Origin of the sequence: Muricoccus nepalensis (assembly GCF_006438825.1) — a bacterium.
Taxonomy (GTDB): Bacteria; Pseudomonadota; Alphaproteobacteria; order Acetobacterales; family Acetobacteraceae; genus Roseomonas; species Roseomonas nepalensis.
In genome coordinates, this window is the sequence record NZ_RCZP01000016.1 from 1 (window position 1) to 54,392 (window position 54,392).

A 54,392-nucleotide genomic window follows, 5' to 3' on the forward strand; every position below is an offset into this window, starting at 1 on the left:
CCGGCCGCGCCGGCGCCGGCGCCCGCGGCGCCCGCCGCGCCGCGCGCCGCGATCTCGCCGAGCTACAGCGCCCTCATCCAGCAGGCGCTGGCGCGGGTGCAGCGCTACCCCTCGGGCGCGCGGTCCCGCCGGTCGGAGGGGGTGGCCATGGTGCGCTTCACGATGCGGCGCGACGGGTCGGTGGTCACGGCGCGGCTCGCCCGCAGCTCGGGCGACGGCGAGCTGGACGCGGAGGCGGAATCGATGCCGTCCCGCGCGAGCAGCCTGCCGCCGCTTCCCGCGGACTGGCCGGACGCGACGATGGAGCTGGTGGTGCCGATCCGCTTCGTGCTGCGCTAGGCTGCCGTCCCGTCCCCGCAGAGCCGCCGCACCTCGGCCAGCAGCGCGTCGCCGTCCCAGGCGGCGCCGCCCTCCAGCCGGGCGCGCTCCCGCCCCTGGCGGTCGATCAGCACCGTCGTCGGCAGGCCGCGGGCGCCGAGCGCGCGGGTCGCGGCCGAGTTGGGGTCGAGCCAGACGCCGAGGTTCCTCACCCCCGTGCGCGCGTAGAAGGGCTCCACCATCGCGCGCCCGCCGCGGTCCGAGGAGGCGGGGACGACGAGGATGCCGTCGCCGGCCACCAGCCCCGCGAGCCGGTCGAGCGCCGGCATCTCCTCCACGCAGGGCGGGCACCAGGTGGCCCAGAGGTTCAGCACGATTCCCTTGCCCGCGAAGAAGGGGATCTCGCGCCTCGCGCCCTCCGGGTCGGTCAGGGCGAGGGCGGGCAGGGGCTTCGGCCCCTCCACCCGCAGCGTGCCCGTGCCTTGCGCCCGCGCTGGACGGGGCGCGAGGCCCGCGCCTAGTGTCCCGCCCGAGAAGAGGCCCGCTGTGAGGGCCAGATGGCCGCGACGGCCGTAATCCATCACCGAGAGACCTCCTCGCCCGTGCCCGACGACCAGCCGAACATCGCCAACGCCGCCGACGTTAACTCGGCCTGGGGCGGCCGCTACGCCGCCGGCCCCTCCGCCATCATGCAGGCGATCAACGCCTCCATCGGCTTCGACCGCAAGATGTGGCGCCAGGACATCCGCGGAAGCCTCGCCCATGCCGCCATGCTCGCGCATGTGGGGATCATCTCCGCGGACGACGAGGCCGCGATCCGCGAGGGGCTGACGGCCATCGGCGCCGAGATCGAAGCGGGCGGCTTTCCCTTCAGCGAGGCGCTGGAGGACATCCACATGAACATCGAGGCCCGCCTGACCGAGCGCATCGGCGAGGCCGGCAAGCGCCTGCACACCGCGCGCAGCCGCAACGACCAGGTGGCGCTCGACGTCCGCCTCTGGACGCGGGACGCGATCGACGGGCTGGACGCCCAGGTCGCGGACGTGATGCGCGCCTTCGCGGAGCGCGCGGCCGAGCACGCGGGCACGGTGATGCCGGGCTTCACGCACCTCCAGCCCGCGCAGCCCACCACCTTCGGCCACCACCTGCTCGCCTATGTCGAGATGCTGTCCCGCGACCGCGGGCGGCTGGCGGATTGCCGGGCGCGGCTGAACGAGAGCCCGCTCGGCGCCGCCGCCCTCTGCGGCACGGGCTTCCCGATCGACCGCCACATGACCGCGGAGGCGCTCGGCTTCGACCGGCCCACGCGCAACAGCCTCGATTCCGTGGCCTCCCGCGACTTCGCGCTCGAGTTCCTCTCGGCCTGCGCGATCTGCGCGACCCACCTCTCGCGCTTCGCGGAGGAGGTGGTGATCTGGACGAACCCCTACTTCAACTTCGTGAAGCTGAGCGACGCCTTCACCACCGGCTCCTCCATCATGCCGCAGAAGCGCAACCCGGACGCGGCGGAGCTGGTGCGGGCCAAGCCCGGGCGGATCACCGGCGCGCTGGTCGGCTTGCTGACGGTCATGAAGGGCCTGCCGCTGACCTACGGGAAGGACATGCAAGAGGACAAGGAGGGCATCTTCGACGCCGCCGAGAACCTCGCCCTCGCGCTGGCCGCGACCGCCGGCATGGTGCGGGACCTGCAGCCCGTGGTCGGCCGGATGCAGGAGGCCGCCGGCGCCGGCTTCTCGACGGCCACCGACCTCGCGGACTGGCTGGTGCGGGAGCTGAAGCTTCCCTTCCGCGACGCCCACCACGCCACCGGCCGCCTCGTCGCCAAGGCCGAGGGCATGGGGGTGGACCTCGCGGGCCTCACCATCACCGAGATGCAGGCGGTGGAGCCGCGCATCACCGACGGCGTCTTCGGCGTGCTCTCGGTGGCGGCCTCCGTCCGCTCCCGCACCTCCCACGGCGGCACGGCGCCGGGGAACGTGGCGGCCATGGCGAAGGACTGGCTGGAGCGCCTGGCATGAGGGCGCGGCCGGCCCGCGCCGCGGCCCTGCTCGCGCTCGCCGCCGCCCTCGTCCTGCCCGGCTGCGGCCGCGTCGGGCCGGTGCGGGCGAAGGGGCCGCCGGAGAGGATCGTCTATCCCCGCTCCTACCCCTACTTCCCGCCCGCGACGCCCAGCCCCGCGCCCGCCAGCGGGGGCGAGCTGCCGCTGGAGCGGCCGGGCATCACCCGCTAGGGCGCGGCCGTGCGGAGCCTCGCGCTGCTGCTGATGGCCGCGGGCGGCCTGGGGGTGGTGGCGACCCTCGTCCTCGCGGCCGCCGGCGACACGCCGCGGGCGGGCCAGGCGGCGGGGGCGGCCTCCTCCGCGCTCGTCCTCGGCTTCGTGCTCTACCGGCGGTGAGAGGGGGGCGCCGGGGCGGTTTTCGCGGGCTTGCAGGGCTGGGATGCGAAGCCACCGGTTGTTCCCGGCGCGTGAAGGGCCGATATGGCGGCTTCCGGGGAGGACACTCGCCCCCGGCCCCCGAACGCGCCGCCCCCCCGCGCCACGACGTGCCCTGACGCACGCCGGAGCCGCGATCAGGCGCCCCTTCTTCATGGACGCCTGACGATGTCATTCGATTCCCTGCCCCCGCCGCTGCGCGACGCGCTGTCCGCCCGCGGCTACGCCACCCCCACCCCGGTCCAGGCCGCGGTCCTCGCGGACGGCACCGCGGGCCGCGACCTGCTGGTCTCCGCCCGCACCGGGTCCGGCAAGACCGTCGCCTACGGCCTCGCCATGGCCGGCGACCTGTTGGGCGAGGCCCCGCGCCTGCCCGCGCCCGGCCACCCGCTGGCCCTCATCGTCGCGCCGACGCGCGAGCTGGCGCTGCAGGTGAAGACCGAGCTCACCTGGCTCTACGGCCCCTCGGGCGGGCGCATCGCCTCCTGCGTCGGCGGCATGGACCCCGTCGCCGAGCGCCGCGCGCTGTCGGCCGGCGTGCACATCGCGGTCGGCACCCCCGGCCGCGTGCGCGACCACATCGAGCGCGGCAACCTCAAGACCGAGGCCGTGCGCGTCGTCGTGCTCGACGAGGCCGACGAGATGCTCGACCTCGGCTTCCGCGAGGAGCTGGAGGCGATCCTCGGCGCCCTGCCGGAGGCGCGCCGCACGCTGCTCTTCTCCGCCACCGTGCCGCGCCCGATCGCGCAGATGGCGAAGCAGTTCCAGCGCGACGCGCTGCGCATCGAGGCGACCTCGGGCGACGAGCCGCACGGCGACATCACCTACCGCGCCGCCCTCGTGGCCTCCGGCGACGTGGAGCGCGCGGTGGTGAACGCGCTGCGCCTCGAGGACGCGCCGATCTCGATGGTGTTCTGCGCCACCCGCGCCGCCGTCTCCCGCCTGCACGGCAACCTTTCCGAGCGCGGCTTCGCGACCGTGGCCCTCTCGGGCGAGCTGTCCCAGGCGGAGCGCACCCGCGCGCTGCAGAGCCTGCGCGACGGGCACGTGCGGATCTGCGTGGCGACCGACGTGGCCGCCCGCGGCATCGACCTGCCGGAGCTCGACCTCGTCATCCACGCGGAGCTGCCGCGCGACCCCGACACGCTGCTGCACCGCTCCGGCCGCACGGGCCGCGCGGGGCGCAAGGGCACCAGCCTGCTCATCGTGCCGCCCTCCCGCCGCCGCATCGCCGAGCGCCTTCTCTCGACGGCCCGCGTCGAGGCGGTCTGGGGCCCGGCGCCCTCCGCCGAGGCGGTCCGCGCCAAGGACGCCGAGCGCATCGCCGCCAAGGCCCGCGACCTGCTGACCGAGGAGCCCGCCGAGGAGGATCTCGCGATCGCTCGGAGCCTCGTCGGCGCGGCCCTGCCGGGCGCGACGCTGACCGGCGCCCCCGCGCCGAGCAACGACGACGCCTCCTGGAGCCGCCCGGCCGGGGAGGCCCCCGCCGAAAAGCCCGCCGCCGCCGACCCGCTGGCGCTCGCGACGGCGCTGGTGAAGCTCATGCGCGCGCCCCTGCCGGCGCCGGAGGAGCTCACCTCCGTCACCGCCGAGCGCGCCCGCCGCCCGGTGGACGGCCCGCGCGACGCCGGCGGCCCGCCGCCGCCCTCCGAGGGCGCGTGGTTCCGCCTCAACGTCGGCCGCGACGGCCAGGCGGACCCGCGCTGGCTGCTGCCCTTCCTGTGCAAGCGCGGCGACGTCTCCCGCGCGGAGATCGGGCGCATCCGCATCCTCGGGCGCGAGACGCAGGTGGAGGTGGCCCCCTACGCCGCCGCGCACTTCGCGGCCAACGCCCGCAAGCCCGGCGCGGACGACGCGCATATCCGGGTCGAGGCCATGCAGCCGCTGCCGCGGAGCAGCGCCCCGCGCGCGCCGAAGCACCGCCGGGCCTGACACCGGGTTCTGATCGAAGGGGCGGCGGGGAGACCCGCCGCCCTTTTTTTGTGCGCGGCGTCCTCGGGAGGCCGCGCCTCTCTCAGGCCGCCGGCGCCCGCCGCAGCCGGCTGACCCGCAGCAGCCCCTCGCGCTCCAGCAGCGGGTGGGCGAGGGCGGCGAGGTGGCCGGCGATGCCCTTGAGGTCGCGCGTCACGTCCAGCGCCAGGCGGGCGGTGGCGGCGGAGGCGTCGTCGGCGCTGCGGCCGAGGCGGTCGGCGGCGTCGCGCTCGGCCCGGCGCCAGGCCTCCTTCTCCACGACGAGCTGGCGGGCGGCCGCCGTGTCCCCGCCCATGAAGACCGCGACCGCGAGGCGGAGCTGGGCGATGGCGCGGCCGTAGAGGGCGGCGAGCTCGTCCGCGAGGGCGGGCGGGAGCTGCGTGCCGCGGCGGGCGGCGCGGGTGGCGTGGCGGGCGAGGCCCCGCTCCACGATGTCGCCGACGTGCTCGAGGACGATGGCGAGGTCGCGGATCTCCTCGAGGCGCGTGGCCTCGGCGGGGGTGAGGTCCTCCCGCGGCAGGGCCGCGAGGTAGGCGTGGACGGCGTGGTGGAGGTTGTCCACGACGTCGTCGCGCCGGGCGGTGGCGCGGGCGCGCTCGATGTCGGCGCGGCGCAGCGCGGCGGCGGCGTCGCGCAGCATGGCCTCGACCTCGTCCGCGATGCGCAGCGCCTCGCGCGCGGCGTTGGCGAGGGCGACGGCGGGGGTCGCGAAGGCCTCGGTGTCGAGGTAGCGGGGCGCGGCAGCGTCGGCCGCGGCGGGCGGCGCGGGGAGGAGGCGGGCGAGGGCGCGGGCGAAGGGCGCGAGGAGCGGGAGCGTCGCGGCCGCGAGGAGGAGGTTGAAGGCGAGGTGCGCGTTGGCGACCAGCCGCGCCGGCGCGGGGTCGAGCGCGTGCAGCGCCGCGGTGAGCGGGCCGAGGAGCGCGAGGGCGAGGAGGGCTCCCGCCGCGCGGTTGAGGAGGTTGCCCAGCGGCAGGCGCTGGCGCGAGAGGTCCCGCGCGTCCCCGCGGGCCGCGAGCACGGGGGTGACGGCGCTGCCGAGGTTGGCGCCGACGACCATGGCGACCGCGGCCTCGGGCGTCAGCGCGCCGGCCCCGGCGAGCGAGCCCACGAGGAGCACGGCCGCGACCGAGGAGTGCATGGCCCAGGCGAGGGCGGCCGCGACGAGCAGGTTCAGCAGCGGCGACCCCGCGAGGAGGTGCAGCACCTCCCGGAAGGCCGGGGAGGCCTGGAGGGGCGCCATGCTGTCGAGCATGAGGTGCAGGGCCGCGAGCATGAGGCCGAGCCCCATCACGGCGCGCCCGGCCTCGCGCTGGCGCAGCGCCTGGCGGCGGTAGGCGGCCCAGCCGAGAAAGAGGAGGGCGGGGAAGACCGCGCGGACGTCGAAGGAGAGGAGCTGGACGATCAGCGCCGTGCCCACGTTGGCGCCGAGCATGGCGGCGAGCGCGGGTTCCAGGCCGAGGGTGCCGCGGGCGGCGAGGCCCCCCACCATGAGGGCGGCGGCGGTGCTGCTCTGTAGGGCGGCGGTGACGCCGAGGCCGGCGAGGAAGGCGCGGGGGCGGGAGCCGAGGGCGACGCCGACCGTGCGGCGGAGGTTGGCCCCGAAGGCGCGCTCCACGCCGCGCTGCACGAGGTGCAGGCCGAAGAGGAGAAGGGCGGCCTCCCCCGCGAGTTCGATCAGCAGTCGGAGTGCGTCCAATCGGGCCTCCCGGTAAAGCGTACCATATAGGCGCGCCGCCCGCCGGATTGCACGCGGGATGTGGAAGGCCGGGCATGGCGGCGTGGAAGGCTGCACGCCGCCCGGGCTTCCCCCGACGCCGCCCCTGCCGATAGGCTGCGCCCCTCAACCCCGGGGAGCGGCCATGAGCGGGACCTATGACCGGGCGGGCGCCAAGGAATTCGCCCGCGCCCACCTGCGCGGCCTCTGGTGCGCGGCGCCCACCCCGATGCGGGCGGACCGGTCCGTCGACGAGGCAGGGTTCCGGGCCAACCTGCGGCACTGGTTCACCGAGCTGGGCGTGGACGGGGTCTTCGTGGCGGGCAAGCAGGGGGAGTTCTTCTCGCTCTCAGTCGCGGAGCGGAAGCGGCTGTTCACGGTGGCGGCGGAGGTGGCGCGGGCCTGCGGCAAGGGGACGATCATGTCCTGCTCCGACCAGAACCTCGACACGGTGCTGGAGCTGGCGGCGCACGCGGAGGGCTGCGGCGCCGACTTCATCGTGGTGCACGCCCCGGTGCTGCACTTCCTGCACGATCGCGACGAGACGCTGGTCGCCTACTACCGCCACATCGCCGAGCGGACGCGGCTCGGCATCGCCCTGTGGTCGCACCCGGACAGCGGCTACCTGATGAGCCCGGACCTCTGCCTGCGCATCGCCGGGATCCCGAGCGTGGTGGCGATCAAGTACTCCGTGCCGCGGGCGATGTACTCGGAGCTGTCCCGCCGCGCCGGGGACGCGCTGCTGGTGAGCACGGCGAGCGAGGAGGAGTGGCTGGACAACATCCTCGAGCTGGGATGGCGGCTCTATCTCTGCTCCTCCCCGCCCGCGATGCTCCAGGCGGCAGGGGATACCCGGATGCGGGAGTACACGGACCTGGCCTTCGCCGGGCGGGCGGAGGCGGCGCGGCGGGTCTTCGACAGCCTGGCCCCGGTGCGGCAGGCCATCCGCTCCACCAAGCCGGGCGGCAAGCCGCCGGCGCACACGAAGTACTGGATGGAACTGCTGGGCCAGGCGGGCGGGCCCGTGCGGCGACCGATGCTGGACCTGACCGAGGCGGAGCGGGCGGCGACGCGGGCGGCCTTCGAGGGCTGCGGGCTGCGGCCGGTGCGGCAGGCGGCGGAATAGGGGAGAAGCGATGAGGAAGCCGTTCGACTTCAAGGCCTGGATCGCGGCGAACGAGCACCTGCTGAAGCCGCCCGTCGGCAACAAGCTGCTCTTCGAGGACGCGGAGACGGTGGTGCAGATCGTCGGCGGGCCGAACCAGCGCGTCGACTTCCACGACGACCCCGTGGAGGAGTTCTTCTACCAGTTGCGCGGCGACATGGTGCTGAAGGTGTATCTCGACGGCCGCATCCAGGACATCCCGATCCGCGAGGGGGAGGTCTTCCTGCTGCCCAAGCACACCCCGCACTCGCCCCAGCGCCCGCAGCCGGGGTCGGTGGGGCTGGTGGTCGAGGGGCGGCGGCCCGAGGGGTCGAAGGACGCCTTCGAGTGGTACTGTTTCACGTGCAACGGCCGCGTCCACCGGATCGAACTGGTGGTGACGGACATCGTGAAGGACCTGCCGCCGCTCTATGCCGAGTTCTACGCGAGCGAGGCGAAGCGGACCTGCCCGCGCTGCGGCGCGCTGCACCCCGGCAAGACGCCGCCGGAGGGCTGGGTGAGCCTGTGATCCGCCACCCCGACGGCAGCGAGGCGCCGCCCCTGCCCGAGACGCGCTTCGCGGAGCTGGACGCGGGGGCGCTCGGCCTCGAGCACGGGCGGATGTCGTTCATGGAGGCGGGGGAAGGACCGGAGGCGGTGCTGCTGATGCACGGCATCGGCTCCAACGCCACGGGCTGGCGCTTCGTGCTGCCGGCGCTGGCGCGGCGGGCGCGGGTGATCGCCTGGAACGCGCCGGGCTACTGGCTCTCCGCGGATTTCGCGGCGGAGGCGCCGGCGGCCACCGACTACGCGCGGGCGGCGGTCGCGCTGCTGGACGCGCTGGGGATCGGACGGGCGCATGTGGTGGGCTCCTCCTTCGGGTCGATGGTGGGGGCGGTGATGGCGGCGGAGCACCCGGCGCGGGTGGGCCGGCTGGCGCTGCTCGGGGCGTCGCGCGGGCAGCGCTGGAAGCCGGAGGCCGAGCGGGCGCGGATGCTGGCGATGCGGGCCGAGAGCGTGGCCGAGGGCGGCATGGCGCTGGCGCGGAAGCGCTGGGCGAACCTCGTCGCGCCCGGCACGCCGGAGGCGGTGGCGGAATGGGTGCGGGGGTCCCTGGCGGCGACCCACGCGAAGGGGCTGATGCGCTCGGCCCGGGCGAGCGACGCGACGGACACGCTGGACTTCGCGCCGCGCATCCGGGCGCCGACCCTCGTGCTGGTGGGGGCGGAGGACCGGGTGAACCCGCCCGAGGTCAGCCGGGCGCTGGCCGACGCCATTCCCGGCGCGGTGCTGGCGGTGCAGCCGGGCGTCGGGCACCAGGCGAAGCTGGAGGCCCCCGCCGACACGGTGGCGCGGCTGGAGCGGCACCTGTTCTGACCGCCCGGCTTCTGACCGCCCGGCGCGGGGCGTGGCCCGGAACCTGCAGCGCTGGATTGTGGAGGACCACCGCGATGCTCCCGAGGCGCCTTTTTCTCGCCGCGCCCTTCCTGGCCAGGCCCGCTCTGGCGCAGCCCGCCTGGCCCGACCGGCCCGTGCGGATCGTCGTGCCCTACCCGCCCGGCGGCGGGCTGGACGCGCTGGCCCGCGCGCTGGCGGACCGCCTCTCGGTGACGTGGCGGCAGACGGTGACGGTGGACAACCGGCCGGGCGGCGCGACCATCCCCGGCACGGACGCGGTCGCGAAGGCGGCGCCGGACGGGCACGTGCTGCTGATGACCTCCGATTCCTCGATCACCGCGAATCCGCATATCCACGCGCGGCTGCCGCACGACCCGATGCGCGACCTCGTCCCCGTCTCCTACCTGCTGGACGTGCACCAGATGGTGCTGGTGAACCCCGCCGTGCCGGCGCGGGACCTGGCGGGGCTGGTGGCGGCGGCGCGGGCCCGTCCGGGGGCGCTGAACTACGGCTCCTACGGCCCGGGCAGCCAGCCGCACCTGCTGTTCGAGAGCCTCAAGGCGCGGGAGGGGATTGAGATCGCGGGGGTCGCCTATCGCGGGCTGACGCCGGCGGTGCTGGCGACGGTGGCGGGCGAGGTGCAGGGGACGCTGGCCGGCGTCGCCTCCGCGCGCGAGTTCCTGGCGACGGGGGCGCTGCGGGCGCTGGCGGTGGGGCGGCCCACGCGGCTCTCGCTGCTTCCCGAGGTGCCGACGCTGATCGAGGCCGGCTACCCCGAGGCCGACCCGCGCACCTGGTTCGGCCTCTTCGCGCCGGCGGGCACGCCGGCGGCGCTGCGGTCGCGCATCCAGCAGGACGTGGCGGCGGCGCTGGAGGAGCCGGTGATCCGGGACCGGCACCTGGCCCCGAACGGCTACACCGTCCACGCGGCGACGCCCGAGGTCTCGGCCGAGATGATCGCGGCGGACTTCGCGGCCAAGGGGGAGCTGGTGCGGGTCTCGGGCGCGCGGGTCGAGTAGGGGGCCGAGGTTCCGATGGACGGGCCGCGACGAAGTCCTTTAAGCTTCAATGAAACGAACGGAGGCTTCCCATGACGATCCATCGCCGCGGTCTTCTCGCCTCGGGCGCCGCCCTCGGGCTCGCGCCGATCGCCGCGTCCTCCCTGTCGCGCCCGGCGCTGGCGCAGGGGGCGCCGCTGAAGATCGGGATGATCACGACGCTCTCGGGCGCGGGAAGCTACATCGGCGCCGACATCCGGGACGCCTTCCAGCTCGCGATGGCCATGGAGGGCGGCAAGCTCGGCGGCGCGGCCGTGCAGCTGCTGGTCGAGGACGACGGGCTGCGGCCCGGCCAGGGCAAGCAGGTGGCCGAGCGCTTCATGAAGAACGAGCGCATCAAGCTGCTGACGGGGATCGTCTTCTCCAACGTGCTCGGCGCCGTGGCGCCGGACGTGCTGGACGCGGGCGGGATCTACGTCTCGCCCAACGCCTCGCCCTCGAACCTCGCGGGGAAGGAGTGCAACAAGAACTTCTGGTCCATCGCCTGGCAGAACGACAGCCTGCACGAGAGCGCGGGGCAGCTCGCGACCAACCTCGGCCAGAAGCGGATGTTCATCCTCGCGCCGAACTACCAGGCGGGGCGGGACGCGCTGACGGGGTTCAAGCGGCTCTACAAGGGCACGATCGCGGGCGAGGTCTACACGCGCCTCGACCAGACGGACTACGCGGCCGAGATGGCGCAGATCCGCGCCGCGGCGCCGGACGGCGTCTACCAGTTCCACCCGGGCGGGCTCGGCATCGCCTTCCTGCGCCAGTACATCCAGGCGGGGCTGATGGCGAACCTGCCGATGACGCTCGCCGCGCCGTCGATGGACGCGACGACGCTGGCGGCGGTCGGCGACGCGGCCGTGGGCGTGAACCTCACCAGCCACTGGAACAGCGACTTCCCGAACGAGCCGAGCAAGCGCTTCGTGGCGGCGTTCCAGGGGAAGTACAACCGGATGCCGACCTTCTACGCGCAGCAGAGCTTCGACGCGGCGCTGGCGATCGGCGCGGCGCTGAAGGGAACCGGCGGCAAGGTCGACGACACTGAGGCCTTCTACCGCGCGATGACGCCCGCGAAATTCGAGAGCACGCGCGGCAAGTTCACCTTCGGGCCGAACAACCACCCCGTGCAGGACTGGTGGGCGCTAAAGGTGGAGAACGTGGCGGGCAAGCCGGCGCTGGTGACGAAGGACCGGGTGCTGACCGACCACGGGGACGCCTACTCCGCGCAGTGCAAGTTCTGAACGGGCACGTCCTGGCATGACCCCCGGCGTGGCGCTGCTGCTGGAGCAGTTGCTGAACGGCGTGCAGCTCGGCGTCACGCTGTTCCTGCTGGCGGCGGGGCTCACGCTGGTCTTCGGGATCATGGGCGTGATCAACCTCGCCCACGGCTCGCTCTACATGGTTGGCGCCTACGCGGCGGCGGTGACGGCGACCGCCACGGGCTCGCCCTGGCTGGCGCTGCTGGCCGGGCTGGCGGCGGCGGCCCTGGTGGGGATGGTGGTGGAGTTCGCGGTGCTGCGGCGGCTCTACGCGCGCGACCACCTCGACCAGGTGCTGGCGACCTTCGGGCTGATCCTCTTCTTCAACGAGGGCACGGTGCTGCTCTTCGGGCGGCAGCCGCTCTTCGTGAACGTGCCGGAGGGGCTGCGGGGCGCGGTGCGGGTGCTGCCGGGGGTGGACTACCCCGTCTACCGGCTGCTGATCATCGCCGTGGGGCTGGGCGTTGCGCTCGGGCTCTACCTTCTCATCCAGAAGACGCGGATCGGGATGCTCGTGCGCGCGGGGGCGACGCACCGGGAGATGGTGCGGGCGCTCGGCGTGGACATCCGGCTGCTCTACACGCTCGTCTTCGGGCTGGGGGCGCTGCTGGCGGGGCTGGCCGGGCTGATGGCGGGGCCGATCCTGTCGGTGCAGGTCGGCATGGGCGAGAGCATCCTCATCCTCACCTTCGTGGTGGTGGTGATCGGCGGCATCGGCTCCGTGCGCGGCGCGCTGTTCGGCGCGGTGCTGGTGGGCATCGTGGACACGCTCCTGCGCGCCTACGTGCCGGGCCTGCTGCGGCAGGTGATGGCGGGGTCGGAGGCGGACGCGCTGGGGGCGGGGCTCGCCTCGATGGGAGTTTACCTGCTGATGGCGCTGGTGCTGCTGGCCAAGCCGCGCGGGCTGTTCCCCGCCCATGCGTAGCGTGATGAAGGACGAGCGGGCCTGGGCGGTGCTGCTGCTGGCGCTGGCCGCCTTTGTGCCGGTGGTGGCGCCGATGCTGGACAGCCCGGCGACCGTGGCGCTGGCCACGCGCATCGCGATCTACGCGATTGCGGCCTCCTCGCTGAACCTGCTGCTGGGCGGCGGCGGGCTCGTCTCCTTCGGGCACGCCGCCTATTACGGGTTGGGTGGCTACGTGGTGGGCATCCTCTACGCGCATTACGTCTCGGGGGAGGCGTTCCTGGGCGTGATTCCCGGCAGCAACGACCTGCTGGTGACGCTGCCGCTGGCGATCCTCGTGGGCGGGCTGGGGGCGCTGGTGATTGGGGCGCTGTCGCTGCGGACCTCGGGCGTGCAGTTCATCATGATCACGCTCGCCTTCGCGCAGATGCTGTTCTTCCTCTTCGTCTCGCTGAAGGCCTATGGCGGCGACGACGGGCTCGCGATCCGCCGGGTGGCCCCGGTCTTCGGCCTGAACCTCCGCGATCCCGCGACGCTCTACTGGATCTCCCTCGGGCTGCTGGCGGCGTGGCTGTTCCTGATGGACCGGGTGTCGCGCTCGCGCTTCGGGCGGGTGCTGGCGGGCATCCGGCAGGGGGAGCGGCGGATGGCCGCGATCGGGGTGCGGACCTACCCCTACAAGCTCGTGGCCTTCGTCATCGCGGGGATGGGGGCGGCCATGGCGGGGGCGCTGATGGTGAACCAGGCGCGCTTCGTCTCGCCGGACATGATGCACTGGACGAAGTCGGGCGAGCTGATGGTGATGGTGATCCTCGGCGGGCTCGGCACGCTGGTGGGGCCGGCGCTGGGCGCGGCCGCGCTGGTGACGCTGGAGTACACGCTGTCGGGGCTGACGGAGCACTGGCAGTTCATCCTCGGCCCGATCCTCGTGCTGGTCGTGCTGTTTGCGCGGGGCGGGTTGATGGGGGCGGTGCGGCGGATTGCGGGGATGCGCGGGCGCGCGCCGGACGCGCTGCCGGCCGGGGAGTTGCCGGCCGGGCGCGTGCAGCCCGGTGACCGCGCGGCGCCCGACCTGCCCTTGCGCGAGGGGGCGGCGCCGCATGGCTGAGGCGCCGGTTCTCTCGGTGGCGCGGCTGGTGAAGCGCTTCGGCGGCCTGGTCGCGACCGACGACCTCTCCCTCGAGGTGATGCCGGGGGAGCTGCACGCGCTGATCGGGCCGAACGGCGCGGGCAAGACCACCGCCATCGGGCAGATCATGGGCGAGATCACGCCGGACGCGGGCGCGATCCGCTTCCTGGGGGAGGACATCACGGCGCTGTCGACGCCCGCGCGCGTGCGGCGCGGGCTGTCGCGCACCTTCCAGATCACGCAGCTGCTGGAGGACGACACGGCGGAGGGCAACGTCGCGCTCGCCGTGCAGGCGCGGGCGGGGCACGGCTTCCGCTTCTGGCGGAACGCGGCGCGCGACGCGCGGCTGCGCGAGCCCGCGCGGGCGGCGCTGGCCCAGGTGGGGCTGGCGGAGGCGCGGTGGGAGGTGCCCGTGGCCGATCTCTCGCACGGGGAGCGCAAGCAGCTTGAGCTCGCGGTGGCGCTGGCGACGGGGCCGCGGCTGCTGCTGCTGGACGAGCCGATGGCCGGGCTGGGCGCGAGCGAGAGCCTGCGCATGACGGAGGTGCTGCGCGCGCTGAAGGGGCGCATCCCGATGCTGCTGGTGGAGCACGACATGGACGCGGTGTTCAGCCTGGCGGACCGGATCTCGGTGCTCGTCTACGGCCACTGCGTCGCCTCGGGATCGCCGCACCAGATCCGGCAAGACCCGCAGGTGCGCGCGGCCTATCTCTCCGAGGAGGAGGGGGTCTGATGCTGCGGGTGGAGGGCCTGCAGGCGGGCTACGGCGCGGCGCAGGTGCTGTTCGACGTGAACCTCGCGGTGGGGCCGGGCGAGGTGGTGACGCTGCTCGGCCGCAACGGCATGGGCAAGACGACGACGGTGCGCGCCATCATGGGGCTGAACCCGCCGCGCGGCGGGCGCGTGGACTTCCGGGGGAAGCTGGTGTCCGGCCTGCCGCCGGAGGGCGTCGCGCGGCGGGGCATCGGGCTGGTGCCGGAGGGGCGGCAGGTCTTCCCGACGCTGACGGTGCGCGAGAACCTCGTCGCCACGGCCGCGGACCGGGAGCGCGCCGCGAACCCCTGGACGCTCGCGCGCGTCTTCGCGCTGTTCCCGCGCCTCAAGGAGCGCGCGGGGCAGTCGGCGCGCACGCTCTCGGGCGGGGAGCAGCAGATGCTCGCGATCGGGCGCGCGCTGATGACCAACCCGCACCTGCTGATCCTCGATGAGGCGACGGAGGGGCTGGCGCCCGTCATCCGCGCGGAGATCTGGTCCACCCTGGCCGCGCTGAAGGCGGAGGGGCAGGCGATCCTGATCATCGACAAGACGCTCGCCGCGCTGCGGCGGCTCGCGGACCGGCACACGGTGCTGGAGAAGGGCCGCACGGTCTGGAGCGGGAGCGGCGCCGAGCTGGACCGCGATTCCGAGCGCGTGCGCGCCTGGATCGGCGTGTAGCAGGGGGCGGAGCATGGACCTCGACCGCGAGTACAACGCGCGCGCCACCACGCCGGAGGTGGAGGAGATCATCGCCGCCTACCGCGCGCGCACCGACGCCGCGAAGGCGGTGCTGCGCTGGTCCGCGCAGTCCTACGGCCCGACGGAGCCGGAGCGGCTGGACGTCTATCCCGCGGGCGAGGGCGCGCCGGTGCTGGTGTTCATTCACGGCGGCTACTGGCGCGCGCTGGATTCGGCCGACGCGGGCTCCATGGCGCCGGCCTTCGTCGCGGCGGGGGCCTGCGTGGTGTCGGTGAACTACACGCTGGCGCCGGCGGCCAGCCTGGACCGGATCGTGGACGAGTGCCGGCGCGCGCTGGCCTGGGTGCACGCGAACATCGCGCGCTTCGGGGGCGATCCGTCGCGCGTCCATGTGGCCGGCAGCAGCGCGGGGGGGCACTTGGCGGGGATGCTGCTGGCGGGCGGCTGGCAGGCCGCGCTCGGGTTGCCGGAGCCCGCGGTGGCGGGCGCCACGCTGCTCTCGGGCCTGTTCGACCTCCGCCCGTTGCCGGCGACGCACATCAACGCGTGGATGAGCCTCGACGACGCCTCGGCCGCGCGGAACAGCCCGGCCCTGCTGCCGCTGCCGGGCGGCCTGCCGGTGGTGCTCGCCTATGGCGAGACGGAGACGGGGGAGTTCAAGCGGCAGACGGAGGACTTCGCGCGGTCCCTGCGCGAGGCCGGCTGCGCGGCGGACGTGGTCCCGCCGCGCCCGCGCTCGAACCACTTCGACATCGTGTTCGACCTCGGCGAGCCCGGGGCGCTGCACGAGGCAACGCGGCGCGCGATGGGGCTCTAGGGCGCTGGACAAGCCCGCCCGGGCGTCGCATGGGCGGGGGCATGCGCCGAAGGGGTTCTTGATGGTCGAGCAGATGATGGGAAGCGCGGTCTACCAGGAGGCGCTGCGGCACCTCTCGGCCGGGCACGAACGCTTCGTCGAGGAGATTGTCCGGCTGACGGAGATCCCGGCCCCGTTCTTCGGGGAGGAGGAGCGCGGGCGGGCCTATCTCGCGATGCTGCGCGAGACGGGGCTCGAGGACTGCGAGATGGACGCCGAGGGCAACGTGATGGGCCTGCGGCGCGGGCTCGGCAACGGGTCGCTCGTCGTCGTCGCCGCGCACCTGGACACGGTGTTTCCCGCGGGCACGGACCTGACGGTGCGGCGCGAGGGCACGCGGCTCTTCGCGCCGGGGGTCGGGGACGACACGCGGAGCCTCGCGATGAACCTCGCCTTCCTGCGCGCGATGAACGCGGCGGGGATGCGGACGAAGCACGACATCCTCTTCGTCGGCAACGTGGGCGAGGAGGGGCTGGGCGACCTCCGCGGCGTGCGGTTCCTCTTCACCAAGGGGCGCTACGCCGGGCGGATCGCGGCCTTCCTGTCGGTCGAAGGGCCGATGGGCATGGGCACGATCGTGTCAGGGGCCACGGGCTCGCTGCGCTACCGCGTGACCTTCCGGGGGCCGGGCGGGCACAGCTTCATGGACTTCGGCATCGTCAGCCCCTCCTTCGCGCTCGCCGAGACGACGGCGGGGCTGTCGCGCCTGGAGGTGCCGCGCGAGCCGCGGACGACCTTCAGCGCGAGCGTGATCGGCGGCGGCACCTCCGTGAACTCCATCCCAAACGAGGTCTGGGTCGAGGTGGACCTGCGCTCGGATTCCGCGGACGAGCTCCAGCGCCTCGACGCCGCCTTCAAGGCGGTGGTGCAGCGGGCGGTGGAGGCCGAGAACGCCGCGCGCAGCACGGCCAAGGGCCCCGTCACAGTGGAGCTGACGAAGATCGGGGACCGGCCGGCGGGCGCGATCGACCGGGACAGCGAGCTGGTGGCGAACGCGACGGCCGCGACGCGGGCGCTCGGCTTCGCGCCGAAGGTGGTGGCGAGCTCGACGGACGCGAGCATCCCGATCTCGCTCGGCATTCCCGGCATCGCCGTCAGCGCGGGCGCCGGCGCCGGGGCGCACACGCTGGACGAGTGGGTGGACGTGGAGCCCGCGCGGACGCTGCACGACATGCAGCTCGCCTTCGCGACGCTGCTGCAGACGGCGGGGCTGGAAACCTAGGCGGGGAAACGGGGGAGGCGGTGGCCTCCCCCGTCCTGGCTCAGGCCGCGGCCTTGATGGCGGCCTTCTTGACGTCCTCGCTGACGGCGCCCGCGAAGGTCTCGAAGTTCGCCTCGAAGCGGGACTGCAGGTCGCGCGCGGTCTTGTCGTAGGCGGCCTTGTCGGCCCAGCTCTCGCGGGGGTTCAGCACCTCGGCCGGCACGCCCGGCAGGGCCTTGGGGATCGAGAGGCCGAAGAAGGGCTCCTGCACGAATTCCACCTTGGCGAGGCTGCCGTCGAGCGCCGCGCGGAGCAGGGCGCGGGTGTGCTGAATGCTCATGCGCTTGCCCGTGCCGTAGGCGCCGCCGGTCCAGCCGGTGTTGACCAGCCACACCTGCGCGCCGTCGCGCTCGATGAGTTCCGCGAGCATCTTGCCGTAGACCTCGGGGTGGCGCGGCAGGAAGGGGGCGCCGAAGCAGGTGGAGAAGGTCGCCTGCGGCTCCTTGCCGAGGCCCTTCTCCGTGCCGGCGACCTTGGCGGTGTAGCCGGACATGAAGTGGTACATCGCCTGGGCCGGGGTGAGCTTGGAGATCGGCGGCAGCACGCCGAAGGCGTCGGCCGTCAGCATCACCACGTTCTTCGGCAGGCCGGCCATGCCGCCCGGCTGCGTGTTCGGGATGAACTCGATCGGGTAGCAGGAGCGGGTGTTCTCGGTCAGCGAGCCGTCCTCGAGGTCGAGCACCCCGCGCTCGTCGCCCACCACGTTCTCCAGCACCGCGCCGAAGCGGTGGGAGGCGTCCCAGATCTGCGGCTCGGCCTCGCGCGAGAGCTTGATGACCTTGGCGTAGCAGCCGCCCTCGAAGTTGAAGACGCCGGTCTTGGTCCAGCCGTGCTCGTCGTCGCCGATCAGCGCGCGCTCGGGGTCGGAGGACAGGGTGGTCTTGCCGGTGCCGGACAGGCCGAAGAAGAGCGCGGTGTCGCCGGCCTTGCCCACGTTCGCCGAGCAGTGCATCGGCAGCACGCCCTTGGCCGGCAGCAGCCAGTTCATGACCGTAAAGATGCTCTTCTTGATCTCGCCGGCGTAGCTCGTGCCGGCGACCGCGATGATCTTCTTCGCGAAGGAGAGGGCGATCAGGGTCGTGGAGTTGGGGCGGCCGCCGTGCTCGGGCTTGGCCTCCATCTCGGGCGCGTGAAGGATGACGTAGTCGGGCTCGAAGGAGGCGAGCTCCTCGACCGGCGGGCGGATGAACATGTTGCGCGCGAACATGGCGTGCCAGGCGTTCGGCGTGACGAGGCGGACCTTGATGCGGTGCGCGGGGTCGGCGCCGGCGTAGAGGTCCTGGGTGAAGAGCTCGGGCTGGGCCGCGAGGTAGCCGCGCACGTCGGTGGTGAAGGCCTCGAACTTCGCGGGGTCGAGCTTCTGGTTCACCTTGCCCCACCAGATCTCCTTCGTGACCTCGGGATCGTCGGCGACGAACTTGTCCTGCACGGAGCGGCCGGTGTGCTGGCCGGTGATCGCCATGAAGGCGCCGTCCGCGGAGAGGCGTCCCTCGTTGCGTCGCAGCGCGTGGGTGGTCAGGCCGGGGGCGGTGAGGTTGGCGTGGACGGTCGCGGGCGCGGCGACGCCGGTGCCGGAGAGGGCGCCGGACGCGGCTGCGGCGTTGCGGGAATCGGTCATGTTGGGCGTTTGCCTCCGGCTGGCGTGGTCCGCGGCGCGCGGCGGACGAGGTATAGCGTTGCCGGGATATCCCCGGTTCCAGGGACCAAATTAGGGCGAAAACGGCCTTCAAGCAAAATAACCGGGCAGTTACTTATTCCGCTAAGCCCATGTTAATTTTCCATGCCTCGCCCTTTTATTGCGTAACATTTACGTTCCCGGTGCCCCCGCGAAGGGCGGGCGGGCGCGCTGGTTCGTGATAGGGATCGCGCAAGAAGACAGGGAGCCCGTCCATGACCCAGCCCAACCGCCGCGCCGCCCTCCTCGGCGCGGCCCTGCTGCCCCTTCTCGCGCGCGGCGCGGGGGCCGCCATCGGCGACCGTCCGCTCCGCCTCGTGCTCGGCTTCCCGCCCGGCAGCGGGCCGGACCTGGTCGCGCGGCTGCTGGCGGAGGGGCTGCGGGAGGCGCTTCCGGCCGGGGTGGTCGTGGACAACAAGCCCGGGGCCGCCGGGGCCATCGCGGCGCAGGAGGTGGCGCGCAGCACGGTCGCGGACGGCTCGGTGCTGCTGCTGGGCGAGGTCGGGCAGCTTGCCATGGCGCCGAGCACCTACGCCCGCCTGCCCTACGACCCCGCGCGCGACTTCGCGCCCGTCGCGGAGGTGGCGGCGGTGGACTTCGCCTTCGTCGTGCCCGCCGCCGTGCCGGCGCGGACGCTGGCCGAGTACCTCGACTGGGGGCGGTCGCAGCCGGCGGTGTTCCTCGGCACCTTCGGGGCCGGCACGCCCGGGCATTTCGGCGCGGCCATCCTCGCGGCGCAGGCGGGGCTGAAGGGGGAGCCGACGCATTTCCGCTCCACCGGGGACGCCATGACGGCGGTGCTCGGCGGCGCCGTGCAGGGGATGTTCGGCACCGTGGCGCTCGTCGCGCCCCAGGTGCGGGACGGGCGGCTCAGGGCGCTGGCGGTGACGGGGCCCGTGCGCTCCGCCCTGCTGCCGGAGGTGCCGAGCGTGGTGGAGCTGGGCCGGCCGGACCTCGCCTTCGACGCCTGGTTCGGCCTCGTCGCCCCCGCCGCGACGCCGGCCGCGGTGCGCGGCGAGCTGGAGGCGGTGGTGCTGCGGGCGCTGGCCGCCCCGGCGCTGCGGGCGCGCCTGCAGGAGGCGGGCTTCCGCGTGGCCGCGCGCGGGGGCGCCGAGTTCGGGACCCTGATGCGGGAGGAGACGGTGCGCTGGGCCGGGGTGGTGAAGGCGACCGGCTTCCGGGCGATCGAGTAGCCGCGCCCTCAGACCGAGAAGATCCGCACCCGCACGCGGTCCGGCTGGCGCTCGCCGAAGCCGACGAAGAGGCTCCGGTGCAGCCAGGCATGGGCAGGGGAGGGGGTCTCGAAGACGGGCGCGGTGCGGAAGTAGACGCGCCCGGGAGGCACCGGTTCCCCGCGGAGGAGACGGGCCATGTCCTCGGGGGCGGCGTGGCGGAGGCCGCGATTCACGACGTGGACGAGGGCGCCGTCGGCGAGGCGGATGGTGTAGCGCGCCTCGATCTCCGTGACGCCGTCGGGGCGGATAAGCTGCGTGTCGAGCCCGCCCGGCAGGAGCTCGCCCTCGAGGCGCGGCCCGGCGACGCGGCCGCCGAGGATGGGCACGACCCGCCGCTCGCCCCCCGGCACCGGGCCGATGACGACGGGCGGGGCGACGGTGCAGTCGAGCTGGCCGACGAAGTCCGCGGCGCGGCCGGTCATGCGGAGTAGCGGGTCACGGCACGCCCTCGGGGTCCGGGCTGGGGGCCGGGGCGGGAGGAGGGGTGGCCTCGTCCGGCCCGGGGCGGAGGTCGGCGGCGCGCAGACGGTGGGCGCGGGCGAAGCCGAGCACCATCTGCCCGCCCATCGGCATGATCCGCCAGAGGCCGAAATCCGCGAAGTCGGCGTAGAGCTCGGCGTAGGGGTGGCGGGCGAGCCAGACGGCCTTGAGGCCGGGGTCCTCGATCCGCTCGGCGAGGCCGGTGACGGTGACGCGCGGCGCCGTCTGCGGGTTGGGGCCGTCGGGCTCGCCGAGGAACATGAGGGCGCAGCGGGGCTCGCGGGCGAGCTGGCGCGTGTGCTCCGACAGGGTGGAGAGCCAGAGCAGGACGGCGCCGTCCGGGGCGATGGCGGGGGTGACGAGGGAGGCGAAGGGCTGCCCGCCCTCGGCGACCGTGGCGAGGGTGGCGGCGCCCGCCGCGCGCATCAGGGCGCGGGCGGTGGGGCCGGTCCCGCCCTCCGGCGGCATGGGGCCCGCGAAAGGCGGAGCCTCCTCCGGCATGGCGTCTCCCGGTTCGCTCCCGGCCATGGCATCCTCCCGCCCTCTTCGAACCCCATATGGGTTCCCCGTCCAACCGCCTCGACAGGCCTGCAAGGACATCCGATGCCGCACACCATCGCCCTGGTGGATGACGACCGCAACATCCTCACCTCGGTCTCCATGACGCTCGAGCAGGAGGGGTTCACGGTCCGCACCTACACCGACGGGGAGAGCGCGCTGCAGGGGCTGCTGGCCCGGCCGGTGGACCTCGCGGTGCTCGACATCAAGATGCCGCGCATGGACGGGATGGAGCTCCTCCAGCGCCTGCGCCAGCGGAGCGGCATGCCCGTGATCTTCCTCACCTCCAAGGACGACGAGCTGGACGAGCTGATGGGGCTCCGCCTGGGCGCGGACGACTACATCACCAAGCCCTTCTCCCAGCGCCTGCTGCTGGAGCGGATCCGGACCCTGCTGCGGCGGAACGAGGCCAGCCGGGCCGAGGGCTCGGGCACGCCCCAGGGCGGCGTGATCGCGCGCGGCGACCTCGTGCTGGACGAGACGAAGCACACCTGCACCTGGAAGGGCGAGCAGGTGCAGCTGACGGTGACGGAGTTCCTGCTGGTCAAGGCGCTGGCGACGCGGCCGGGCATGGTGAAGAACCGCGACCAGCTGATCGACGCCGCCTATGGCGAGAACATCTACGTGGACGACCGCACCATCGACAGCCACGTCAAGCGCGTGCGGAAGAAGTTCCGGGCGGTGGACGACAGCTTCGGGCAGATCGAGACGCTCTACGGCATCGGGTACCGCTACAAGGAGGCGTGACGGACGGCGCCACAGGGCCGCCCCTATCCCGGCCTCACCCCGCCACGGGTTTCGCTCTATGCTGGGCCCATGCCGGATGCCAGCGGACCCGTCGCGACCGAACTCCCCCCGCCCGTTCCCATGGAACGGCGACGGACGAGCCGGCGCGTCTCGCCCCTGCTGCGGCGGATCCTGCTCGTCAACATGCTGCCGCCCTTCCTGCTGGTGGCGACGCTGCTCTACCTCGACCAGTACCAGGACGGGCTGCTGGCGGCCGAGGTGCAGGGGCTGCGGACCCAGGCGCGGATCTACGCCAACGGCATCGCCGAGGCCGGGGTGCGCATCCAGGACGACCGCGCGACGCTGGTGCCCGAGATCGCCCGCCCCCTGCTGCGCCGCCTGACCGAGCCGAGCACGGGCACCCAGGCGAAGCTCTTCGACAACAACGGGCTGCTGGTGGCCGACAGCCGCGTGCGGGAGGGGCCGGGCGGCGCCATCGTGACCGAGCCCCTGCCGCCGCCGAGCCAGCCCGGCCCGGTCGCGGGGGTGATCGGGCGCGTCTACGAGCGGGTGCTCGACTGGTTCCCCCGCCCCCGCGTGCGCGGCCCCGCCGTGGTGGTGGACGAGACGCCGGGCGCCCCCTCCTTCGACTGGCAGCCCGACCTCGGCCCCGACCGGCGGGAGGAGCTGCGGCTCGCCCTCGAGGGGGGCGTGAACCCCTATGTCCGGCGCACGGCGGACGGGCGGCTGCTGGTCTCGGTCGCGGAGCCCGCGCGCCGGGCGAACCAGCCCGTCGGCATCGTGCTGCTCACCCGCGAGGCGCGGGAGGTGGACCAGCGGGTGATGGAGATCCGGGGATCGGTCCTCGCGCTGTTTGCCATGGCGCTCGCGATCACGGTCGCCCTGTCCCTCTACCTCGCGCGCACCCTCGCCTCGCCGATGCTGGAGCTGGCGGGATCGGCGGCCGCCATGCGGCAGGGCAAGGGGCGGGGCGGGTCGGTGCCGGCGCCGCTGATGGCGCGGCAGGACGAGATCGGCCTTCTCGCCCGCGCGCTGCAGAGCGGCACCAACGCCCTCTGGGCCCGGGTGGACAGTAACGAGCGCTTCGCCGCCGACGTCGCGCACGAGCTGCGCAACCCGCTGACCTCCGTGCGCTCGGCGATCGAGACGCTGCGCCGGGTGGAGAACCCGGAGCAGCAGCGGCGGCTGCTGGCCATCATCGCCGAGGACGCGGTGCGGATGGACCGGCTGATCGGGGACATCGCCGACAGCTCCCGCGTGGACGCCGAGCTGTCGCGCACGGTGTCGGAGCCGGTGAACATCGCGCCCATCCTGGCCACGCTGGCCGAGCTGCACGCGGCGACGCGCGGGGAGAACGACCCCTCCGTGGAGCTGGACGCGCCGGTCTCCCTCGTGGTGCGCGGCGTGGAGGGGCGCGTGGTGCAGGTGCTGCGCAACCTCCTCGGCAACGCGCTGTCCTTTTCGCCGCCGGGCGGGAAGGTGCGGGTGCGCGCGCGGGCGACGGGCGCGGTCGCCGAGATCGCGATCGAGGACGAGGGGCCTGGCATCCCCGAGGCAAAGCTCGAGGGCATCTTCGACCGCTTCTACTCCGAGCGGCCCCAGGGCGAGCGCTTCGGGCAGCACTCCGGCCTCGGCCTGTCTATCTCGCGCCAGATCGTGGAGGCGCTGGGCGGGCGGATCATGGCGGAGAACCGGCGCAACCCCGACGGCAGCGTCGCCGGCGCGCGCTTCGTGGTGCGCCTGCCGGTGGCCTGACGCCCGCGGCCGGGAAGCGGCTTCCTCAGGGCCGAAGGATCGGCAGCGGCGTGCGCGACGGCGCGCTGGCCTCCGCGAGCGCCGTCCAGTCCTCCGGCGACCAGCCGCCGCCGAGGGCCTTGTAGAGCGAGATCACGTCGTTGGTGACCGACAGCGTCGCGCGGATCTCCGCCTGCTGCGCGCCGACGAGGGAGCGCTGGGCGTCCAGCACCTCGATGAAGCTGCCGAGGCCGTTGTCGTAGCGGTCCCGCGCGAGGGTGAGGACGGTGCGGGTGGAGGCGACGGTCTGCCGCAGCTTGTCGCGCTGAGTCTGGTCGGTGCGGTAGGCGACGAGGGAATCCTCCACCTCGCCCAGCGCGCCCAGCACCACCGCGCGGTAGGCGAGCGCCGCCTCCACCTGCTGGGAGCGGGCGAGGGCGAGGTTCGCCGTCAGCCGCCCGCCCTGGAAGATGGGGAGCGAGACGGTGGGCCCGGCGGAGTAGAAGTGGTTCGCCCAGGAGCTGAGCGCGCTGATCTCCGTGCCGCGCAGTCCGAGGTTCCCGGTGAGGGAGACGGAGGGGTAGAACTGCGCGACGGCCACGCCGATGCCCGCGGTGGCCGCGTGCAGCGTCGCTTCCGCGCGGCGGATGTCGGGGCGGCGCCGGGCGAGCTCCGACGGCACGCCGACGGGCAGGCGGGGCGGCGCGGGCGGGATGGGGCGCGGCGGGCCGAGCTCGTCGTCGAGCATACCGGGCGGGCGGCCCATCAGCACGGCCAGCCGGTTCATCGCCTGCTGCGCCTGGGCCGCGAAGGGCTGGAGCTGCGCCTCGTAGCTCGTGAGCTGCGCGCGCTGGTTCTCCACGTCGATCTGGGGCGAAAGCCCGTCGCGCTGGCGCCGCTGGGTGAGGGCGAGGAGGTTCCGCGCGGCGCCGATGTTCGTCTCCTGCGCGCGCGCCAGGGCCTGGGCGGCGCGCAGCCCCGAATAGGTCTGCACGACCTCACCGATGAGGGTGACGAGCGCGTCGTTGCTGCTCTCGATCGCGGCCTCGGTCTGCGCGCCCGCCTGTTCCTGCCCGCGGCGGATCCGGCCGAAGAGGTCGAGCTCCCACTCGGCGTCGAAGCCGGCCTGGAAGAGGTTGATCGGGCGCGTGAGGGCGTTGAGCCCGTTCGAGAGGCTGTCGGCCGCGCGGTTGGAGAGACCGGGGTCGGCGTTCTCGAGCGTCTGGTTGCCGCGCAGCCCGTTCGCCGCCCCGAAGGCGCCGCGGGATTCGAGGAGGCCGCGCAGGCCGAGCTGCTGGCGCGTGTAGCTGCCGCTGCCGCCGAGACTGGGCAGCCCCGCGGCGCGGGCCGTCGCCTCGCCCTGGCGCGCCTGCACCACGCGCTGCACGGACTGCTGCAGCGTGAGGTTGCCGGCGACCGTGCGGGTGACAAGGCTGTCCAGCACGGGGTCGTGGAACTCGGACCACCAGCGCGGGTCGGGGCGCGATTCCATGATGACGCCCCGCGTGCGCAGCGCCTGGTTGTAGGCGTCGAGCCGCGTGGCCTCGGGGGACTGGAAGTCGGGGTCGAGCGTGCAGCCGGCCAGGGGGCCGGCGAGCAGGCCGGCGAGCAGGAGCGGAAGCGTGGCGCGCATGGTCAGTGTCCTCCGCCCCCGCCCTTGACCTTCACGCTCGAGAAGAGGAGGCCGAGGGGGACGATCAGCAGGGCGAGGCCAGCCACGATGAGGAAGGCGTCGGAATAGGCGAGGACCGCGACCTGCGCGCGCAACGTCCGCTGCATCTGCCCCGTCGCCAGCTCCGCCGCCTGGGAGGCGGAGTAGCCGTAGTCGATGAGCGACTGGCGGATCGCCTGCAGGGTCGTGTTGAAGGGCTCGTAGAGGGGCGTCATGTATTCGGAGAGGGTGCTCGTGCGGATCTGCTGGTGGTTGGCCACGATCGCGGTGGAGACCGAGATCCCGACCGAGCCCATGACGTTGCGGATCATCGTGAAGAGCGCCGTCGCGTCGCCGTTCAGCTCGCGGGGCAGGGTGGCGTAGGCAATGGTGCTGATGGGCACGAAGAGGAAGGCGAGCCCGACCGTCTGCGCCGCGCGCATGACGGCAAGCTGGGTGTAGTCGATGTCCGGCGTGAGCCCGCGCGAGTAGAACAGCGCGCCGCTGAGCAGCAACCCGCCGAAGGCGACGAGGTACTTCGCGGGCATCACCCCCATCAGCCGCCCGGTGAGCGGGATGAAGAGAAGCAGCACCACGGCGCCGGGCGCGAGGATGAGGCCTGACCAGAAGGCGTTGTAGCCGAGCTGCTGCTGCGCGAGCTGCGGGATGAGCACGGCCGAGCCGTAGAGCACGAAGCCCATCAGCCCGATGGCCGCGCAGCCGATGGCGAAGTTGCGGTCGAGGAAGACGCGCAGGTCCACGATCGGGGCCTTCGCGTAGGAGAGCCAGTAGACGCCCCCGATGAAACCGAAGGCGGAGACGAGGGCGGCGTTGCGGATGAAGCCGGAGGAGAGCCAGTCGTAGTTCTCGCCCCGGTCGAGCGCCAGCTCCATCCCGGCGAGCGCGAGCACGATGAAGCCGAGGCCGACGTAGTCGAAGCGGAAGGGGCGCTTCGCCTCCTCCGTCACCCAGGGCGGGTCCTCCACCACCTGCAGCACGCCGAAGACGGTGGCCGCGCCGATCGGCACGTTGATGAGGAAGATCCAGTGCCAGGAGTAGGTGTCGGTGAGGTAGCCGCCGGCCACGGGGCCGAGGATGGGCGCGACGACGGTCGCGACGGCGGTGACGGAGAAGGCGGTGCCACGCTTCTCCGGCGGGAAGGTGTCGAGGATGATGGCCTGCTGCGTCGGCTGCAGCCCGCCGCCGAAGAAGCCCTGCAGCGCGCGGAACAGGAGAAGCTGCCAGAACTCGTTCGCCAGCCCGCAGCCGAGCGAGGCGAGGGTGAAGACCGAGATGCAGATCAGGAAGTAGCGCCGCCGCCCGATCATGCGGCTGAGCGCGCCGGAGATGGTCAGGACGATGCCGTTGGCGACGAGGTAGGTGGTCAGCGCCCAGGTGCTCTCGTCGTTGGAGACCGAGAGGCTGCCGGCGATATGGGGCAGCGAGACGTTGACGATGGTGGTGTCCAGCACCTCCATGAAGGCCGCCAGCGTCACGACGAGGGTGATCACCCAGGGGTTGGAGCGCGGCTTCCAGCCCGCCTCCGCCCCGCTCATTCGCCCGTCCTCATTCGACGGTGACCGTCGGCACCACGGAGAGGCCCAGCGGGATGGGCCGGTCGGCGGGCGGGCTGTCGATGACGATCTTCACGGGCACGCGGCGGACGATCTTCACGAAGTTGCCCGTCGCGTTCTCGGAGGGGAAGGCGCTGAAGCGGGCGCCGCTGCCCATCTGCACGCTGTCGATGTGGCCGCGGAGCTTCATGTCCGGAAAGGCGTCGATCTCGATCTCGACCGGCTGGCCCGGGCGCATGCGGGCGAGCTGGTTCTCCTTGAAGTTGGCGGCGACCCAGACCTCGGGGGTGACGAGATTCATGACGGTGGTGCCGGGCTGGAGCAGCCCGCCGCGCTCGACGTTGCGGCGGGTGACGCGGCCGTCCTGGGGCGCGCGGATCTCGGTATAGGAAAGGTTCAGATCGGCCGCCGCGAGCTGCGCCTCCGCCTGGGTCACGGCCGCGCGGCGCTGCTCGACCGTGGCCGCGGCGAGGTCGATCGTCTGCTGCGTGACGGAGGCGACCTGCACCTCCGCCTCCGCCTGCGCGACGGCCGCGGTGCGGACGCGGAGCGCGGCGGTCGCCGTGTCGATGTTCGACTGGGTGGTGGCGCGCGGGTCGACCGCGCGCTGGCGGCGCTCGTCCGCGCGGGCCTGCTCCTGGCTGGCGAGCGCCGAGGCGCGCTGGGCCTCGGCCTGGGCGAGCTGGGCCGGGGCGCGCACGCGGGCCACGTCAAGGTCGATCTCCGCCGCGCGGAGCTGGGTGCGGGCGAGCGCCACCTGCGCCCGCGCCTGGTCGCGCTGCACGGTGTAGTCGCGCGCGTCGATCCGCAGCAGAAGGTCGCCCGCCTTGACCATCTGGTTGTCGTTCACCGCGAGCTCGGTGACGTAGCCGCCGACGCGGGGCGCGATGGTGACCGCGCGTCCCTCGGTGTAGGCGTCGTCGGTCGATTCGAGGTCGCGGTGGCTCCACCAGTACCAGCCGCCGGCGAGGATCGCGACGAGGAGCACGACGCCGCCGATGATCAGCGGCCAGCGCTTGCCGCTTCCCTTCTTCCCGTCCTTGCCGTCGTCCTTGTCCTTGTCGGCGCCCTTCGCGTCGCCTTCGCCGTCCTCCTTGCGGGAGGAGCGGTCGTCCGCGTCCCCCTCGCGCCGCGTCTTCCCGTGCGCGGGGGCCTCGCCCTCCGGCCGGCTGCGGTTCGCGGGCTCGAGTTCGAGAAGGTCGCGCCGCGCCGCGCTGCTGTCACCGTCCGCCATGCTGCCCCCACGGGTCCGGTCCCGCGAGGGCACCCGAAGATTTTCGCTGATCCATGAACCGCGATATAAACAGCGATCCCCGCGCCGCTATTGCCGCGGCCGGCCACGTGACAGCGATTTCATGGGGCGGCGCGCGCCTAACCGCGAGTTGATCGGCGCGGCGCGCGCAACCGTTTCGGCGCCACCGTGCCGATCAGTCCACGCGCGCGCCGGAAGCCCGCACGATCGCCGGCCAGCGCGCCGCCTCCGCGCGGATCAGCGTCGCGAAGCTCTCGCGACTGCCGTCGGCGAGCTCGAAGCCCTGGGCGCGGAGGTTGTCGGCGACCTCGGGCCTGGCCATCGCCGCGCGCGTCTCCGCGTGCAGCCGCGCGAGGATCGGCTCGGGCGTGCCGGCGGGCGCGAGCAGCCCCTGCCAGGTGACGACCTCGAAGCCGGGGAAGCCGCTCTCGGCCACCGTGGGCACGTTGGGCAGCGCGGGGCTGCGCGAGAGCCCCGTGACGGCGAGGGCGCGGATGCGGCCCTCGCGGATGTGCTCGATGGCGGCGGGCAGGGTGACCAGCAGGCTGTCGATGTGCCCGGCCACCAGGTCCACCACGGCGGGACCGCCGCCGCGGTAGGGCACATGGGTGGTGGAGAAGCCGAGGGCCTGGCCCAGCAGGATGCCGCCGAGATGCCCGATGCTGCCGTTCCCCTGCGAGGCGAGGCTCGTCGCGCCCTCCGTCTCCTGCGCTAAGCGGCGATAGCCGGCGAGGTCGCGCGCCTCGAGGCCGTTCTTCACCACCAGCACCTGCGGCGCGCGCACCAGCTCGGCGATCGGCGCGAAGTCGCGCACGGGATCGAAGCCGATCTTCGCGTAGAGCGAGGGGTTGATGGTCAGCGGGTCGGAGCCGATCAGCAGCGTCAGCCCGTCGGGCTTGCTGCGCGCGGTCAGCTCGAAGGCGATGTTGCTGCCGGCGCCGGTGTGGTTCTCCACCACCACGGGCTGGCCGAGCGGGCCGGTGAGGGCGCGGGCGACGCTGCGGCCGAGGATGTCGAGGCTGCCGCCCGGGGCAACGGGCACGATGATGCGGAGCGGGCGGTCGGGCCAGGCGGGCTCCTCCGCCTGCGCGCGGGCCGGGCGCGCGAGCGCCGGCGCGGCGCCGAAGGCGACCGGCACGGCGCCGAGCGCGACCGGCGCGGGCAGGGCGGCGGCGAAGGCGAGGAGGCGGCGGCGGGAGAGGGCGCGCATGGGACTTCCGAAGGGGTTGGCTGAGCCAGAAATGGGCGGTTGGAGACGGTTTTTCTCCCCGCCTCCCTTCGTTTCGCAAGAAAAAGATGTTCTTGTTTCCGTCGGCGGCTCAGGGAGATGGATTTTCCAAATGGCAGCACCGACGGAGTTGGATCCCACCGATCGCGCGATTCTCCGGCTGATCCAGCGCGACGCGACCGTCTCCCTGGCCGCGATCGCGTCCGCGGTCGGCCTGACGCCCACGCCCTGCTGGAAGCGCCTCCGGCGGATGGAGGCGGCGGGCGTCATCCTCGGGCGCGTCGCGCTGCTGGACCCGGCGCGGGCCGGCCTGCCGCTCTCGGTCTTCGTGGCCATCGAGATCGCCGACCACTCGGCGGCCTGGATCGAGGGCTTCGCCGCCACGGTGGCCGGCATGCCGGAGGTGCTGGAGTGCTGGCGGATGGGCGGCGACGTGGACTACCTGCTGCGCGTCGCGGTGGCCGACATGCCGGCCTACGACGCCTTCTACCGCCGCCTGACCGCGGCCGTGCCGGGCCTGCGCAACGTCACCAGCCGCTTCGCGATGGAGCGGGTGAAGGGCACGACGGCGCTGCCACTCTGAAGCCGGGGCCACACCCCGCCCGCGTTCCGCGGCCGGGCGGCGTTTGCGCCTTGCCTCGGCCGAGGCTCAAGAGATAGTGATCACAGGCGAGCGTATTCCGGGGGTGCAGAACCCGCGGGATCACCCCCGGCACGATCTTTCCAGCCGACCCGCGCCCCTCCCGGCCGGCGCGGCGATGCCCCTTGCGAGGATGCGATGGCTCACCTGGACCAGCCCGTCACCGAGGAGGACGTCGAGCGGGTGTTCCAGGCGATCCTCCACCGGCCCGTCAACAACGACGACTGGAAGCGGCGGGTGGTGGGAAGCGGGGTGCGCTGCGGCGACTTCGTGGCGAGCGTCCGCAACTTGCCGGAGATGGCGGCGAAGGTGATGCGGGCGGCTGGCGTCACCCCGCCCTCGCCGGACCGGGTGCCGGACGCGCGCTTCCGCCTGCCCGACCACCTCCGCGTCACGCGGCCAGGCCCGCCCCGCTTCCTCCTCATCGGCTCCTGCCTGATGGACCGCTGGCCGGCGTTCATCGCGGCGGGGATGCCGGGGGTCTCGATCGAGCGGATCGTCTTCAACAACGCCTCCCCCCTGCCGCCGCTCGGCGCGGCCGAGGCGCGGGGCTACGACTTCCAGATCCTCCAGCTCCCGCTCCGCTCCATCCTGCCGGAGGCGGCGCTGATGTCGATGCGCGCGGGCGACGTCGCGGGCTACGAGGCGCTGTTCGAGCGCGCCTGCCACCTGCTGCGCGTGAACCTCGAGGCGCTGGCCGCCTACAACCGGCAGCACGGCATCCCCTCCTACCTGCTGGGCTTCCACACGCCGCTGCAGAACCCGCTCGGCCGCGCGCAGAAGCGCTACTGCCTGAGCAACGCCGTCTACTTCATCGAGCAGCTCAACCGCCGCCTGCACGAGGAGGCCGCGCGCTACGCCAACATGACGGTGATCGACACCGACGCCATCGCCGCCACCTTCGGCAAGCGCTACTTCGGGGACGACTTCCTCGCCCATCTCAGCCACGGCTCGGTCATCACCGGGCTCGCCATGCCGGGGGACGAGGCGCGGCTGGAGCCGGTCGGCAAGGTGGAGGACCTCTACGCGCCCGACGTCGCCCGCGTGGTGCTCGAGATCTTCCGCGAGGTCATGGCGCTGCGGAGGGCGGAGGCGGCGACGGACGCGGTGAAGCTCGTCATCCTCGACCTCGACGACACGCTCTGGCGCGGGGTGGCGGCCGAGGCGGACGACCCCGGGCCCGAGCTGACCGAGGGCTGGCCGCTCGGCATCCTGGAGGCGGTCAGCTACCTCTGGCGGCGCGGCGTCCTCCTCGCGATCGTCAGCCGCAACGAGGAGGCGGTGGCGCGCGCCCTCTGGGACCGGCTCTACGGCAAGCGCTTCCCGATGGAGAACTTCGTCGCCCTGCGGATCAACCGCGCGCCGAAGGCCGAGAACGTCGCGGCCATCCTCGCCGAGGTGAACCTGCTGCCGGAATCGGTGCTCTTCGTGGACGACAACCCGCAGGAGCGCGCGGCGGTGCGGCAGGCCTTCCCGGGCCTGCGCGCCATCGACGCGCCGCTCGCCGAGTGGCGGCGCATCCTCCTCTGGGCGCCGGAGTTGCAGCGCGCCGTCATCACCGAGGAGGCGGCGGCCCGGGGCGAGATGGTGAAGGCGCAGATCGCGCGCGAGGCGGTGCGGGCGGGGATGGGGCACGAGGATTTCCTCGCCTCGCTCGGCGTCGCGATCCTGCCCCACCTCGTGCGGGAGGCCGCGGACCCCCGCTTCGCCCGCTGCGTCGAGCTGCTGAACAAGACGAACCAGTTCAACACTACGGGGCGCCGCTGGGAGGCGGCCGAGCTCGGGGCGCTGCTGGCCGAGGGGGGCTTCCTCATCGCCCTCGAGGTGTCGGACCGCTTCACGCGCTACGGCATCACCGGCCTGGCCGTGGTCCGCGGCGACACGGTCGAGCAGTTCGTCCTCAGCTGCCGGGTCTTCGGCATGGGGATCGAGCAGGCGGCCATGGCCATCGCCCAGGGGCGGATCGAGGGCCCGATGCGCGGCCTCGTGCGGCCCACCGAGCGGAACCGGCTCTCGCTCGGCCTCTATGAGGCGCTGGGCTTCCAGGCCGGCCCGGACGGGACCTGGCTGGGGCCGGACCGGGCGCTCGAGCTTCCCCCGCATGTCAGCCTCGTGCCCGCGTGACCGGCCCTGGAACAGGCCCTTGCCTCCACCCGCCGGCCCCCGCGCCCGCCTCCGTGCCCGTCCCGGGCTCGGTTGCCCGCCCAACCCCTCTGCCGCATAACCCCCTCGTGACAAGCGCCGCCCCGCACCCCGTCCTGATCGCGCCCTCCCTCCTGGCCGCCGACTTCACCCGCCTGAGCGAGGAGGTGCGGGCCGCCGAGGCCGCGGGGGCGGACTGGCTGCACCTCGACATCATGGACGGGCACTTCGTCCCCAACATCTCCTTCGGCCCCGCCATCGTGCGCGCGCTCCGCCCGCTGACGCGGATGCCCTTCGACGTCCACCTGATGATCGCGCCCGCCGACCCCTACCTCGCGGCCTTCGCCGAGGCAGGGGCGGACCTCATCTCGCTCCACCCGGAAGCGGGGCCGCATCTGCACCGTTCCCTCCAGACGATCCGGGCCCTCGGCCGCAAGGCCGGCGTGGTCCTCAACCCCGCCACCCCGGTCGAGAGCGTCGCCCATGTGCTGGACCTCGTGGACCTCGTCCTCGTGATGGCGGTGAACCCGGGCTTCGGCGGCCAGTCCTTCCTGGAGAGCCAGTTGGCGAAGATCGCGACGCTGCGCGGCCTGATCGACGCGACCGGGCGGCCCATCCACCTCCAAGTCGACGGGGGCGTTACGCTGGCCACCGCGCCGCGCTGCCTCGCGGCCGGGGCGGACGTGCTGGTGGCGGGCACGGCGGTCTTCGGGGCGCCCGACCGCGCCGCCGCGGTCGCGGGCCTCCGGGGGGGCAGGGCATGAGCGGGAGCTGGATCCGCGGCGCCCGCCGCACCCTCTCGGGCCTCAAGCCCATCCGCGTGCCCGATGCCCCGGCGCGCGCCTTCCGCGACCTCTGGCCCGGCGACGCGGCGCGCGGCCAGCGCCTGCTGAAGGGGGAGCTGGAGGTGGCCGGCACCGTCCGGCCCCTGCCCGACGACCCCCGCGCCTTCGGCCCCGGGGCGGGCAGCCCGGCCTGGCGGGCGGCGCTGCACGGCTTCGCCTGGCTGCGCGACCTGCGCGCGCTCGGCACCGACGCCGCCCGCATGCACGCGCGCGACATCGCCCGCGCCTGGCTGGAGGCGCCCGGCGCCGATCCCCTGGCCGAGACGCCGGAGGTGACGGGCGCGCGGCTCTCGGCCTGGCTCGGCCACTGGGACTTCACGGCGGCCACCGCCGAGGACGGGTTCCGCCGCGCGCTGATGACGCGCCTTGCCTCCGACGCCCGCATGCTGGTGGCGAGCCTGCCGGCCGAGGCGCGGCACCGCGGCGCGCTGGTGGCGCTCAAGGGCGCGCTGGCCGCGGCGGTCGCGCTCGAGGAGGAGCCCTGGCTCACGCGCTGCCTCAAGCTGCTGCCCGCCGAGATCGACCGCCAGATCCTGCCCGACGGCGCCCATGTGGAGCGCAGCCCCGGCATCCTCCTGCTGGCGCTACAGGACCTCATCGAGATCCGCAACCTGCTGCACGGCGCGGGCATCGAGGCGCCGCCGCACCTCGCCCTCGCGCTGGACCGCGCGGCGCCGGCGCTGCGCCTGTTCCGCCACGGCGACGGGGGGCTGGCCGCCTTCAACGGCACGCGGGAGGAGGCGGCGACGCTGCTCGACCTCGTGCTGACCCAGGCGCAGGCGCGGGGGCGCGCGCCGCTGATCCTCGGCGACGCCGGCTTCCAGCGCCTGCAGGCCGGGCGGACCCTCGTGATCGCCGATTGCGGGGCGCCGCCGGCCAAGGGCGGCACTGTGGGGCCCGGCGGGCTGCCGCGCGGCGCGGACCGGTGCCACCACGCCGGCACCCTCTCCTTCGAGATGTCGATCGGGCGGGACCGGCTGATCGTGAACTGCGGCGCGGCCCCGGCGGCCGAGGGGGCCTGGCGGGACGCCATGCGCTCCACCGCCGCGCACTCCACCCTCACCCTCTCCGACACGAACAGCAGCGAGCTGACCGAGGAGGGCCTCGGCCGCCGCCCGGAGAACGTCGACGCCGAGCGCCACGAGGCGAGCGGCGCGCAGTGGCTGGAGGCGACGCATGACGGCTATCGCCGCGGCTTCGGGGCGCTCCACCGCCGCCGCCTCTACCTCGCGGAATCCGGGGACGACCTCAGGGGCGAGGACCTGGTGGAGGCCGAGAACGTCCCGGCCTTCGCCGTGCGCTTCCACCTCCACCACGCCGTGACCGCCATGCCGCACGAGGACGGCGGCTCGGTGCTGCTGCGCCTGCCCTCGGGCTCGGCCTGGCGGCTGCGGGCGCGCGGCGGGCGGATCACGGTGGAGGACAGCGTGCAGCTCTTCGGCGAGCCGCGCCCGACGCGGCAGGTCGTCGTCTCGGCCGAGGCGGGGACGGGCGGCATCCAGTGGGCCATCGGACGGGTCGCGGCCGGCGAGGGCTGATCGCCTCCCCTCAGCCGAGCAGCGCAGCGGCCAGGTTCACGGCCGCCGCCAGGATCACCGCGTTGAACAGGAAGGACAGGGCCGCGTGGCCGAGCACCACCCGGCGCATCCGGGCGGTCCGCGTGGTGACGTCCGAGACCTGGGCGGTCATGCCCACGGTCATCGCGAAGTAGAGGAACTCGGGAAAGTCCGGCTCGTCGTTGCCCGGGAAGTCGAGGCCCTTGCCGCCCAGCCAGTGCACGTGGGCGTAGTGGTGCGCGAAGAGGACCTGGGCGAAGATCCAGGAGACCACCACCGTGCCCCCCGCGAGGATCGCGGCGCCCGTGGCCTGGGGGGTGCCCTTCGCGGCCACGAGGTCCGCCATGACGGCGGCCAGCGCCGCGAGGGCCGCGATGCTGCTCGCGAGAAGGACGATCCACTGGTCGGAATCGAGCTCCGCCGCGCGGCGGGCCAGGGCGTCGGGGTCGTCGTCCCAGAGGGTGACGGAGATGGCGACCGCGTAGGTGAGGGCGGCGGCGTTCCAGAAGAGCAGGGCCGCGCTCGTGCCCCGCGCCCCCAGGAGATGGGCCGCGAGCCCGGCCGCCAATCCCAGCGCCATGGCGGTGATGAGGATGGGCCGCCGGCGCAGGCGGCGCAGGATCCGGGGCGGGGCGCTCGGCGTCGGCACCCGGCCGCCCTCAGGCGTCCGGCGCCTCGCCGATGGGCGCGACCTCGCCGGTCATGCCCGCCAGCACCTCGGCGACGTGGCGCACGCGCACCGGGCTTCCCTCGCGCTTGAGGCGCCCGGCCATGTTCAGGAGGCAGCCGAGGTCGCCCGCCAGCAGCGTGTCCGCCCCGGTACCGCGGATGTCGGCGGCCTTGTCGGTCACCATGCGGGTGGAGATCTCGGGGTACTTCACGCAGAAGGTGCCGCCGAAGCCGCAGCACAGCTCGGGCTCGGCCAGCTCCTTCACGATCAGGCCGGGCACCTTCGCGAGCAGCGCGCGGGGCTGGGCGCGCACGCCCATCTCGCGCAGGCCCGCGCAGCTGTCGTGGTAGACGGCGACCCCGTCATAGGCCGGGCGGGCGGTGTCGAGGCCCATGACGTCGGTGAGGAAGGAGGTCAGCTCGTGCGTGCGGGCGGCCAGCGCCTCGGCCTTGCCGCGGTAGGCGGGGTCGTCCTCGAAGAGGACGGGGTAGTGGTGCGCGATCATCCCCGCGCAGGAGCCGGAGGGGGCCACGACGTGGTCGTAGGGGAGGAAGGCGTCGATCACCGCCCGCGCCAGGTCGCGCGCCGTGGCGCGGTCGCCGGAGTTGTAGGCGGGCTGGCCGCAGCAGGTCTGGGTGGCGGGCACCTCCACCCGGCACCCCGCCTCCTCAAGCAGCCGCAGGGCCGCGAAGCCGACGGAGGGGCGGTAGAGGTCGACGAGGCAGGTGACGAAGAGCGCGACGCGGGGCTTATCGGACATCCCCCTCAAGATAGGCGCGCGGCGCCTCCCGGCCAACCGGCGGGCGGAGGGGGGACGGCGCGCGGGCGCAGCACCCAGACGCGGCCGGTCCCGCGCATGCGGCCCGCGGCCAGGCCGGCCGCCTCGCCCCAGCCCCAGAAGAGGTCCGCCCGCGCCGGGCCGCGGATGGCGCCGCCGGTGTCCTGGGCGATGACGAGGCGTTCCAGCGGCGCGCCGGTTAGGGGGTCCTGCGTCGCGATCCAGAGAGGCAGGCCGAGCGGGACGTGGCCGCGGTCCACGGCCGCCGAGCGGCCGGGGGTGAGCGGCGCGCCGAGGGTGCCGGCCGGCCCGCCCTCCGGCGGAAGGTCGTCCCGCCAGCGGAAGAAGACCCAGGAGGGGTTGGCGTCCATCAGCGCCCGCGCCTCCGCCGGCGGGGCGGCGTGCAGCCAGGCGCGGAGGGAGTCCATCGAGACCGCCTCCCGCGCCATGGCCCCGCGCTCGATCAGCACGCGGCCGATCGGGACGTAGGGGTGGGCGTTCTTGCCGGCGTAGCCCAGCCGGCGCTCGGTTCCCTCCGGGAAGACGGCGCGGCCGGAGCCCTGTATCTGGAGGAAGAAGGCGTCCACCGGGTCGGCCCAGGCGAGGACGGGGCCGGGCCAGGTGCCCGCCTCCACCGCGGCCTCGATGGCCGCCCGCGGCAGGTCCGGGGCGCCGGGCGGGAGGAGGGCCGCCGTGAAGCCGGGCGCCCGCACCGGGGAGACGCGGAGGACGGGCTCGTAGTAGCCGGTGATCAGCCCCTCGCCGGCCGGGATGGGCTCGAAGTGCCGGGCGAAGAAGGCGCGAGCGGCGGGCTCGTCGCCCGGGGGCAGGCGGGCGGCCTCGGCGCAGGCGGGGGCGAGGGGGCCGGGATCGCGCAAAGCCGCGCACCCCGCCAGGAAGGGCGGCACGGCCTCGGAGAGGCGGTCCCGCTCCCAGCGGGGGGAGGAAGAGCAGGCCGCGAGGAGAAGGGCGAGAAGGAGCGGGAGCCGCGGCCCCCGCCGGCCGCGCCGCACGCTCAGGCGGAGCGGGTGCTGGTGAGCTTCCAGGCGGGGTCGCTGCTGCGGACGTCGCGCTGGAAGGTCCAGATGTCCGTCAGCTCGGTCACGGCGTCGGTGCCGGCGACCGGCTTGCCCGCGGAGTCGAGGGTGAGGTTCACCTGGTCGGAGACGAAGCGGACGGTGACCTCGGCGGTGGTGCCGCGCAGGTCGGCGCCGTCGATCACGGCCTCGCGGATCTCCCGGATCTCGGTCCGCTGCACCTCGCCCCGCGACTCGCGGTCGGCGATGGCGCCCTCGAAGCCGGCGTAGGTGTCGTCGGAGAGGAGATCGCGCAGGAGCGGGCGGTTGCCGGCGGCGAAGCCCTCCACGATCATGCGGAAGGCGCCCTCCGCGCCGCCGAGGAAGGCGCCGGGGTCGAAGGAAGGGTCGGCCGAGCGGATGCGGGCCAGCGCCTGGCCCACGGGGCCGCGGGCGTCCGGCACGCCGCGGAGCGGCGCGGCCGCGGCAGGGGCCGGCGCGCCGGCGACCGGCGGCACGGGCAGGCCGCCCCGCTCGCCCGGCGGGCGCTCGAACCCGGTGCGGCGGCCCAGCACGCTGCGCAGGCGCAGCACCAGGAAGGCCGCCACCATCCCGAACAGGATCAGATCAATCGGGAATCCGCCGCCTTGCATTAGAATCTCCTCATGACAGGATAGTTAGGCGCGGGGACCCCCGACCGCAACCAGGCAGGCGGGGCGGGGGGTGGAATCGTCCCCGGGATCGTTCCGGCGGCGGCGCGGGGCCGCACCGCGGGCGGGTCCCGGGCGTTGTGCGCTCGACCCCGGCCCGCTATCGGCAGGCCCAAGACCGAGAGGCGCGCCCATGATCCTGCTGCGACACGGCCAGAGCGAGTTCAACCTTCACTTCACGGCCACCCGGAAGGACCCGGGGATCGAGGACCCGCGGCTCACCCCGCTCGGCCACGCCCAGGCGGAGGCCGCGGCCGAGGCGCTGGCGGGGGAGGGGATCCGCCGCATCCTCGCCAGCCCCTACACCCGCGCGCTGCAGACCGCGGCGCCGCTGGCGCGCCGGCTGGGCCTGCCCGTCCACGTCCAGCCGCTGGTGCGCGAGCGCTACGCCTTCAAGTGCGACGTCGGCTCCCCCCGCGACGCGCTCGCCGAGGCCTGGCCGGAGCACGACTTCGCGCATCTCGAGGCCGTCTGGTGGCCGCAGGAGGAGGAGGGCGGCGACAGCGTCCTCTCCCGCGCCCGTCTGTTCCGGGGCGAGATGCGCGAGCGGCCGGACTGGCCCCACACCGTCGTGGTCTGCCACTGGGGCTTCATCCTGGCGATGACCGGGCAGTCCGTGATGAACGGCCAGTGGCTGCGCGTGGACCCGACCGAGGAGGGACCGCTGACGGTCTCCTGGCAGCACGGCTGAGGCGCGGGGCCGAGAGGGGGGGCGGGCACGACCCGGACTGACAGCCCCCCCGGCGCGTGCTACCCCGCCGGCACTCGCTTCTTCCAAGGCCCATTCCATGTCCGACCTGCCGCCGCCCGCCAACCTCCCGCCGAACGGCGCCAACGGCGCCCCGACCGAGCAGCCTCAGGGCCCGCTGGTGGTGAACCTCCAGTACGTGAAGGACCTCTCCTTCGAGGTCCCGGGCGCGCCCGAGATCTACACCTCGCTGCGCGAGCAGCCGCGGATCGACGTCGCGCTCGACGTCCAGGCCCGCGCCCTGAAGGAGGGCGGGAACGTCTTCGAGGTGACGCTGCAGATCCGCGCCGACGCCAAGACCACGGACGGCACCACCGCCTTCATCGTGGAGCTCGCCTACAGCGGCATCTTCACGATCAACGTGCAGCCGGACGTGCTGGAGCCGGTGCTGCTGGTCGAGTGCCCGCGGCTCCTCTTCCCCTTCGCCCGCAACATCCTCTCCGACGTCACGCGCGACGGCGGCTTCATGCCGGTGGCGCTGACGCCGATCGACTTCGTGGCGCTCTGGCAGTCCCGCCGCGCTCAGGGCGGCGCCGAGGCGGGCGCCGCGCTGGCCTGAAGGGGCCGGGCCGGGGCTAGCCCTCGGCCATCGCCCGCGGGGAGGCGGGCTCCGCCGGCGCCGCCGCGGCCGAGAGGCAGGCGAGGGCGTCGCGCAGCGACCGGGCCTCGCAGCCCCGCCCGTTCTCCTCGCGCAGCGCCGCGAGGACCGGGCTGTCCCGCTCCGCGCCCCAGACGCCGGCGACGAGAAGCGCGTCCGGGAAACGCCGGCGCAGGCGGCGCATGGCGTAGCGCGCGCTGGCCGCGCCGCTGCCCCCCTCCAGCGCCGAGAGAACGACGGCCCGCACGCCCGCGGGCGTGGCGGCGGCGTCGCGCAGCGCCTCGGCCGGCAGGGCCGTGGCGCCGTAGCCGGCCAGGTTGAGCACCTGGGCGAGCATGGTGGTGGCCTGCTCGTCCAGCCGGCCGCGCCCGGCGACGCAGAGCACCGTGCCCGGTGCGCCCCATTCGGGCGGGGGCGGCGGGGGCGGCTCCTGGGCGCCGGCGGCCTCGTTCGGGTCGCGGTCCACCGGGCCGTCGGCCTCCAGCGCCGGGGGCTCGGCGTCCTCGTGCTCCGACAGGTCGTCCAGCAGCCCGTCCACCCGCGCCCGCAGCACGTCGAGGCGGGTGCGGTCGAGCGCGCCGCGCGTCGCGTCCCCCTGGGCGAGGGAGAGGCCGGGCAGGGCGACCTCGTCGTAATACCCAAGCAGCGGCAGGGTGCGGAGCTGGAGCTCCGCCTGCTCGGCCAGCCCGTCGCCGTCCCCGGCCAGGGCGCGCTGGTAGAAGGCCTCCGAGGGCTCGAGCGCGGCGCGGTCGCCGAGCAGCACGTCGAGGAACTCCAGCCGGTCCACGTGGCGGCCGAGCACCACCAGCCCGACCGTCAGCGGGGTCGCCAGCAGGAGGCCGATCGGCCCCCAGAGCCAGGCCCAGAAGGCGGTCGCCAGCAGCACCGCGACGGGCGAGAGGCCGGTGGAGTGGCCGTAGACCATCGGCTCCACCGCCTGGGCCATCACCGGCTCGGCCACCGCGAAGAGGACGATGACCCAGATGAGCATCGTCCAGCCCGGGTCGACCGCGATGGCGAGGAGGAGGGGGAAGGCCGCCGCGATGAAGCCGCCGATGAAGGGCACGAAGCGCATCAGCCCCGCGATGAAGCCCCAGAGAAGCGGGTTGGGGACGCCGATGGCCCAGAGGCCGGCCGAGATGGCGACCCCGAAGACGGCGTTCAGCGCGGTCTGGGCGAGGAAGTAGCGCGACAGGCGCGAGGCGGCCTCGTTGAGGGCGGCCGTGGTGCGCTGGAGGTCGCGCGAGCCCATCAGCTTGATGAGCCGGTCCCGCAGGTCCTCCCGGTAGAGAAGGAGGAAGACGACGAAGACGATGACGATGCCGGTGGTGGCCACCGGGCCCAGCAGCGGCCCGACCACCCGCTGCACGACCGTGAGGAGGCCCGGCGCCGGCTCGCGCACCTCCACCGGCAGGGGCGGCGGGCCGGCCTGCGGGGCGGTGGAGGGGGCGCCCGTCCCGCCCTTGCCCGAGAGCCCCTCGCCGAGCGAGCGGAGCAGCTCCGAGGCGTGGCCGAGCGGGCCCTGGTCGCCCATCAGCCCCGTCAGCTTCTGCGAGACCGTGGCTTGGTAGAAGGGAAGGTCCCGGGCCAGCTCGGCGAGCTGGCGGCCCATGAGGGCGCCGATGCCCGAGATGACCGCGACCGCGAGGAGGACGCCGAGCATCTCCGAGGCGACGCGGGGCACGCCGACCCGGCGGATGGCCCGCACCACCGGGGCGAGGACGAAGGCCAGCAGGACCGCGAGCGCCAGGGGCACCAGCAGCTCGCGCGTGGCGTAGAGCACGGCGACCAGGGCGATGCCGGCGTAGAAGACGCCCGGCCCCCCGGCGGGGACCCCGGCCGCGGCCACCTCCCCCGAGAGGCTCGGGCGGGGAGCGAGGGAAATCCGGGGCGGGCGGGGTCCGACAGAATCCGGCATGGTCTCCACAGGAGCGGTTGCCGTAACGGAACGCCGGCCGGGGCCCATTGTTCCAGGGGCTTGTGCCCCCGTGGCCGCGGGCCGGCAGGCCGGCGCTGGCCGGATGGGCGGGGCGGCCCTATCTTGGGGGGCGAAGCACCCGGCGGCTCCCCGGGGGCGGTCCCACCACACGTCAGGTCCCGATGCGCGATCCCAACTTCACCGGCTACGCCCCCAACCGTGTTCCCGGCGTGACCGCCGAGGAGGTGATCGAGGTGTTCTCCCGCCACGTCCCCTGCGACGGCGGCGGCACCCTCGGCCATCCCCTGATCTGGATGCGGCTCGAGGGGGAGGAGATCACCTGCCCCTACTGCTCGCGCACCTTCCACCTCGCGCCCGGCGCGGGGGATGACGGCCATCACTGATCCCGTGGGCACCGCGAGCGCCGACGAGGCGGCCGACAAGGCACCGGTGGCCGACCCCATCGTGGCGGAGGTGGACCCGTCGCGGCACCTCATCCTCGTGGACGGCTCCGGCTACATCTTCCGCGCCTTCCACGCCCTGCCGCCGATGACCAACCCGGCGGGGGTGCCGGTGAACGCCGTCTTCGGCTTTACGCAGATGCTGGCGAACTTCCTCTCCAAGCACGCGGGAAGCCACATCGCGGTCGTCTTCGACGCCTCGCGCTCCACCTTCCGGAACGAGCTCTACCCCGCCTACAAGGCGCAGCGCCCGGAGGCGCCGCCGGAGCTCGCCCCGCAGTTCGGCCTCATCCGCGAGGCGACGGACGCCTTCTGCGTCGCCCGCGTGGAGCTCGACGGCTTCGAGGCGGACGACCTCATCGCGACCTACGCGACCGCCTTCGCGAAGGAGGGCGGGCAGGTCACGATCGTCTCCTCCGACAAGGACATGATGCAGCTGGTGGGCGGCGGCATCCGCATGCTCGACCCCATCAAGCAGAAGCCGATCCACGCCGCCGAGGTCGTGGAGAAGTTCGGCGTGATGCCGGAGAAGGTGGTGGAGGTGCAGGCGCTGGCCGGCGACTCCACCGACAACATCCCGGGCGTGCCGGGCATCGGCATCAAGACGGCCGCGCAGCTCATCGAGACCTACGGCGACGTGGAGACGCTTCTCTCGCGCCTGTCCGAGATCAAGCAGCCCAAGCGGCGCCAGGCGCTGGAGGAGAACGCGGAGAAGGCCCGCATCTCCCGCAAGCTGGTGGAGCTCGACCGCAACGCCCCGCTGCCGCTGCCGATGGAGGGTCTGGCGACCCGGGCGCCGGAGCCGGGCAAGCTGATGGCCTTCCTCAAGCTGCAGGGCTTCCGCAGCGTGCAGCACCGCCTCGGGCTGGACGCGAGCGGGGAGGTGCCGGTCTCGCGCCCCGCCGGGCCCGCGCCCGCGCCGGTCGCCCTCACCCTGCCGGCGGAGGGCGCGCCCTTCGGCCCCTACGAGACGATCACCACCATCGACGCCCTGCACGCCTTCGCCGAGGCCGCGCGCACGGCCGGGGTGATGGCGCTCGACACCGAGACCACGGGGCTCGACGCGCTCAACGCCTCCCTCGTCGGCGTCTGCCTGGCGGTGGCCCCCGGGCGCGCCGCCTACCTGCCGCTGCGCCACGAGGGAACGGACATGCTCTCCCCCGCGCCGGAGCAGCTGCCCTTCGACGCCGCGATGGACGTGCTGCGCCCGCTGCTGGCGGACCCCTCCGTGCTGAAGGTGCTGCACAACGCGAAATACGACCTCGAGGTGCTGAACCGGGAGGCGAACGGGGGGCTGGAGGTGTCGCCGGTCGACGACACGATGATGATCTCCTACTCGCTCGACGCCGGGCGGCACGGGCACGGGATGGACGAGCTGGCGCGCCGCCACCTGTCGCACCAGCCCATCACCTACGACGAGGTGACGGGCACGGGGCGCGGCCGCAAGCCCTTCGCCCAGGTGCCGCTCGACGAGGCCACGCGCTACGCGGCCGAGGACGCGGACGTGACGCTGCGCCTGTGGCACGCGCTGCGCCCGAAGCTGCGGGAGGAGAAGGCGCTGGCCCTCTACGAGGAGGTCGAGCGCCGGATGATCACCGTGCTGCGCGACATGGAGATGGCCGGCGTGAAGGTGGACGGCCCCGCGCTGAAGCAGGCCGGCGCCGAGTTCACCGAGCGCATGGCGGCGCTGGAGGCGGAGATCCACGAGATTGCCGGCCGCCCCTTCGCGGTGGGCTCGCCCAAGCAGCTCGGCGAGATCCTCTTCGGCGAGATGGGGCTCTCGGGCGGGCGCAAGGGCAAGTCCGGCGCCTATTCCACCGACGCCGCGACGCTCGAGGAGCTGGCGGCCTCCACCGGCCACCCGCTGCCGCGCAAGGTGCTCGACTGGCGGCAGCTCTCGAAGCTGAACTCGACCTATGTCGAGGGCCTGCAGGCGCAGCTGGCCGCCGACGGGCGCGTGCACACCGACTTCTCGATGGCGATCACGAGCACGGGGCGGCTCTCCTCCACCGAGCCGAACCTGCAGAACATCCCCATCCGCTCTCAGGAGGGCGCGCGCATCCGCCGCGCCTTCGTGGCCGAGCCGGGGCACCTGCTGCTGGCCGCGGACTACTCGCAGATCGAGCTGCGGCTGCTCGCCCACGTGGCCGAGGTGCCCTCGCTGCGGGAGGCCTTCGCGACGGGGCAGGACATCCACTCGCGCACGGCGTCGGACATCTACGGCATCCCGCCGGACAAGGTGGACCGCGAGGCCCGGCGCCGCGCCAAGACGATCAACTTCGGCATCATCTACGGCATGTCCGCCTTCGGCCTGGCCGGCCGGCTCGGCATCGGCGCCGGCGAGGCACGAGGCATCATCGACGCCTACTTCGCGCAGTACCCGGGCATCCGCGACGCGATGGAGCGCTTCAAGGAGGACGCCCGCACCAACGGCTACGTGCTGACGCCCTTCGGCCGGAAGCTCTGGATCCCCGAGATCGGCGCGCGCGACCAGGGGCGGCGGGGCAACGCCGAGCGCGCCGCGATCAACGCGCCCTTCCAGGGGGGCGCGGCCGAGATCATCAAGCGCGCCATGGTGCGGCTCCCGAAGGCGCTCCGCGAGGCGAGGCTCCGCGCGCGGATGCTCCTCCAGGTGCACGACGAGCTCCTGTTCGAGGTGCCCGAGGACGAGGTGGAGGCGACGAAGCCGGTGGTGCAGGCGGTGATGGAGGGCGTCGCGACCCTTCGCGTGCCGCTGGCGGTCGAGATCGGCACGGGGCACTCCTGGGCGGAGGCCCACTAGGGCCCTAGCCGGCGGCGCGGCGGCGTCCGGCGGGGGCGGGGGCCGCGGCGGGCTGCACGGCCGCGGGCTCCAGCACCACCGTCGGCGAGGCGCAGACGTCGTGCCCGGCCGCCACCGCTTCCTTCCCGTCGGCGAGGCGCACGCGGAGGTCCAGCCGGCAGGGGGAGCCGGCCTTCCGCCGCAAGGTCTTCTCCGCGCCGCTCGCGACCGGCTGGCGCAGCCGGTTCCGGCCGCGTGCGGCCGATCCCGCCTCGGTGGAGAGAAGGCTGACGGCGTCCTGCCCGGTCCGGTTCACCAGGCGCCAGCTGCTGGCGGGGGATTGTGCCAGCGCTGGCGCCGCGAGCGCGGAGAGGAGGAGGGCGAGGGCAAGACGGCGCATCACCGGATTGTGAGCCCTTCCCGCCGCGCCTGGGAAGCCGATTCGGAAGCGCCCCCCCGGTGGACGCGGGCGGGCGCCGCGCCCAGTCTCGACCGATCCGGGAAGGGAGGAGCCCCACGTGGCGGGCCTGACGATCACCGAGCGCATCCTCGCGAGCCACGCCGTGGAGGGCGAGATCCGCCCCGGCACCATCGCGACCATCCGGCCCGACGTGGTGCTGCTGAACGACGTCTCCGGCCCCCTCGCCTACGCCCAGTTCGAGGCGATTGGTGCGCCGCGCGTCTTCGACCCCGAGCGCGTGGTGCTGGTGGACGACCACTTCGCCCCCGCCAAGGACGTGGAGAGCGCCAACGCGCTGCGCCGCAACCGGTCCTTCGCGGCGGCCCAGGGCATCCGCCACCACTACGGCCCGGGCGAGGGCGGGATCGAGCACACGCTGCTGGCGGAGCTCGGGCTGGTCGGCCACGGGAGCATCGTCTTCGGCGCGGACAGCCACACCTGCACGGCCGGCGCCTTCAACGCGCTCGGCATCGGCTTCGGTTCCACCGACCTCGCGGGCGCGCTGGCGGCGGGGCGGCTGTGGATGCGCGTGCCCGAGAGCATCCGGGTGGAGCTCTCCGGCGGCAAGCCGCCCTTCGTCACGGGCAAGGACATCGTGCTGGAGCTCATCCGGCGGATCGGCTCGGACGGGGCGATGGACGCCTCGATCGAGTTCGGCGGCCCCGCCCTGGCCGGGCTCGGCATGGACGAGCGCATGGCGGTGGCGAACATGGCCGTCGAGGCCGGGGCCGATGCCTGCGTCTTCGAGGGCGACGCCGCCTCGGCCGCCGACATGGCCGCGCGCGGCATGGCGCCGCGGCCGGCGGTCATGGCGGAGGAGGGCGCGCGCTACCGGGCGCGCCTCGCCGTCGACGTCGCGTCCCTTACGCCCCTCGTCGCCGCGCCCCCCTCCCCGGCCAACGGCACGGCGGTCGGGGAGCTGCGCGGCACGCGGGTGGACCAGGTCTATATCGGCAACTGCTCCAACGGCACGCTGACGGACCTCCGCCAGGCCGCGGAGATGCTGCGCGGGCGCAAGGTCGCGCGCGGGGTGCGGCTGGTGGTGGTGCCGGCCACCCAGCGGATCTGGCGCGCCGCCCTGGCCGAGGGGCTGCTCGGCACCCTTGCCGAGGCGGGCGCGGCTATCGGCCCCTCCACCTGCGGCGCCTGCTTCGGCGGGCACATGGGCATCCTCGCGGCCGGGGAGACGGCGGTGGCGACCACCAACCGCAACTTCCGCGGCCGCATGGGCGACCCGGAGGCGCGCGTCTTCCTCGCCAACGCCTGGGTGGCCGCCGCCGCGGCCGTCGCGGGCGAGATCATCCACCCCGCCGAGCTCGCGGGCTGAGAGGGGGAGGCGCCATGCCGATCGAGGGCCTCGTCCACCGCGTGGGGGACCACGTCGACACGGACGTCATCATCCCCGGCCGCTACCTCACGCTGCGCGACCGCGCGCAGCTCGGCCCCCATTGCCTGGAGGGGCTGGACCCCGGCTTCGCCGCGCGGGTCGGGCCCGGCGACGTGCTGGTGGCCGGGCGGAACTTCGGCTCGGGCTCCTCGCGCGAGCACGCGATCCTGGCGCTGCAGGGCGCGGGCATAGCGGCCGTGGTCGCGGCCAGCGTCGCGCGCATCTTCTTCCGCAACGCCATCAACCTGGCCCTGCCGGTGATGGTCTGCCCCGAGGCCGCGGCGGCGCTGCGGGAGGGGGAGGCGGTGGAGCTCGACCCCGTCTCCGGCCGGATCGCGCAGGGCGGGCGGGAATGGCAGGCCGCGGCGCTGGCGGGAGAGGTCGCGGCCATCCTCGCGGCCGGCGGCCTCGTGCCCCATTTGCGGGGCGCCCTGGCCGCGGGGCGCTGAGACCCCCTACCCCTCGCAGCGGATGAAGACGGTGGAGCGGCCGGCGATCTCGCCCACGTCGGCCGTGCTGCGGTCGGTGCCGCCGCTGGTGGCGGCCGTGGGCGAGACGCCGGCCGCGCGCAGGAAGGCCGCCGCGCGCTCGCCCTTGACCGCGAAGTTGATGTTCTGGGCGATGTCCCCCGTCCGGCCCGCGACGGCCTGGGCGTTCAGCTTCGACACCACGACGCCGACGACGTTGCCCTGCATGTCCAGCAGCGGCCCGCCGGAATTGCCGGGCTGCACGGGGGCGCTGATCTGGAACTGGTCCTGGTTGTCGCGCAGCCCGGCCAAGCCGTTGATCTCGCCGCGGGTGAGCTTGGCGTCGGAGGAGAGCAGCCCGGTCAGCGGGTAGCCATAGGCCACCACCCCCTCGCCGCGCCGCACGGGCGGGCCCTGGCGGAAGGCGAGGACGGGGCCGGCGAGGCCAGGCACCGTGAGCAGCGCGAGGTCGAGGGTCGCGTCGGTGCGCGCCGGGGGCGTGGCCGCGTGGTTGCGCCCGTCCGGCCCGCGGACGAGGACGCGGTTGCAGTTGTCGACGACGTGGCGGTTGGTCAGCACGCGCTCGCCCGCGACGAGGAAGCCGGTGCCGGTGGAGGCGCGGACGCCCGGGCGGGGGATCGCCTCGGGCGGCGTGGGCACGGGCCCGGGGCGCGCGGCCGCCGCGACGGTGGCGGCGTCGAGGGCGATCTCGCGCTCGGCGCAGATGTCGCGGTTGCGCGAGACCGCCTCGCGCCCGTCGGCGAGGACGAGTCGCAGGTCGAAGCGGCAGCCCGCCTGGGGGTTGGGGCGCAGGCGGTAGCCGGCCTCGGCGGCCAACGGGCGCGGCAGGAGGTTGTTGCCCCAGTCCGGCCGGCCGCTGCGCACGGCGTTGAGCGTCGTGGCCTCCTGCCCCGTTCGGTTCACCACGCGGAAGCCCTCCTCGGCGCCGGGCGGGGCGGAGGAGGGGGCCTGGGCCCGCGCGAGGGGGGCCAGCGCGGGGGCGGCCAGGGCGAGGAGGAGGGCGGCGGCGGGGAGGGGCTTCATCGTCACGCCGATGTGTGCAACCCGCGGCCCCGCGTCAATCGCCGCCGGGCCAAGCGCCCTTTCGTCACCGATCCGTCGCTTGCCAGGGGCGGCGCCGGGCGATACCAAGCTAAGCTTCTGATTTAACAATGGAAACAGCGCACATCTCGCGACATGAAGACCTGTTCATGCGTTGGTGCGCGACGGAGACGACGATGCGCACCGCCAACCGCCCCTTCCGACGCCGATGAATTCCTCCCTTGCGGTGGCCGGCCGGTCCGCCAGGGCCGCCCTTCTCGCCCTCGCCCTCCTCCCGGCGGCGGGCCCCGCCCTCGCGCAGGGGGGCGGCAATCCCGGCGGTGGGCGGCCGGAGGAGCCTGCCCTGTTTCCCGAGACCGCCGCGCGCCTGGCGGGGCTGGAGGCGCTGGGCTGGTTCGTCCACGGCCAGGCGACCTTCGTGTTGCAGGGGCACCCCGGCTTCCGCTCCCCCTACCGGGCGGAGGGCAGCCTGCGGCCCAGGGCGCAGGCGGCGAACACCCTCTCGACCGACCTCGTCGTCGGCCGGCGGCTCTGGCAGGGAGCGGAGGCGGTGGTGGACCTCTCGGTCACCCGCGGCTACGGCCTGTCCAATTCCACGGGGCTCGCGGCCTACCCGAACAACGAGGCCTTCCGCCTCGGCTCCACCGAGCCGACCTTCTTCGTGCCCCGCGCCTTCTTCCGCCAGACGATTGGCCTCTCGGGCGACCTGGAGGAGCCCGAGGAGGACCCACTGCGCTTCGCGGCGCCCCTCCCGCGGGAGCGGGTGACCATCACGATCGGCAAGTTCTCCACCTGGGACATCTTCGACCGCAACGCCTACGCCCACGACGCGCGCACGCAGTTCCTCAACTGGGCGCTGGTGGGCGCGGGGGCGGTGGACTACGCGGCCGACGCGCGAGGCTGGACGGTGGGCGCCGCGGCGGAGTGGGAGAACGGCACCTGGGGCCTGCGCGCCGGCGCCTTCCAGGTGGCGCGGCGGGTGAACGGCCTCTTCCTTGACCCCGCGCCGACGCGCGCCTTCCAGCTGCTGGGCGAGGTGGACCGCACCACCCGCTTCGGCGGGCGGCTGGGGGCGGTGCGGCTGATCCTCGGCCTGTCGCGCACGCGCCAGTCCCGCTGGGGCGAGATCGACCCGCGCGATCCCGAGAGCTTCGATCTGAACCCGAGCGGCTACCGGTCCAAGCGGATGGCGGCCCTCACCTTTGAGCAGGAGATTGCGGACGAGCTCGGCGCCTTCGCGCGTCTGTCCTGGAACGACGGGCGCACGCAGAACTGGATGTTCACGGAGATGGACCGCGCCGTCTCCGCCGGCCTCTCGCTCAAGGGCGGGCGCTGGGGACGGCAGGGGGACACGGTGGGGCTCGGCGGCAACGTCGGCTGGGCTTCGGAGGGGCGGCGGCGCTTCCTGGCCGCGGGCGGGATCGGCTTCATCACCGGCGACGGCGCGCTGCGGGGCGGGCCGGAATACGTGGCGGAGGCCTTCTACGACGCGGCGGTGGCGCCGGGGATCAACCTCGCGCTCGACCTCCAGCACGCGGTGAACCCGGCCTACAACCGGGACCGGGGGCCGGTCACCTTCGTGGCGGTCAGGGCGCGGGTGTCCTTCTGAGGCGGGGCGCCGCGCCCGGAACGACGGCCCGGCCCTTCCCGGAACGACCGACGGGGCGTTGCGCCGTGGGCACCCTCGCGCGACATCGTGATCTCGCCTTGCAACCCCTTGGGGAACCCCGGTGACGCGCGGGGCGCGGGGCCCTAGAAGGGCCTCCGCCCCAGACCCTGCAGGGGCCTTCTCCATAGGACGAACCGGTGATCAAGACGATCCTCAAGGCCTCGCTGCTGCCTTCGCTGGCGCTGCTCGCGGCCTGCGCCACCCCGCCCGCCCCGACCCCCGCCGTGGCCCCGCCGCCCGAGGAGGCCTTCCGCCCCGCCTGCGAGCAGCGCTTCCCCGGCGCCACGCCCTTCGCCGTGAACAAGTGCATGTTCGAGGAGCTGGACAAGTCGCGCGGCGTGACCCCCGCCAGCGCCACCCCGCCCGAGCCCGCGCCGGCGCCCGCGCGCAGCACCGCGCCGGCCCGCAGCAGCGCCCCCGCGGCGCGCCGGGCGCGCTAAGCCATCCGGGGACTCGAGTCTGGGGGCCGGGGCCGGGCGGCCCTGGTCCCCGCTCAGCCCCTGCCGGGCGGCCGGCCCGCGCCCACCGGGCGGGCCGGACCCTCGGTGTCCGCCGGCGCGTCGCGGTCGTGGGCGAGGCGCCCGGCCACGTAGGTCGCCCGCACCGCCCGCTCGTCGCCGAGGGCGGTGAGCGCGAAGAGGGTGTCGGCGAGGCCCGCGCCCTCGGTGCGCAGCGCCAGCTCCGGCGTCGCGCGCGGGTCGAGCACGACGAGGTCGGCCTCCATCCCCGGCGCCAGGTTGCCGATGCGGCTCTCCAGCCGCAGCGCCGCGGCGCCGCCCGCGGTCGCCAGCCAGAAGGCCTGGGCCGGGTGCAGGCGCGCGCCGCGGAGCCGCGCCACCTTGTAGGCGTCGCCGAGGGTGCGCAGCGCGGAGAGCCCCGTGCCCGCGCCGACGTCGCTTCCCAGCCCCACCCGCACCCCCGCCGCCTTGGCGTCGTGCAGGCGGAACAGCCCGCTGCCGAGGAAGAGGTTCGAGCTCGGGCAATGCGCCACGCCGCAGCCCGTCTCCCGCAGCGCCGAGAGGTCGGCGTCGTCGACGTGGACGGCGTGGCCCATCACCGCGCGCGGGCCGGCGAGGCCGGCGCGCTCGTAGACCGCGAGGTAGGAGGGGGCGGCCGGGAACAGCTCCCGCACCCAGGCGATCTCGGCCTCGGTCTCGCAGAGATGGGTCTGGACGTAGGTGCCGGGGCTCTCGCGCCAGAGCCGCCCCGCCGCCTCCAGCGCCGCGTCGGTGCAGGCGGGGGCGAAGCGCGGCGTGATGGCGTAGAGCAGCCGCCCGCGCCCGTGCCAGCGCGCGATGAGGCGCTGCGTCGCGGGGATGCCGTGGTCCGCGCCGTCGAGCAGCCCGGGCGGCGCGTTCCGGTCCATCAGCACCTTGCCGGCCACGATCCGCAGGCCGAGGCGCCCGGCCTCCGCGAAGAGGGCGTCGGCGGCGTGCTCGTGCACCGTGCAATACACGGCGGCCGTGGTGGTGCCGGCGCGCAGCAGGGCGCGGAGGAACAGCGCGGCAATGCGCGCGGCGTGGGCGGGGTCCGCGAAGCGCGCCTCGGTGGGGTAGGTGTAGCGGTCGAGCCAGTCGAGCAGGGTTTCCCCGAAGGCGCCCGTCATCTCCATCTGCGGGTAGTGGACATGGGCGTCCACGAAGCCCGTCCCGATCAGCCCCTCGGGGTGGTGGTGCACGGGCAGGTCGTCGGGCTGGCGCGGGCGCAGGGCGGCGTGGTCGCCGAGCGCCGTCACCAGGCCGTCCCGCATCACCACCAGCGCGTCCGGCCAGTGGATCAGCGCGTCGTCCGGGTCGGCCTCGAAGGGGTCGTGGCGGAAGGCGAAGGCGGGGCCGCGGAGGGCGAGGGCGCCGCCGGTCACGCGGCGGCCCGCACGATGTGGCGAGGCGCGGTTGCGGGTGGCCGCCGCGCGTGGCCTCTTGCGCCGGAACGCCCAGGGACACCGCCATGCGACGCCGCCGCCTTCTCCCCCTCCTCGCCGCGCCCGCGCTGCCGCTGCCGGGCCTCACGGGGCGCGCCCTCGCTCAGGGGCGGACCATCACCCTCGTCGTGCCCTACTCCGCCGGCGGCGGGACCGACATCGTGGCGCGCGAGCTGCTGCCGATGCTGATCGAGACGACCGGGCAGAACGTGGTCATCGACAACCGCGGGGGCGCCGCGGGGCATGTCGGCGCCGTCTCCGTCACGCGCGCGAAGCCGGACGGGCTGACGCTGCTCTTCGCGGTCTCCACCAACATCGTGGTCAACCCGCACCTGCAGCGGAACGACCGGACGGACCTCTCCACCGCCCTCGTGCCGGTGGCGAAGGTCAGCTCCTACCAGTACCTGCTGGTGATCGACCCGCGCCTGCCCGCGAAGAGCCTCCAGGAGCTGATCGCGGCCGGGAAGCGGCCGAACGCGGGCTTCACCTATTCCTCGGCCGGGGTGGGATCGAACAACCACCTCGCGGGGCTGCTCTTCTCCGAGGCGGCGGGGGTGCCGATGGAGCACATCTCCTACCGCGGCACCGCGCCCGCGCTGCAGGACGTGGTGGCGGGGCGGGTGACGATGAACTTCTCCTCGCCCTCCCCCGCCATCCCGCTGGCGCGCGACGGGCGGCTGCGGCCGATCGCGGTGACGGGGGAGCGGCGCCTGGCCTCCATGCCGGACACGCCCACCCTCGCCGAGGCGGGGCTGCCGGGCATCGTCATCCTCGGCTGGCACGGCATCTTCGCCCCCGCCGGCACGCCCGAGCCCGAGCTGGACCGGCTGGGGGCGGCGGTGGACCGCGCGATGCGCGACCCCCGCTTCGCCCGCAGCCTTCAGCGCGACGGGCTGGACCTGGCGCCCCTGCCGCGCGCGACCTTCGCCCAGGACGTGAAGGACGAGTACGCCTTCTGGGGCCGCAAGGCGCGGGAGCTGGACCTCAAGGCGGAGTAGCCGCCCCGGCACTAGGTTCCCGTCCAGACGGGCTTGCGGCGCTCGAGGAAGGCGGCGACGCCCTCCTTGAAGTCGGCGCTGGTGAAGGTCAGCGCCACCATGTCGTCGGCGTTGGCGCCGCGCACGGCGTTCTCGCGCAGGCGCTTGAGCGTGGTCTTGGCGGCCTGGAGCGTCAGCGGGGCGTGCGAGGCGACGGTGCGGGCCAGGGCCTCGGCGCGATCGAGCATCGCGGCCTGGTCGGGCAGCACCTCCGTCACCAGCCCGAGGGCGCGCGCCTCCTCGGCCTCGACCAGGCGGGCGGTGAAGATCAGCTCCAGCAGGCGGCCGGGGCCGAGCAGCGCCGCGAAGCGCGCGTAGTTGCCGAGCGAGAGGGTGTTGCCGAGCGTGCGCGCGATGGGCACGCCGAAGCGCATGGTGCTGGAGGCGATGCGCAGGTCGCAGACCCCCGCCACCCCCGCGCCGCCGCCGGTGCAGGCGCCGTTGATGGCGGCGATGGTCGGCTTGGGGCAGTCCTCGATCGCCGAGAGCACGCCGCCGATGCGCTCCTCGTAGTCGAGCGCGTGCTGGGCGGTGGTGAAGCTCGTGAACTGGGAGATGTCGGTGCCGGCGGCGAAGGCCTTGGGGCCGCCGCCGGTGATCACCCAGGCCTTGATGCCGGGGTCGCGCCCGATCTCGGCCGCCTTCGCCGCCAGGCCCTCGTACATGGCGAAGGTGAAGGCGTTCATCGCCTGGGGGCGGTTGAGGGTGGTGAAGAGGATGCCCCCCTCCCGCACCTCGTGGATCAGCTCGTCCTCGGCCATCGGGTCCTCCGCGCGTGTTCCGGGAAGCCTGCCCGGCCGGCCCGGGCCTGGAAAGGGGGCGAGGCGCGCGTTGCGGGGGCGGCGCCCGCCCGGCAATCTCCGCCCATGCCCGACGGAGCATCGCCCCCCCTCTCGGAGAAACGGCTGATCGAGGCCGTCGCCGCCCGCTACGCCGGGGCGTCCCGCTTTACGCGGGGCTATGTCGGCTCGAAGCTCCGGCGCGACCCCTCGACCGCGGCCCTCCTCGCGCTGGCCCAGCGGGAGGGGGGGCTCGGGCAGGTGGCGGACCTTGGCTGCGGGCGGGGGCAGCTCGCGCTCGCGCTGCTGCTCTCGGGCGCGGCCTCCGGGGTGGTCGGGCTGGACTACGAGGAGGCGAAGGTGGCGGAGGCGCGGGCGGCCGGGGCCGGGCTGGCCGCGCGGTTCATCCGCGCGGACCTCACCGCTGCCCGGGTGCCGGATTGCGACACGGCGCTGATGGTGGACGTGCTCTACCAGCTGCCGGAGGCCGCGCAGGCGCCCCTGCTGGACCGCGTGGCGGCGGCGGCGCGGCGGCGGGTGGTGCTGCGCCTCTTCGACCCCGGCCGCGGCTGGCGCAGCACGCTCGGGATGGCGATGGAGCGCGCGGGGCGGGCGATCCGGCGGGACGGCGCGGCGGTGCGGCCGATGCCGGTGGCCGAGGTCTCGGCGCGGCTCGCCGGGGCAGGATTCACAAGCGAGGTCACGCCCTGCTGGGCCGGCACGCCGCTGCCGAACGTGCTGCTGGTGGCGGAGCGGGCGGCGTGAGGCGCGCGCTCCTCCTCGCCCTGCTGCTCGCCGCGCCCGCCGCGGCGCAGGAGGTGCGGCTTCCGGCGCTTGAACTACCGGTGCTGGAGGCCGGCATCGGCGGCGGCGGGGGCTGGCTGCCGGACTACCCGGCCGCCGAGCAGAACCACGTGCGGGGCATCGGCACCCCCTTCGTCATCTACCGGGGCGAGCTGCTGCGGGCCGACGACCAGGGCCTGCGCGGGCGGCTGATGCGGGGGGACCGGCTGGGGCTGGACCTCTCCTTCTCCGGCGCCTTCCCGGCCTCCTCCCGCAACAACCGGGCGCGGGAGGGCATGCCGGACCTCGACTGGCAGGGCGAGGTGGGGCCGGCGCTGCGCCTGACCCTGTGGCGGGACAAGGCGCACCCGCGGCGGGTGAACATCGAGCTGCCCGTGCGGGCGGTCTTCTCGAGCGACCTCTCCTCCACCCATTACCGCGGCGTGGTGGTCTCGCCGGAGCTCGCCTTCGAGGACCGGGATGCCGGGCGGCGGATCTTCGGCAACCTGCCCTTCCTCCGGGAGGCGATGGGGCTGCGGGCGGCGCGGTTCCGGGCGGGGGTCGGCCCGATCTTCGCGACCGAGCGGCTGCACGACCTCTACTACGAGGTGGAGCCGCAATACGCGCGGCCGGGGCGCCCCGCCTACCGCGCGCGGGCCGGCTACCTCGGCACGCGGCTGCAGTTCTCGATCCGGGTGCCGCTCACGCCCGCCCTCTCCTTCATCGGCGGCGGGCGGGTGGAGAACTTCGCGGGGGCGGCCAACGCGGACAGCCCGCTGCACCGGCGGGACTGGAACACGACGGTCGCGGTCGGCTTCGCCTGGTCGCTCTACCGCTCGGCCGCGACGGTCGCCTCCTCGGCCGATCCCTTCGACTGAGCGGGGGCGGGGCCGGCCATCGCCCGCGCCTCGTCCAGCCGCTCGGCCAGGGGGATGGAGACGCGGCCGCGGAGGAGGGCGCG

At 74.3% G+C, this 54,392-nt stretch carries 53 protein-coding genes (1 of these 53 running past the window's edge); 34 read left to right on the forward strand and 19 right to left on the reverse strand.

Annotation, left to right across the window (positions count from 1 at the left end):
* Positions 1–339: energy transducer TonB family protein (locus EAH89_RS16070; protein ID WP_140884707.1), on the forward strand; the 339-nt coding region annotated here is incomplete at its 5' end.
* On the opposite strand, the gene EAH89_RS16075 is transcribed toward EAH89_RS16070, so the two are convergent.
* A complete protein-coding gene (locus EAH89_RS16075) occupies positions 336–899 on the reverse strand; it encodes a TlpA family protein disulfide reductase (protein WP_140884708.1) in 564 nt (187 codons plus the stop codon). The genes EAH89_RS16070 and EAH89_RS16075 overlap by 4 nt on opposite strands.
* 21 nt (positions 900–920) lie before the next feature.
* On the opposite strand from EAH89_RS16075, the gene argH reads away from it, so the two are divergent.
* The 4 genes from argH to EAH89_RS16090 all read left to right on the forward strand — a co-directional run bounded on the left by argH (position 921) and on the right by EAH89_RS16090 (position 4,684).
* A complete protein-coding gene (gene argH / locus EAH89_RS16080) occupies positions 921–2,336 on the forward strand; it encodes an argininosuccinate lyase (protein ID WP_277753843.1) in 1,416 nt (471 codons plus the stop codon).
* Positions 2,333–2,548: a hypothetical protein gene (locus tag EAH89_RS16085; protein ID WP_140884710.1), complete on the forward strand. Its 216-nt coding sequence runs from the start codon at positions 2,333–2,335 to the stop codon at positions 2,546–2,548. The genes argH and EAH89_RS16085 overlap by 4 nt, the downstream gene beginning before the upstream one ends.
* A gap of 9 nt (positions 2,549–2,557) precedes the next feature.
* Positions 2,558–2,713: a hypothetical protein gene (locus EAH89_RS31300; protein WP_161993625.1), complete on the forward strand. Its 156-nt coding sequence runs from the start codon at positions 2,558–2,560 to the stop codon at positions 2,711–2,713.
* A gap of 207 nt (positions 2,714–2,920) precedes the next feature.
* Positions 2,921–4,684, forward strand: coding sequence for a DEAD/DEAH box helicase (locus EAH89_RS16090; protein ID WP_140884711.1), 1,764 nt, complete (start codon positions 2,921–2,923; stop codon positions 4,682–4,684).
* An 82-nt stretch (positions 4,685–4,766) separates the two neighbouring features.
* On the opposite strand, the gene EAH89_RS16095 is transcribed toward EAH89_RS16090, so the two are convergent.
* Positions 4,767–6,419: a Na/Pi cotransporter family protein gene (locus EAH89_RS16095; protein WP_140884712.1), complete on the reverse strand. Its 1,653-nt coding sequence runs from the start codon at positions 6,417–6,419 to the stop codon at positions 4,767–4,769.
* Positions 6,420–6,582: 163 nt separating this feature from the next.
* Here EAH89_RS16095 and EAH89_RS16100 point away from each other — a divergent pair, with 163 nt between their 5' ends.
* From EAH89_RS16100 to EAH89_RS16150, 11 genes are all read left to right on the forward strand, one after another.
* A complete protein-coding gene (locus tag EAH89_RS16100) occupies positions 6,583–7,563 on the forward strand; it encodes a dihydrodipicolinate synthase family protein (RefSeq protein WP_140884713.1) in 981 nt (326 codons plus the stop codon).
* A 10-nt stretch (positions 7,564–7,573) separates the two neighbouring features.
* Positions 7,574–8,110 (forward strand): 3-hydroxyanthranilate 3,4-dioxygenase, encoded by a 537-nt coding sequence (locus EAH89_RS16105; protein WP_140884714.1) that lies wholly within the window; start codon positions 7,574–7,576, stop codon positions 8,108–8,110.
* Positions 8,107–8,958, forward strand: coding sequence for an alpha/beta fold hydrolase (locus EAH89_RS16110; protein ID WP_140884715.1), 852 nt, complete (start codon positions 8,107–8,109; stop codon positions 8,956–8,958). The genes EAH89_RS16105 and EAH89_RS16110 overlap by 4 nt, the downstream gene beginning before the upstream one ends.
* A 74-nt stretch (positions 8,959–9,032) precedes the next feature.
* Positions 9,033–9,998, forward strand: a complete 966-nt coding sequence (locus tag EAH89_RS16115; protein WP_140884716.1) for a Bug family tripartite tricarboxylate transporter substrate binding protein — start codon at positions 9,033–9,035, stop codon at positions 9,996–9,998.
* Positions 9,999–10,069: 71 nt separating this feature from the next.
* Positions 10,070–11,266, forward strand: coding sequence for an ABC transporter substrate-binding protein (locus tag EAH89_RS16120; protein ID WP_140884717.1), 1,197 nt, complete (start codon positions 10,070–10,072; stop codon positions 11,264–11,266).
* 16 nt (positions 11,267–11,282) lie between these two features.
* Positions 11,283–12,209, forward strand: coding sequence for a branched-chain amino acid ABC transporter permease (locus tag EAH89_RS16125; RefSeq protein ID WP_206667577.1), 927 nt, complete (start codon positions 11,283–11,285; stop codon positions 12,207–12,209).
* 4 nt (positions 12,210–12,213) lie between these two features.
* Positions 12,214–13,296 carry a branched-chain amino acid ABC transporter permease gene (locus tag EAH89_RS16130; protein ID WP_140884718.1) on the forward strand — a complete coding sequence of 361 codons (1,083 nt, stop codon included), beginning with the start codon at positions 12,214–12,216 and terminating at the stop codon, positions 13,294–13,296.
* Positions 13,289–14,050, forward strand: coding sequence for an ABC transporter ATP-binding protein (locus EAH89_RS16135; RefSeq protein ID WP_140884719.1), 762 nt, complete (start codon positions 13,289–13,291; stop codon positions 14,048–14,050). The genes EAH89_RS16130 and EAH89_RS16135 overlap by 8 nt, the downstream gene beginning before the upstream one ends.
* Entirely contained in the window at positions 14,050–14,751 is a 702-nt protein-coding gene (locus EAH89_RS16140) for an ABC transporter ATP-binding protein (RefSeq protein ID WP_140884720.1), read from the forward strand. Before EAH89_RS16135 ends, EAH89_RS16140 begins: the two co-directional genes overlap by 1 nt.
* Positions 14,752–14,764: 13 nt before the next feature.
* Positions 14,765–15,589, forward strand: coding sequence for an alpha/beta hydrolase (locus tag EAH89_RS16145; protein ID WP_140884721.1), 825 nt, complete (start codon positions 14,765–14,767; stop codon positions 15,587–15,589).
* Between the two features lie 61 nt (positions 15,590–15,650).
* Positions 15,651–16,850 carry a M20/M25/M40 family metallo-hydrolase gene (locus EAH89_RS16150; RefSeq protein ID WP_140884722.1) on the forward strand — a complete coding sequence of 400 codons (1,200 nt, stop codon included), beginning with the start codon at positions 15,651–15,653 and terminating at the stop codon, positions 16,848–16,850.
* 40 nt (positions 16,851–16,890) lie between these two features.
* On the opposite strand, the gene pckA is transcribed toward EAH89_RS16150, so the two are convergent.
* Complete coding sequence (pckA, locus tag EAH89_RS16155; RefSeq protein WP_140884723.1) at positions 16,891–18,507, reverse strand: phosphoenolpyruvate carboxykinase (ATP); 1,617 nt, start codon at positions 18,505–18,507, stop codon at positions 16,891–16,893.
* Positions 18,508–18,779: 272 nt separating this feature from the next.
* Here pckA and EAH89_RS16160 point away from each other — a divergent pair, with 272 nt between their 5' ends.
* Positions 18,780–19,757: a Bug family tripartite tricarboxylate transporter substrate binding protein gene (locus EAH89_RS16160; RefSeq protein WP_140884724.1), complete on the forward strand. Its 978-nt coding sequence runs from the start codon at positions 18,780–18,782 to the stop codon at positions 19,755–19,757.
* 8 nt (positions 19,758–19,765) lie between these two features.
* Here EAH89_RS16160 and EAH89_RS16165 read toward each other — a convergent pair whose 3' ends face one another.
* Positions 19,766–20,221 carry a DUF3237 domain-containing protein gene (locus tag EAH89_RS16165; RefSeq protein WP_140884725.1) on the reverse strand — a complete coding sequence of 152 codons (456 nt, stop codon included), beginning with the start codon at positions 20,219–20,221 and terminating at the stop codon, positions 19,766–19,768.
* A gap of 13 nt (positions 20,222–20,234) precedes the next feature.
* Positions 20,235–20,807, reverse strand: coding sequence for a HugZ family pyridoxamine 5'-phosphate oxidase (locus tag EAH89_RS16170; RefSeq protein ID WP_241667050.1), 573 nt, complete (start codon positions 20,805–20,807; stop codon positions 20,235–20,237).
* 75 nt (positions 20,808–20,882) lie between these two features.
* Here EAH89_RS16170 and EAH89_RS16175 point away from each other — a divergent pair, with 75 nt between their 5' ends.
* Complete coding sequence (locus EAH89_RS16175) at positions 20,883–21,584, forward strand: response regulator transcription factor (protein ID WP_140884726.1); 702 nt, start codon at positions 20,883–20,885, stop codon at positions 21,582–21,584.
* A 120-nt stretch (positions 21,585–21,704) separates the two neighbouring features.
* Entirely contained in the window at positions 21,705–23,339 is a 1,635-nt protein-coding gene (locus tag EAH89_RS16180; protein WP_241667051.1) for a stimulus-sensing domain-containing protein, read from the forward strand.
* Positions 23,340–23,364: 25 nt separating this feature from the next.
* On the opposite strand, the gene EAH89_RS16185 is transcribed toward EAH89_RS16180, so the two are convergent.
* The 4 genes from EAH89_RS16185 to EAH89_RS16200 form a co-directional block, all read right to left on the reverse strand.
* Positions 23,365–24,951 (reverse strand): efflux transporter outer membrane subunit, encoded by a 1,587-nt coding sequence (locus EAH89_RS16185; protein ID WP_140884728.1) that lies wholly within the window; start codon positions 24,949–24,951, stop codon positions 23,365–23,367.
* A gap of 2 nt (positions 24,952–24,953) precedes the next feature.
* A complete protein-coding gene (locus EAH89_RS16190; RefSeq protein WP_140884729.1) occupies positions 24,954–26,525 on the reverse strand; it encodes a DHA2 family efflux MFS transporter permease subunit in 1,572 nt (523 codons plus the stop codon).
* Between the two features lie 10 nt (positions 26,526–26,535).
* The gene (locus EAH89_RS16195) at positions 26,536–27,777 is read right to left on the reverse strand and encodes an HlyD family secretion protein (RefSeq protein WP_140884730.1); all 1,242 of its coding nucleotides are present in this window, start codon (positions 27,775–27,777) and stop codon (positions 26,536–26,538) included.
* Positions 27,778–27,970: 193 nt separating this feature from the next.
* Positions 27,971–29,005: a tripartite tricarboxylate transporter substrate binding protein gene (locus tag EAH89_RS16200; protein WP_140884731.1), complete on the reverse strand. Its 1,035-nt coding sequence runs from the start codon at positions 29,003–29,005 to the stop codon at positions 27,971–27,973.
* A gap of 130 nt (positions 29,006–29,135) precedes the next feature.
* On the opposite strand from EAH89_RS16200, the gene EAH89_RS16205 reads away from it, so the two are divergent.
* From EAH89_RS16205 to EAH89_RS16220, 4 genes are all read left to right on the forward strand, one after another.
* Positions 29,136–29,606, forward strand: coding sequence for an Lrp/AsnC family transcriptional regulator (locus EAH89_RS16205; RefSeq protein ID WP_140884732.1), 471 nt, complete (start codon positions 29,136–29,138; stop codon positions 29,604–29,606).
* A gap of 195 nt (positions 29,607–29,801) precedes the next feature.
* Positions 29,802–31,787 carry an HAD-IIIC family phosphatase gene (locus EAH89_RS16210; protein ID WP_140884733.1) on the forward strand — a complete coding sequence of 662 codons (1,986 nt, stop codon included), beginning with the start codon at positions 29,802–29,804 and terminating at the stop codon, positions 31,785–31,787.
* A 107-nt stretch (positions 31,788–31,894) separates the two neighbouring features.
* Positions 31,895–32,569: a ribulose-phosphate 3-epimerase gene (gene rpe / locus EAH89_RS16215; protein WP_194152341.1), complete on the forward strand. Its 675-nt coding sequence runs from the start codon at positions 31,895–31,897 to the stop codon at positions 32,567–32,569.
* Positions 32,566–34,188, forward strand: coding sequence for a heparinase II/III family protein (locus EAH89_RS16220; protein WP_194152342.1), 1,623 nt, complete (start codon positions 32,566–32,568; stop codon positions 34,186–34,188). The genes rpe and EAH89_RS16220 overlap by 4 nt, the downstream gene beginning before the upstream one ends.
* A 10-nt stretch (positions 34,189–34,198) precedes the next feature.
* On the opposite strand, the gene EAH89_RS16225 is transcribed toward EAH89_RS16220, so the two are convergent.
* From EAH89_RS16225 to EAH89_RS16240, 4 genes are read right to left on the reverse strand one after another with little or no spacing between them, the layout of a single operon-like run.
* Positions 34,199–34,855, reverse strand: a complete 657-nt coding sequence (locus EAH89_RS16225) for a DUF1345 domain-containing protein (protein WP_241667052.1) — start codon at positions 34,853–34,855, stop codon at positions 34,199–34,201.
* 10 nt (positions 34,856–34,865) lie between these two features.
* Positions 34,866–35,636, reverse strand: a complete 771-nt coding sequence (locus EAH89_RS16230; protein ID WP_140884734.1) for a (Fe-S)-binding protein — start codon at positions 35,634–35,636, stop codon at positions 34,866–34,868.
* Between the two features lie 5 nt (positions 35,637–35,641).
* A complete protein-coding gene (gene mltA / locus EAH89_RS16235) occupies positions 35,642–36,667 on the reverse strand; it encodes a murein transglycosylase A (protein WP_241667053.1) in 1,026 nt (341 codons plus the stop codon).
* Between the two features lie 2 nt (positions 36,668–36,669).
* Entirely contained in the window at positions 36,670–37,323 is a 654-nt protein-coding gene (locus tag EAH89_RS16240; RefSeq protein WP_140884736.1) for a Tim44/TimA family putative adaptor protein, read from the reverse strand.
* Between the two features lie 190 nt (positions 37,324–37,513).
* Between EAH89_RS16240 and EAH89_RS16245 the strand changes: the two genes are divergently transcribed.
* Entirely contained in the window at positions 37,514–38,071 is a 558-nt protein-coding gene (locus EAH89_RS16245) for a histidine phosphatase family protein (protein WP_140884737.1), read from the forward strand.
* A gap of 97 nt (positions 38,072–38,168) precedes the next feature.
* Complete coding sequence (secB, locus tag EAH89_RS16250) at positions 38,169–38,687, forward strand: protein-export chaperone SecB (RefSeq protein ID WP_140884738.1); 519 nt, start codon at positions 38,169–38,171, stop codon at positions 38,685–38,687.
* A gap of 16 nt (positions 38,688–38,703) precedes the next feature.
* On the opposite strand, the gene EAH89_RS16255 is transcribed toward secB, so the two are convergent.
* A complete protein-coding gene (locus tag EAH89_RS16255; RefSeq protein WP_161993626.1) occupies positions 38,704–40,644 on the reverse strand; it encodes an AI-2E family transporter in 1,941 nt (646 codons plus the stop codon).
* A 182-nt stretch (positions 40,645–40,826) separates the two neighbouring features.
* On the opposite strand from EAH89_RS16255, the gene EAH89_RS16260 reads away from it, so the two are divergent.
* Together EAH89_RS16260 and polA are read left to right on the forward strand one after the other, a co-directional pair.
* Entirely contained in the window at positions 40,827–41,048 is a 222-nt protein-coding gene (locus EAH89_RS16260; protein ID WP_140884740.1) for a zinc-finger domain-containing protein, read from the forward strand.
* 70 nt (positions 41,049–41,118) lie between these two features.
* Positions 41,119–43,887 (forward strand): DNA polymerase I, encoded by a 2,769-nt coding sequence (polA, locus tag EAH89_RS16265; protein ID WP_241667056.1) that lies wholly within the window; start codon positions 41,119–41,121, stop codon positions 43,885–43,887.
* A gap of 4 nt (positions 43,888–43,891) precedes the next feature.
* Here the strand turns inward: polA and EAH89_RS16270 are convergent, their stop codons facing one another.
* Positions 43,892–44,266, reverse strand: coding sequence for a hypothetical protein (locus tag EAH89_RS16270; protein ID WP_140884742.1), 375 nt, complete (start codon positions 44,264–44,266; stop codon positions 43,892–43,894).
* A gap of 118 nt (positions 44,267–44,384) precedes the next feature.
* On the opposite strand from EAH89_RS16270, the gene EAH89_RS16275 reads away from it, so the two are divergent.
* Both EAH89_RS16275 and EAH89_RS16280 read left to right on the forward strand, forming a co-directional pair.
* Positions 44,385–45,653, forward strand: coding sequence for an aconitase/3-isopropylmalate dehydratase large subunit family protein (locus EAH89_RS16275; protein ID WP_140884743.1), 1,269 nt, complete (start codon positions 44,385–44,387; stop codon positions 45,651–45,653).
* A gap of 14 nt (positions 45,654–45,667) precedes the next feature.
* Positions 45,668–46,162: a LeuD/DmdB family oxidoreductase small subunit gene (locus EAH89_RS16280; protein ID WP_140884744.1), complete on the forward strand. Its 495-nt coding sequence runs from the start codon at positions 45,668–45,670 to the stop codon at positions 46,160–46,162.
* A 6-nt stretch (positions 46,163–46,168) separates the two neighbouring features.
* Here EAH89_RS16280 and EAH89_RS16285 read toward each other — a convergent pair whose 3' ends face one another.
* The gene (locus EAH89_RS16285; protein ID WP_140884745.1) at positions 46,169–47,224 is read right to left on the reverse strand and encodes a S1C family serine protease; all 1,056 of its coding nucleotides are present in this window, start codon (positions 47,222–47,224) and stop codon (positions 46,169–46,171) included.
* A gap of 244 nt (positions 47,225–47,468) precedes the next feature.
* Here EAH89_RS16285 and EAH89_RS16290 point away from each other — a divergent pair, with 244 nt between their 5' ends.
* Together EAH89_RS16290 and EAH89_RS16295 are read left to right on the forward strand one after the other, a co-directional pair.
* Complete coding sequence (locus EAH89_RS16290; protein ID WP_140884746.1) at positions 47,469–48,851, forward strand: carbohydrate porin; 1,383 nt, start codon at positions 47,469–47,471, stop codon at positions 48,849–48,851.
* 197 nt (positions 48,852–49,048) lie between these two features.
* Positions 49,049–49,351 (forward strand): hypothetical protein, encoded by a 303-nt coding sequence (locus EAH89_RS16295; RefSeq protein WP_140884747.1) that lies wholly within the window; start codon positions 49,049–49,051, stop codon positions 49,349–49,351.
* Between the two features lie 53 nt (positions 49,352–49,404).
* On the opposite strand, the gene guaD is transcribed toward EAH89_RS16295, so the two are convergent.
* The gene (guaD, locus tag EAH89_RS16300) at positions 49,405–50,772 is read right to left on the reverse strand and encodes a guanine deaminase (protein ID WP_140884748.1); all 1,368 of its coding nucleotides are present in this window, start codon (positions 50,770–50,772) and stop codon (positions 49,405–49,407) included.
* 86 nt (positions 50,773–50,858) lie between these two features.
* Here guaD and EAH89_RS16305 point away from each other — a divergent pair, with 86 nt between their 5' ends.
* On the forward strand, positions 50,859–51,830 hold the full coding sequence (locus tag EAH89_RS16305; RefSeq protein ID WP_140884749.1) for a Bug family tripartite tricarboxylate transporter substrate binding protein: 972 nt from the start codon (positions 50,859–50,861) through the stop codon (positions 51,828–51,830).
* Between the two features lie 11 nt (positions 51,831–51,841).
* Here the strand turns inward: EAH89_RS16305 and EAH89_RS16310 are convergent, their stop codons facing one another.
* Positions 51,842–52,630, reverse strand: a complete 789-nt coding sequence (locus EAH89_RS16310) for an enoyl-CoA hydratase (RefSeq protein ID WP_140884750.1) — start codon at positions 52,628–52,630, stop codon at positions 51,842–51,844.
* Positions 52,631–52,735: 105 nt separating this feature from the next.
* Between EAH89_RS16310 and EAH89_RS16315 the strand changes: the two genes are divergently transcribed.
* Together EAH89_RS16315 and EAH89_RS16320 are read left to right on the forward strand one after the other, a co-directional pair.
* Positions 52,736–53,413, forward strand: a complete 678-nt coding sequence (locus EAH89_RS16315; RefSeq protein WP_140884751.1) for a methyltransferase domain-containing protein — start codon at positions 52,736–52,738, stop codon at positions 53,411–53,413.
* On the forward strand, positions 53,410–54,309 hold the full coding sequence (locus EAH89_RS16320; RefSeq protein WP_161993627.1) for a MipA/OmpV family protein: 900 nt from the start codon (positions 53,410–53,412) through the stop codon (positions 54,307–54,309). Before EAH89_RS16315 ends, EAH89_RS16320 begins: the two co-directional genes overlap by 4 nt.
* On the opposite strand, the gene EAH89_RS16325 is transcribed toward EAH89_RS16320, so the two are convergent.
* Positions 54,261–54,392: the end of a DUF3473 domain-containing protein gene (locus tag EAH89_RS16325; protein WP_161993628.1), read on the reverse strand. Its footprint extends 777 nt past the window's final position; only the last 132 of its 909 coding nucleotides appear in the window; its start codon lies beyond the right edge, outside the window; the stop codon is at positions 54,261–54,263. The two genes, EAH89_RS16320 and EAH89_RS16325, sit on opposite strands and share 49 nt — an antisense overlap.

Bases quoted from the DNA above. Each gene is read 5' to 3' on its own strand.
- EAH89_RS16075 (WP_140884708.1), bottom strand. From the start codon at position 899: ATGGATTACGGCCGTCGCGGCCATCTGGCCCTCACAGCGGGCCTCTTC.
- EAH89_RS16085 (WP_140884710.1), top strand. From the start codon at position 2,333: ATGAGGGCGCGGCCGGCCCGCGCCGCGGCCCTGCTCGCGCTCGCCGCC.
- EAH89_RS16090 (WP_140884711.1), top strand. From the start codon at position 2,921: ATGTCATTCGATTCCCTGCCCCCGCCGCTGCGCGACGCGCTGTCCGCC.
- EAH89_RS16100 (WP_140884713.1), top strand. From the start codon at position 6,583: ATGAGCGGGACCTATGACCGGGCGGGCGCCAAGGAATTCGCCCGCGCC.
- EAH89_RS16105 (WP_140884714.1), top strand. From the start codon at position 7,574: ATGAGGAAGCCGTTCGACTTCAAGGCCTGGATCGCGGCGAACGAGCAC.
- EAH89_RS16115 (WP_140884716.1), top strand. From the start codon at position 9,033: ATGCTCCCGAGGCGCCTTTTTCTCGCCGCGCCCTTCCTGGCCAGGCCC.
- EAH89_RS16120 (WP_140884717.1), top strand. From the start codon at position 10,070: ATGACGATCCATCGCCGCGGTCTTCTCGCCTCGGGCGCCGCCCTCGGG.
- EAH89_RS16125 (WP_206667577.1), top strand. From the start codon at position 11,283: ATGACCCCCGGCGTGGCGCTGCTGCTGGAGCAGTTGCTGAACGGCGTG.
- EAH89_RS16130 (WP_140884718.1), top strand. From the start codon at position 12,214: ATGAAGGACGAGCGGGCCTGGGCGGTGCTGCTGCTGGCGCTGGCCGCC.
- EAH89_RS16135 (WP_140884719.1), top strand. From the start codon at position 13,289: ATGGCTGAGGCGCCGGTTCTCTCGGTGGCGCGGCTGGTGAAGCGCTTC.
- EAH89_RS16140 (WP_140884720.1), top strand. From the start codon at position 14,050: ATGCTGCGGGTGGAGGGCCTGCAGGCGGGCTACGGCGCGGCGCAGGTG.
- EAH89_RS16145 (WP_140884721.1), top strand. From the start codon at position 14,765: ATGGACCTCGACCGCGAGTACAACGCGCGCGCCACCACGCCGGAGGTG.
- EAH89_RS16150 (WP_140884722.1), top strand. From the start codon at position 15,651: ATGGTCGAGCAGATGATGGGAAGCGCGGTCTACCAGGAGGCGCTGCGG.
- pckA (WP_140884723.1), bottom strand. From the start codon at position 18,507: ATGACCGATTCCCGCAACGCCGCAGCCGCGTCCGGCGCCCTCTCCGGC.
- EAH89_RS16160 (WP_140884724.1), top strand. From the start codon at position 18,780: ATGACCCAGCCCAACCGCCGCGCCGCCCTCCTCGGCGCGGCCCTGCTG.
- EAH89_RS16165 (WP_140884725.1), bottom strand. From the start codon at position 20,221: ATGACCGGCCGCGCCGCGGACTTCGTCGGCCAGCTCGACTGCACCGTC.
- EAH89_RS16170 (WP_241667050.1), bottom strand. From the start codon at position 20,807: ATGGCCGGGAGCGAACCGGGAGACGCCATGCCGGAGGAGGCTCCGCCT.
- EAH89_RS16175 (WP_140884726.1), top strand. From the start codon at position 20,883: ATGCCGCACACCATCGCCCTGGTGGATGACGACCGCAACATCCTCACC.
- EAH89_RS16180 (WP_241667051.1), top strand. From the start codon at position 21,705: ATGGAACGGCGACGGACGAGCCGGCGCGTCTCGCCCCTGCTGCGGCGG.
- EAH89_RS16185 (WP_140884728.1), bottom strand. From the start codon at position 24,951: ATGCGCGCCACGCTTCCGCTCCTGCTCGCCGGCCTGCTCGCCGGCCCC.
- EAH89_RS16190 (WP_140884729.1), bottom strand. From the start codon at position 26,525: ATGAGCGGGGCGGAGGCGGGCTGGAAGCCGCGCTCCAACCCCTGGGTG.
- EAH89_RS16195 (WP_140884730.1), bottom strand. From the start codon at position 27,777: ATGGCGGACGGTGACAGCAGCGCGGCGCGGCGCGACCTTCTCGAACTC.
- EAH89_RS16200 (WP_140884731.1), bottom strand. From the start codon at position 29,005: ATGCGCGCCCTCTCCCGCCGCCGCCTCCTCGCCTTCGCCGCCGCCCTG.
- EAH89_RS16205 (WP_140884732.1), top strand. From the start codon at position 29,136: ATGGCAGCACCGACGGAGTTGGATCCCACCGATCGCGCGATTCTCCGG.
- EAH89_RS16210 (WP_140884733.1), top strand. From the start codon at position 29,802: ATGGCTCACCTGGACCAGCCCGTCACCGAGGAGGACGTCGAGCGGGTG.
- EAH89_RS16220 (WP_194152342.1), top strand. From the start codon at position 32,566: ATGAGCGGGAGCTGGATCCGCGGCGCCCGCCGCACCCTCTCGGGCCTC.
- EAH89_RS16230 (WP_140884734.1), bottom strand. From the start codon at position 35,636: ATGTCCGATAAGCCCCGCGTCGCGCTCTTCGTCACCTGCCTCGTCGAC.
- EAH89_RS16240 (WP_140884736.1), bottom strand. From the start codon at position 37,323: ATGCAAGGCGGCGGATTCCCGATTGATCTGATCCTGTTCGGGATGGTG.
- EAH89_RS16245 (WP_140884737.1), top strand. From the start codon at position 37,514: ATGATCCTGCTGCGACACGGCCAGAGCGAGTTCAACCTTCACTTCACG.
- secB (WP_140884738.1), top strand. From the start codon at position 38,169: ATGTCCGACCTGCCGCCGCCCGCCAACCTCCCGCCGAACGGCGCCAAC.
- EAH89_RS16255 (WP_161993626.1), bottom strand. From the start codon at position 40,644: ATGCCGGATTCTGTCGGACCCCGCCCGCCCCGGATTTCCCTCGCTCCC.
- EAH89_RS16260 (WP_140884740.1), top strand. From the start codon at position 40,827: ATGCGCGATCCCAACTTCACCGGCTACGCCCCCAACCGTGTTCCCGGC.
- EAH89_RS16270 (WP_140884742.1), bottom strand. From the start codon at position 44,266: ATGCGCCGTCTTGCCCTCGCCCTCCTCCTCTCCGCGCTCGCGGCGCCA.
- EAH89_RS16280 (WP_140884744.1), top strand. From the start codon at position 45,668: ATGCCGATCGAGGGCCTCGTCCACCGCGTGGGGGACCACGTCGACACG.
- EAH89_RS16285 (WP_140884745.1), bottom strand. From the start codon at position 47,224: ATGAAGCCCCTCCCCGCCGCCGCCCTCCTCCTCGCCCTGGCCGCCCCC.
- EAH89_RS16305 (WP_140884749.1), top strand. From the start codon at position 50,859: ATGCGACGCCGCCGCCTTCTCCCCCTCCTCGCCGCGCCCGCGCTGCCG.
- EAH89_RS16310 (WP_140884750.1), bottom strand. From the start codon at position 52,630: ATGGCCGAGGACGAGCTGATCCACGAGGTGCGGGAGGGGGGCATCCTC.
- EAH89_RS16315 (WP_140884751.1), top strand. From the start codon at position 52,736: ATGCCCGACGGAGCATCGCCCCCCCTCTCGGAGAAACGGCTGATCGAG.